Consider the following 57,671-nt stretch of genomic DNA (forward strand, 5'->3'; position numbering starts at 1 on the left):
ACAACTAATTGACGCAGTTTTTTTGTCAGCGTTGAAGGTTATATTTACGCATTTTTTCAACCAAAGTTGTGCGTCTCATTCCTAGCATATCGGCTGCGCGTGCCACAACACCATCTTGAGCTTCCAAAGCTTGGCTGATCATATTGACTTCTAAATCGGCCAGCAATTCTTTCAAATTCACCCCTTCAGGTGGTAGAGACTGAGGGGCTTCCATGCTGTCGTTGAAGACTTCTGTTTCTTCAAAATTGAAATTTTCTGAGAAGATGTCCGCTAAGACGTCACGCTCTTGCTCCTCTACAGAGCTAAAGCTGCTAGGTTCAGGTTGGAACTCTGGAATATCACTGTAGCGATACTTCGTTGGAAGATGGTTTACATCAACCAAGCTATTTGGATACAGGATGATCATACGTTCAACTAGGTTGGCTAACTCTCGCACGTTCCCTGGCCAATCGTGCTCCATCAAAGAATTGATAGAACGTGGCGTGAAACAGATTGGTTGCCCGCCTTCAGCTTCCATGCGCGTCATAAGCTCTTGAAGCAATAAAGGAATGTCTTCTTTACGCTCTTTAAGCGCTGGCATCTCGATCGGGAAAACATTTAGTCGGTAGAACAGGTCCTCACGGAAAGAGCCTGCATCTATCATATCTTCCAAATTACGATGAGTTGCAGCAATCACACGAACATTGACACGAATAGTGGTATTACCGCCAACACGCTCGAAACTGCGCTCTTGTAGTACGCGTAACAGCTTAACTTGCATCGGCATTGGCATATCACCAATCTCATCTAGGAAAAGCGTGCCGCCTTCTGCGAGTTCAAAACGCCCCTTACGAGAGGTAATTGCACCAGTAAACGCGCCCTTCTCATGGCCGAACAACTCACTTTCAAGCAAGTCTGGCGGTATTGCACCACAGTTTATCGGTACAAATGGGCCGCTACGACGTGCTGAATGATAATGTATATTGCGTGCTACAACTTCCTTGCCTGTTCCCGACTCACCGAGAATAAGTACATTCGCCTCTGTACCCGACACTTGTTCAATCAGGTGGCGAACTTCTTGAATGCCTAAGCTCTGGCCTACAAGGCTACGGAACAATGTATTTTTACGTGAACTTGGAACAACCTGAACGCCTTTGCGACCTAAAAAGTCTTTACAGTGTCGTAATGCTTCACTTAACTGGGGATAGTTAAGCGGGAATTCTAGTTCCCCAACGTACTGAGGGTAGTCTTCAACATGGTAAGAATGCTTACCCGCAATAAGAAGTGGGATATGATTTGAGTTGGCAAGCTTTTGACTCAGCTCTGGAGTCAGGGATTTGCTTTGCAAGGAGCCGATAATACACCCTGCCCAAAGCGTAGACCAATCTAGGTCTTCTATTTGCTCGGAAGTGACTACTTCACATTGTTCCCCAACGAATTCTAAAATATTACTCAGATTGACACGTACTTGAGCGTCGTCCTCAATCACAAGTATTTTTGCTAAACCTTGCATAGGTGAAAATGTTTGCCTTCAATTGAAAAAGTTTGCAGCAGAGTGAAATATAAATTCAGAAGCCCGAAATTTTGAGATTGGCTACTTTAACGATAGACAATTTATATAAATCAGCAACAAAAAAGCCACTTTACTAGCGTAAGTGGCTTCTATTTTATTTGATAAAAAAAATAAGGCAACCAAGCAATTGCCAGATGTGATGTTCGTGGAAAGTTTCCTAACCGTTACAAACCGACATCGCTTGCAGTTAAATTGTGATATTCAGCCGGAATTTGGTCCCACGCTGACTTAATTTCGCGAATAATGTCGATAACATCATCAATTGGCTGAGGATCGTTCAGGTGATTCGCATTTGAAATTTGCGTAATCATGAACTCATATAACTGGTCCAAGTTCTTAGCAACATCACCACCGTCTTCCATAGACAAGCAGCTTCTTAAGCTAATGATGATATCTAACGCCTTTCCGAGACGCTCACCTTTAACGGGAATGTTACCTTGCTGCATCGCAGCCTTACCTTGGATCAGGCGTTCTATCGCACCAGCCATCAGCATTTGCACAATCTTGTGTGGAGACGCCGCACTCAATTGACTGTCTACTGAAACCTTCTTGTATGCCTGCAAAGAACCACGCATAACTTTCCTCTTCTATAAAAACTTTTTGTACTGCTGCACAGACTTATTTCCGCGACGGAACTTAATCAACTCCGTACCAATCTGATTCGTTTCAGATTGCAGCTGCCCAACAAGCTGTTTTGTTTCTTCCATTAATGAAAGCCAATCTTCCGACTTAGCAAATTCTGGATTTACTTTTATATAGTCTAAGACATTCTGCAATATCTGTTCCCTGTTATCGACCAACTTAGTTATTTCTTCAGGATTAATGTCACCCAAAGTAAGAATTTGACGTATTTGGTGATCCAGATCACGTATGGTTTGAAGTTCTATCACAGCATTAGCCTAACGCATTCATCATTCCGGCCAATTGACCCTGCATTTTGCTTGTCGCGTCTTGCATTGCAGTAAATTTGGCATGGGTTCGCTTCTCTAATCCTTCCATGCGGCGATCCAATGCCGCTTGGTCATCTTCAAGACGATAGTTTCTTTCTACTAAACTTTGCTCTCGGGTTCGGATAGACCCTGTTACGCCTGTCATGCTTTGGATGGCATCTTCCACCTTTTTAGCAAAACCCTGATTACCACCAAAAAAGTCTTCTAACTTATTAAAGTTATTGTTCAACTGGCGATCCAGCAAGTTATAGTTAATTTCTAACGTACCTTGCCGTGTAGTGGTAATACCAAACTCCGTCAGAGACTTTAGATCTTCCGGCGCTGCTTCGATGCGAGAGGAAAATACCGCTTTTAAGCGTGAGTCGGCACTGCGGACAATACTGTCCCCTGCCAATGGGCCCGCTTGGCCTGTTTGTGGATTGACACCCGCAAGTTCTTTAGAGGTTTGGTAGAACTGATTGTATGCTGCGACAAACTGTTCAATGTCTTCGCGCACCCCTTGCCTATCGTATTCAATATCGATTTCAGCAGGCGGCCTGTTGTTTTCTGTTTTGCCTTTAAGCGTCAAATCGACGCCTTCAATCGCGTCTTCAATAATGTTGTTATGACTCGATAAATGAGCAACGCCATCGAGCAAAACCTTCGAGTCCTGCGCAGCTTGAACTTGTGTCATGCCGTAATAAGTATCGAATGCTTGTTGCGCAGCCAATAGATCCGCATTCGCCTTATCAACGCGTTCCAAATAAGCGCGCTCTTCTGGAGTCAGCTTTGCACGCTCCATCTGTTTCGCTTGTTCTGGCGTGATTTCACCGCTAGCTACTGCTTTGTCGATCGCTGCTTGCTCAGCAGCAAGCTTACTCTCAAGCGCTGCTTGCGCTTCTTTTGGCGTGACATAGGAATCGGTTAATGTACCAGAGGCGGTGTTACTCCATCCCGGAACATCTGGCGCTTTCTCTTTGGACTTCGCGTCCAGCTCTTCAGGAGGTTCGTAGTATGAGTCTATCAGCGTTCCCGATGCCGTTTCGGTCCAACCAGGAATGCGATCTTGAGGTCTTTGATACTTGTTGGCTTCTGCAGCCGCCGCGACTGCTGCCGGCGACATATCTCCACCGGCACTTTGGGCATTTGGATCGACAGAAGTAGCTGCACTCTCAGCTTCTTCAACAAGTTCTTGGTCGACTTGCTTCGCTGCATTACTGATTTTATCCGCGACTTTCTGAGCCAATTGTTTTTCGACATCAGTTAATGGATTGATCAATTGTTGGGCAGCAGCGCGCGCCTTTTCTAAATCTTTAACCCTTTCTTCTAGGGTTTTGTATTCCAGCTTCTTAAGCGGATTACCAATTTCTGATTCCACAGAAATTTTAATGTTGTTTTTCTCGCCCGACATGTTCGATGCGAGAATCAAACGTGGACCGGCCACATCATTAATAACCGACGCTCGCACTCCCGGATTGCTTTTGTCCCCGTTAATAGCACGAACAATATCGACTAACTTTGAATCTGGCTGGACGTCAATGGTGAAGTTATCTTTATCTAAACCGATTTGCAGCTTGCCCGGGCCAAATTTGTCGTCTTCAGACAGAACATCCGAAGCAACTTTATGACTCTGAGCAAGCTGCATCACATCGATAGAATATCTACCAGCGATTGCAGCAGTGGTTGCAGTTGCTGACACGACGTCTTCATTGGTAGTGTCGACTTTTCTCGCAGCAAATGCCTTCTCCTGACGAAAACTCGCCATTAGATCTTTCATCGTATCCAGCGACTCTTTGAGCCGACCATATGCGCTAATACTGGCTTGGTTGTCCGTCCGCTCATTGTCAATACGTTGCTGCTTTGGAAGCCGCTCCGCATTCACAATTTTGCTGACCATGGAATTAATATCCATGCCGCCAGTATTCATCCCCATAGGGCCTAAACTCATTAAACCACCTCAAACAACACGATTAAACCTTATCTATCAACAACCCCGTTGAATAACGGGCTGCTTGATCTCTAAGGCGCCTGAACACCTCCAGCATCTCCTCGTCTGGTATCTGACGAATAATATCGCCAGTACTAGCCTCATAGATTGTCACCACATCTCTTCCGGACTGTTCATCAACCCGAAAAGATAAACCAGTGTTTAAGGAAGAAACAAATTCATTCATTTGTTCAACAACCTTTTCCCGTTCAGCTCGATTAAGCTTCTCTCGCTGTGCCAGCATTTCAGCGGCTAATTCTGCGGATTGAACGGACTTCTGATTTACTTCGGCCGCTTTGCTACTCCCTTTCTGGGAGGCAACGCTAGGTGCACCGTTGTATTCTGAAGCAAGTTTAATGCCACCTTGTGAGCCATAAAGCTGGATGTTCGATGTATTGGACGGTATATCCATAACAATCTCCCTTCCACCTTATAGGTCGGTAATCTATTGATTACACTGCCCAATAAGCTCCTGACGAAACTTATCGATTAACCTAATAGGCTAAGAGCCGCTGACGGTGATTGCTTCGCTTGCGCCAAGATAGAAGTACTCGCTTGTTGCAAGATCTGAGACTTCGTCATCTGCGTCGTTTCTTTCGCGTAGTCAGTATCTTCGATACGGCTACGTGATGCATTTACGTTCTCGTTGATGTTCTCTAGGTTATTGATCGCATGACCAAAACGGTTTTGGAAAGCACCTAGAGATGCACGTTGGCTATCAACCGACTTCAAAGCACCATCAATGACAGAAACCGCCATTTGCGAACCTGCAACCGTTGAAACATCAACATCTGCAACAGTGATATCCTGAGCCGCACCGAAACCAATTTCGCCACCAAGCCCGCCACCAATAGTCACTTCGCCATCAACTTTTTGAGTTGAAGCGAATAACTGAAGCTTACCTTCTTCACCAACAGATGCTTTCACATCTTCACTTTGACCATTGATGTAAGTCGCAAGCTGTTCGATATCATCGCCAGCCTTAGCATTAATGGTTAACGCTTTTGCTTCTCCATGCTTATCAGTATAGTTCAGAGTCAAATCGGTTGCTGTAGTAACAGCCCAGTCAGCGCTTTTGCCTTGTTGAGCAACATACGCTTTACCACCCATAGCTTCCGTGTCCGAGCGCATATTTCCCATAGTCAGCATTACTGCCTCACCAGAGCCCGCACCAATTTGGAATGACTGGTCACCAAACTGACCATTAAGGAGTTTATTACCACCGAACGAGGTAGTTTCTGCAATACGGTTTAGCTCATCGTTTAGAGCCGATACTTCTTCTTGAATCGCAACACGTTCAGAACGCGAGTTTGAACCATTTGAGGATTGTAGCGATAGATCTCGCATACGTTGGAGGATATTGGTTGTCTCGTCCATCGCACCTTCAGCAGTTTGCGCGATCGAGATACCATCGTTTGCGTTTCTCACTGCCACGTCTAAACCACGGCTTTGAGATGTCAAACGGTTAGAAATTTGTAGACCTGCCGCATCATCACGGGCACTGTTAATTTTGTAACCCGATGATAGGCGTTCCATCGACTTTTGAGCACCATCAGCGGCACTGTTTAGGTAACGCTGTGCGGTCATCGCCGACACGTTCGTGTTTACGTTAATTGCCATATTTGATCTCCTTAGGCATTGGGTTGATGTGCCGCCGTGTCTCTCACCTCACATAAGCACATCTCATTTCTCTCAGTCCTTTAACGGCGAGTAGAAAATAAGCTTTAGGAAAAAAATGATTTTTTTTTAATTAATTTTCCGAAGCCTGTAGTCCAGCCGGTTCGGCAATTAACAAAAATCCTTTTAAATCAAACAAATATTTAACGCATCGGCGATTTATCCTGCGCAATAAAAAATCCAGCCAAAGCCGGATTTTTTATTTAGCTTGTAGAAATTAGCCTAGTAGGCTAAGCGCTGAGTTTGGTGCTTGCTTAGCTTGAGCAAGAATAGAACTCGATGCTTGAGATAGAATTTGAGACTTGGTCAATGCAGTTGTTTCTTTCGCAAAGTCGGTATCTTTAATTCGGCTCTTAGACGCATTCACGTTTTCATTGATGTTGTCTAAGTTGCTAATTGCGTGCTCGAATCGGTTCTGGAACGCACCTAGTTCAGCACGGTGACTATCAACAGATTTTAGAGCGTTGTCGATGATTGCCACAGACTCTTGAGCACCGCCCACACTGGTTACATCAATCGTGTCAACAGTCACATTCTTTGCAGGTCCCATACCTAACTCGCCTGCTAGACCACCACCGAATGATACTGCGCCATCAACTTTATTCGAACCGGCAAAAACTTGCAGTTGGCCATCTTCATTGACAGAAGTCTTAACCAAATCGGTTTGACCGTTGATGTAGGTTGCAAGTTGCTCAATATCGTCGCCTTCTTTCGCGTTAATATTGATTGTTTTCGCTTCACCATCTGTTGTCGTTAGGGAGATAGTTAAATCTTTAGCCGTTGCAGACACACCCCAATCTTTATCTTTCGCGTTTGCCGCCTGGTAACTCTGACCACCCATTTGTGCATCGTCGCTACGCATACTGCTCAGCGTGAGCATGACAGCTTCACCGTTATCTGCACCAATCTGCATTGATTTAGTACCGAAAGTACCGTTAAGCAGTTTATTACCACCAAAAGACGTTGTTTCAGCGATACGGTTTAGCTCGTTGTTTAACGCTGTTACTTCTTCTTGTATAGCAACACGCTCTGATTTGGAGTTCGAACCATTAGCAGATTGTAGAGACAAGTCACGCATACGTTGAAGGATGTTAGTGGTTTCATTCATCGCACCTTCAGCCGTTTGCGCAATTGAAATACCATCGTTAGCGTTACGTACAGCTACATCTAGACCACGGCTTTGAGCCTGTAATCGGTTCGAGATTTGAAGACCAGCAGCATCATCTTTCGCACTGTTGATTTTAAAACCTGAAGATAGACGTTCCATTGATGTTTGCTGTGCATTGTTTGCGCTGTTTAGGTAACGCTGTGCTGTCATCGCTGATACGTTAGTATTTACATTAATTGCCATAATTGTTACTCCAATTGATTTTCCGATGTATCCGGTTTCCGACGTCTCGGAAAACCAAGTTGTTCTCTTTAAGTACTTTTATTAACGGCTCGATTTTCAAAACCTTGAGCTTTTTTTTAAGTTTTTTATTAAAAAAATGCATTTCGATTAAAAAACATTCTAAAGCACGCAAAAGCCGCAATAAATGTATTTTTTTGCTAAAGATTTTAAAATCGCGGTCGAATGGGTAACCCGCTAAAAGCCAGGTTGCATATGGTTCTAGATAAATTAGGCGAGAAGTGTCAGTGCCAGATTTGGCTGCTGCTTCGCTTGAGCAAGAATAGAAGTGCTAACTTGTTGCAAGATCTGCTGTTTTACCATCTGAGTGGTTTCTTTCGCATAGTCGGTATCTTTAATGCGACTGTTGGAAGCAGCTAAATTTTCATGCACGTTATCAAGGTTGTTGATGGCATGATCAAATCGATTTTGCAGCGCCCCCAGATCAGCGCGATGACTATCAACATATTGCATAGCGGCATCTAAAACTGCTACAGATCGCTGCGCACCGCCCACGCTGGTAATATCTAAATCATCCACAGCTTCGTAGCCCGCAGTCACCATTTGTAGTTCATTAGCGAGACTACCGGAGAATGAGATCGTACCCGATGTTTCTTTGCCTGCCATGAATATCTGCAGCTGACCGTCTTCATTAACCGACGCTGACACTTTATCCGTTTGGCCATTAATATAAGTGGCAAGTTGCTCGATATCATCACCAACTTTCGCTTCTATATTAATCGTTTGTTGTTGGCCATTGGAATCGACATATTGCATATTCAATTGCTGATTGCCTTGGCCCACTTGCCAACTTGAATCCGCTTTAGCGGCTGCGATATAGGAAAAACCGCCCATATCTATACCATCAGAACGCATGCTTTTCAGCGTCACCGAGACAGCTTCACCAGAGCTCGCACCGATTTGAAACGACGACTGACCAAACGTCCCGTTGAGTAGCTTGCGACCACCAAAAGATGTAGTTTCAGCAATCCTATTCAATTCATCGTTCAAAGCCGCCATTTCTTCCTGTAATGCGATTCTTTCCGCTTTACTATTGGAGCCATTCGCCGATTGTAACGACAGGTCGCGCATGCGTTGCAACAAGTTGGTACTTTCTTGCATTGCACCTTCAGCGGTCTGCATGATTGATATGCCATCGTTCGCATTTCGAACCGCGACATCTAAACCACGCATTTGCGACTCTAGTCGATTAGATATTTGCAATCCCGCAGCGTCATCTTTAGCGCTATTAATACGGCTCCCTGAAGCAAGGCGCTCCAAAGATTGGTTCAGCATTTCAGTCGCATTGCCCAAGTGGCGCTGCGCTGTCAGTGCGGAAACATTAGTATTAACCGTAATAGCCATAGTGACTTACTTACTCCGAAAGTTAGCTGTTCAAGTTTATATCGGTCGCCTGTTCAGTTTCTTTAACAAAAAAACCGAGCTCATTGAGCTCGGTTTTTATTTAATAGAGATAAAGGGTTACTTCAGTTTAAGCTGCGCAAGCATGTCAGCAGACGGAGCAAAGAAATAGGCCCCTGTTACCGCTTTAGTGAAACGTAAAAGCTGATCAGTTTTACCATCGGTTACGCCGTACATGCTTTCGAGCATCACTTTGAAATTGTGCAAAGTATTGCAGTAAGCAATGAACAATAAGCCATGTTCACCACTTACACTGCCGTATGGCAAGCTATGGCGGACAATTTTAAGTCCTTTCCCTTCTTCTTTTATATCAACTCTCCCAACATGCGAAGCTGCTGGTACATTTTCCAATTCAATAGAATCTGGCTTGGTACGGCCAATCACTTTCTCTTGAGCGGAAACATTCAAACGATTCCAAGAAGGTAAGTTATGGATAAAGCGCTGAACCATGACATAACTGCCACCAGCAAACTCTCCGTCTGCGACAAGAGCCACTTCACGACGCTGAGCATCTTTCGGGTTTTCTGTACCATCGACAAAATCAGTCATGTCACGAGAATCTAAATAACGGTAGCCGTATGTCTCATCCACGACGGCTACGTCTTCCGCGACTTGTGCGAAGAACTTACGCAGTACGTAGAAGTGCAAGTCATGTCGGTTAGAGTGACAGTGAATCAGTACATCGACATCGCTACTTGGCGCTACAACCTCACCTTCTCCCAATACAGGGAAATCAATCAGCTCACTAGGCATAGCCGCATCAAGCTGCTGCCAGAATGCTTTAGTAAATGCGACCGATAACGTAAGCTCAGCACCCGGCTGGGTTTGGTTTAGCTCTTCGACCAAAGCAGGCAATAATTGAAGCTGTTCAAGTACCTGTGGCGCATTTTGGCTCACTTTAAGCAATGTATATTGGGCAAACGGACCTGCTTCAGGCAGGACAGCGCTCTGAGGTTGAGACATAGGATGATTCCTCACTTTTATTTTTGCTCAGTGTAATACTTTTTTATTGGTGGATATTGATTGCGATCATTAGGGCATGCCCGGCGACAACTTTTCTTTAAACGTCTGGAGGCGTTTGTAAGCAGTCACTTACACTACGACTTTTCGTCAAGTAGAGCACAAACCACATTAGCAATAACATGGTAGCACCATTAGCCCAGCTGAAAGCACCGTTATCTAAATAGATATGATACAAAGTTTGTATCAACTGTGCGATTGAGGTGGCTAAAGTTATCCCCCCGCCCCAACTCACAACTCTATTGAGCCACGCTCGATCCGGATTTCTCAAACTGAAAAGCCACATTAGCACCATACTTGGTAAGCCCATCGCAAGGCCCAAATACAGCATAGTATGATCAGGATAAACAATAGAAAGGATTTTAGAGCCACTGTCTCGGCTGGCCCCTGCAACAACGAACACAACCCAAGCTTTGGCTAAAAAAATCCAACCTAACCACAACCATTTAGGCGCTTTCAGAAAACCGTGTTTATCGTATTGTTCGATGGCGTACCGCACAGTTGCTCACTATTTTGATTCAATATCTTGTCGACACTGTAACGCAATCAAATTAGCGATGTATACCCAAATAACCTCAGAAGCTTATTCAGCGAGAATTGCATGGTTCGCAAACGAGGTAATACATGTGCCTAGGCATGTCGCGAGTTGATCTTACGCCAAGAAAGGAAAAAGAAAGCCAACAAAGCAAGCATAGGTAGCCCCCATAACAGAGCATTTTGCGCAGAGAAAGTCGGTTTATACAGGACAAACTCGCCGTACCTCGCTGTCATATAGTCAATGACTTGTTGATCCGTTTCACCCTCATTCACTTTGTTAAATACAATCAAACGCAGATCTTTCGCAATCGGTGAATTTGATTCAACTAAATTCTGGTTTTGACACTGCGGGCAACGTAGAGTTTTAGCTAGCTCAATCGCTCGTTTTTGTAATTGCGGCGTATCAAACTCGAATAGCTCCACTTGTTGAGTCACTTCTTTGCTCGCTGGCGCGAACAAGTCCGGCTCACTGGCAACCACCGTACATGACACCATCATCGCCACTATAACGCACAGTAATTTAACCGATTGGATCATAACAGTTCCTAGCCATTTTATAGCGTGACAAAGTAAGAGGAAAAATATCGCTGCCAAACTTTGTCAGTCAGCCGTCCGCTATGCTTTAACACGATATTTCCTTCATTATCGACCAGATAGGTCTCTGGTGTACCAACCACTCCCAAGTCTATTGCTAATAGCCCTTTGGGATCGAAAATAACTTCTCGGAATGGGTTCTCCGCCTGAGTTAAGTAACGATTTGCCGCATGCTCTGAGTCGCGGTAGTTCAAACCGACAATAGGAACCCCTTGAGCTTGTAAGTCGAGTAAGTACTGGTGCTCACTCTTACATATGCCGCACCACGATGCCCACACATTAACCAATTGATAGCCATGACCAACGACCGCGCTTTCATCTAAAGTACGGTTGCTGTTTAACAAACTCGTTGACGTAAAACTTGGAAAACTCGCGACCGTACTCGCATGGACTTTAGTTTGCTGCTGAGAAACAAGTCCAACCATGACTATCGCAGCGAAGCTAAGTGTCACTGCGACCAATACCCAAAAGCTACGTGCTTTCGACTTGCTCATATACACCACTCTCTTGTTTTAGCCGCAGTATAACAACCGACACTCCCCCGAGCATACCTAATAAAGCGCCAAACCAAACCCAGCGAATTGCAGCTTTGTACTGAACCTTCACTGCATAGGATTGGCTGTCCACTTTTTCACCTAGGGTAACGTAGTAATCTCCATGCCAGAAAATCTTAATCGCGGGTTCACTCATGTTCATCACCCTAACTGGATAATGACGCCTCTCAGGAAAAAGCGAAAAGCTCTCACTGCCCTGCTGCTCAAAATGAATCGACGCCCTTTCAGCGGTATAGTTAGGGCCAATCCGCCATTGGGTTTCTTGATAGTGCACCTGCCAGTCGACGAACTCAAAGGTCTTATTAGGAGCAAGCTTTCGGTTTACTTCGTAAGAATGTTCCGCGTTCATCGCAGCACCAACACAGGCAACTGCTACTCCCACATGTGCTAAAGTCACTCCAATCAGTTTTTTTCCGTCGTTGGCCTTAAACCCAGCCCAAAGATGAGTGACCACCACCCCGCATGCCAATATCCACACCGCACAAACCAGTGCATCAAACTGTTCAACTCGCTCGACGGAAGCTGGAGTCATCTCTAAGTTGAACACCTTGAGCTGAAATAAGTACCCCAATAACCCAGAGACAATTGCGACTAACCCTAACCAAACGACTTGCTGCCAGCGACAATAGCCTCCTTTGCGCCACTTAACTAAGCTTCCAGCTCCCATTCCAACTAAAGCCAATAATGACAACGGAGTGATAAGTGTATTGAAATAAGGTGCCCCAACCGAGATACTTCCCAAGCCAAGAAGCTCATAAACCATGGGATAAAATGTGCCGAGAAACACCGTAAACGTTGCAATCAAAAGCAGTCCGATTGCGACTAACACGAGATAACTGCGACTGAATACTGACACCAGCGGCTCGGAGGTGAGTTTATCTCCCCTAAAAATCAATAAGCCAAATGAGCTAATCAACATCACCACTAGAATCAACAGTAGTGAAATACCTTTGCCCGGATCGACGGCAAACGCGTGGACAGACGTCAGCACCCCAGAACGCACGATAAAGGTGCCCAAAATGCTTAGACTGAATGTGATAAAAGCAAGGATCATTACCCAATTCAGCAACATTTTTTGCCGCTGCGCAGCGAGCAATGCATGAAGTAACGCTGTACCAGTTAACCATGGCAATAACGAGGCATTTTCTACCGGGTCCCAGAACCACCAGCCCCCCCAGCCTAGTTCATAGTATGCCCACCAAGAGCCTAGTACGATTCCGCCAGTAAGAAAGACCCACGCCACCAATGCCCACTGACGGCAAAGTGGTAACCAATCGAGAGTGACTTTTTCCTGCATCAGTGCCGCACAAGCGAACGCAAACACCATGGAGTAACCGATATAGCCTAAATAAAGCAAAGGGGGATGGAAGATAAGGCCAACGTCCTGCAACATTGGATTCAAATCACGCCCTTCTGCCATAAACTGAGGGCTAAACTCAAATGGATTAGACGCCAGCAATGTAAACCAAGCAAAAGCAGCGACCAGTAAGTTCATCACCCACAAAACATCTGCTTTATATTGTGATGGGCAACGTCGACTCAATGAATACAGTGCCGCCCATCCAGATAGAGTCATAACCCAAAACAGCATGGAGCCTTGATGCCCCCCCCATACCGCGGCAAATTTAAAAAATACCGGTAGCTTCGAATTAGAGTGCTCAGCCACATACTGCAATTGGAATTGGTCGGTCAGGAAGGCGGTCGCGAGTAAACCTAAACTCAGCAATGAGAGTAAACCATTCACTCGAGTAACAGGCAGCAAGTAGTGTTTGCTATTCGCACTAGATTGACCATCTTTGCCTGTTTGAACAAAGCGTTCAGATGCCCAACGTGGTAAAACGTATTGAGCACTTGCCATGGTGCTCAATACGACAACCGCAATCAGGGCTACTAAGCCTAACTCTCCTGCTAACATAGGCTAAACAACTGTCATTTGTCCGGCGTAAAGAATGAAGGTTCTAAGCATTAGCACCCCAACCAGACTCAAGGTCGTCACGACCAAAATGAAGCCATTGTTATGCTGGACTTCTTTTGGTGAAACTGCATTCAGTGTGAGTGGTAACAACATACCTATGCCTACCACGCCAATCCAGAACCAATTCGACCAAAAACCTCCACCGATCGCATTCCAAGCAGCCACTTCACTTTGTCCGCCCGAGAAGATCAGCCCCGTAAAAAATGTCACCAATACAAATAACTCAAATAGCACCACTGGGCGTTCAAAGCCATGCACCCATTTAACACTTGCACTTGATACCGGCTCTTTGAAAACTAGAATGCCAAACATGAGACATGCTGCTGCTCCAGACGATAAGCTCGAGAACAAGAACAAGATCGGTAATACTGGATTATTCAGCATTGGGTAGGTTTGTAGAGCAGACAATAAGAACCCAGTGTACGCAGCAAGTAAGATTGCCAGTACGCCAAGAAACACTTCTATCGCATTTTCGAACTGTCCGAACTTTTCAAGCAAGGTGTCCACAAATGCAAACTTGCCCTGAAGGAATGCAACGATCTGTTTTCTAAAGATGATGCCAATCCAAACGAACAACACTGCCATGTAGACTTGGAACAGCACGACCCCCATCGACATCACGGACGTGACGTTGAAATAGATCATAATCTTCCAAAACGACAGCGGCTTAGTCAGGTGAAAGATCAAGATGGTCAAACCGGAAATAATCCCGAATGGTGCTAACCAAGCCGTCGCTTTCAAGATGCCATTTTGTGCAGGGTCTCCTTCTATTACCTTTCTCTTTAGGTAAATAGATATCATCACCGCACCCGCAGACATACCTGCTAGAAACAGATAAATCGCAATAATCCAATCCCAAACTAAAGAGTCAAACTGGAATGCACTTTCTACTCCGTTCATGGCTAAACCTCCCCTTTCTGTTTAGGAATCTTGTACAGCTTCGGCTTAGTTCCTAGGTGAACCTTATCTCTGTAAACCACCTGGTTATTAAGCACTGCGTTGATCTCGCTGCTTGGATCGTTAAGATCGCCAAATACTAGGGCTTTAGTTGGACATGATTCAACACACGCAGGAAGTTTGCCCTGAGCTAAATTGGTATCTCGGCAGAAGTTACATTTATCTGCTGAACCATCAGCTGGATTAAAGAAACGAACTTGATAAGGACACGCTGCTAGGCAGTAACCACAGCCAACACATTTATCCTTATGAACATCAACGATGCCTGTTTTTTCGTCTTTATAGGCCGCACCGGTAGGGCATACCATCACACAAGGTGCATTCTCACAGTGTTGACAAGATTTTCGTGTAAAACGGTATTCAACATCTGGATGCTCACCCATAGGTTCGCTGCGAATGATCTCTAAACGCGATACGCCTTCTGGTACCTTATTGACGTCGCGACACGCATCGGTACAAGCAGTACAACCAATACACGCGGTTTCATCATGGATCATTCCGTATAGCTTATTGCCATCTTGCTCAACATTTGCCAGTGTTTTCCGGCTGTTCAGCACCGCTGTACCAGCGACTCCAGTAGTAAAGATGACTGCGCCTGCGCCCGTTAAAAAGTTACGTCTTGAACAACTCATATCACCTCTCCTCTTCTTTTTGGTTAAAATCAGAGTGGCAGTCCACACACAACTTAATGGTTTCTTTGCGCTCAAAGCCCAACACTTTGGCTTTTTTCGCATGAACATCGTGGCAGTTTGAACAAGTTAAGTTCTTGGCATGCACATCGTGGGTCCAGCTGTCTTCTTGCAAGTATTTTGGCTGATGACAATCGGTACACTGACTGTTAGCTTTCAATATCGCCTCTGGGTCCATGAACACTTTTTCGGTGCCGGGTTTCGACTGCGCTGAAGAATACTTGGTCACAACCGGTGCACCTTCACGGTGGTCAGGTCCTATAGAGTTATGACATTCAGTACAATTGACTTCCCGCCCCAAAATCTTATGTGCTTCCTTACCATGAGAACCTTGGAGGGTTTCTTTAGAATCCTTATGACACTGAATACATTTGTAATCCTTGTCACGGATAAGCGTGACTTCATGACGATCTGATTGGCCTTCAGACTGCAAGGTTGAAGTATCGGCAACGGCATGAAGAGAATAACCATAAAGGCAGAATGCTAGAATAGACTTTAGCATTATGACCATGGCCAACTTTATATTGCCCATTTTATCCTTTCCTTATACCAGCGCTAAAACATCTCATAGAAATGATTAGTTACTGATCAAAATTAACTTCCTCTGGAGTCGAGTAAATAAACCCCAAATGAGATCAATTCTTATTTTTGGATAAGCCACAACGCTATATTTATATATTACTCATCTGCCTATTTAGGGGTAGATTTTATCGAGCAATTAGTGAGCTAAATCACCTTATATTTTATAGGTGAATGATTGCTAAGTTATTGATGAGAATGGTTTTCATTAAAAATAAACCTACACACAAATAACCCTTAAGGGGTAGATAAACTTAAATTTGAGATAGATCACTAGGCCAAATTGATCTAAGACAATGAATAACTATTACAAGGTTATTTAAAAAATGTCTTTTTATTACAATTTGTTTCAGTTCTCTAATTCTTATTATTGGTATAGCCAGTTCACAACGCTGTTTATAACAACAGAATTATGGAGACAACACTGTGAAGAAATTGCACTGGATACCAAATTCCGCTGCAGCATTATTGTTAGCGACCAGCTCAATATTCAGCGTCGCCAGCTTTGCTGCATCTGAACCTACCGAACGCATCGATTCTAGAAACGACGCGTATGAACAGAACCACCCAGACCAATATGAATCGTGGAAAGCCACGTCGGAAAGCGAACACATAGAAGATGCGTTAGCAGAAGACCCAAATATGGTGATTCTCTGGGCTGGCTATGGATTCGCTAAAGACTATAACAAGGCACGTGGCCACTTCTATGCCGTTGATGACGTACGCCAGACTCTCCGTACAGGCGCACCCAAAGATGCTAACTCAGGTCCAATGCCTATGGCATGCTGGAGCTGTAAGAGCCCAGACGTTGGTCGTGTGATCGATGAACGTGGCGAGGATGGCTATTTTGAAGGTAAATGGGCACGCTTAGGCGAAGAAATTGCTAACCCTATCGGCTGTGCTGATTGTCATGACACCAGAAGTGAAGGCTTCAAAAAAGGTGAACCCGCTCTTGCGCTTGCCAAACCTTACGTTGAGCGTGCCTTTGAAGCGATCGATAAACCATTTGAAAAGCAGTCTCGTCTAGATCAGCAAGCTTCTGTATGCGGTCAGTGCCACGTTGAGTACTACTTCACAGGCCCTAACAAGTCCGTGAAATTCCCTTGGGATCGCGGCACCACAGTTGGCGAGATGGAAGAGTACTACGATGCCATCAACTTCAAAGACTGGACACACAAAGTATCCAAAGCACCAATGTTGAAAGCACAGCACCCGGGTTACGAAACATGGCGTGATGGTATCCACGGTAAAAACAAAGTGGCTTGTGTTGACTGTCATATGCCAAAAGTCACCAAAGAAGACGGTACCGTTTATACAGACCACAAAGTGGGCAACCCATTCGACCGCTTCGAAGACACTTGTGCAAACTGCCATACTCAGTCAAAAGACCAACTTCGTGAAATCGTTTCTAGCCGTAAAGCTCAAGTACTTAACATGAAGCTCACTGCAGAGAAGCAAATCGTAGCTGCTCACTTTGAGGCTGGAGCGGCTTGGGATGCTGGCGCAACCGAAGCAGAAATGAAGCCAATCTTACAAGACATTCGTCATGCGCAGTGGCGTTGGGACTATGCAATCGCATCTCACGGCGTACATATGCATGCACCAGAAGTCGCGTTAGAAGTACTTGGTACTGCGGTTGACCGCGCGGCAGATGCTCGAACTAAACTGGTTCGCTTATTAGCCAAAAAAGGCATTACAGAACCTGTTGAGATCCCGGATATTTCAACCAAGCTAAAAGCACAACAAGCTCTTGGTATGGACATGGATACAATGAATAGCGAGAAACAAGATTTCTTGAAAACGGTTGTTCCAGAGTGGGAAAAAGCCGCAGAGAAGCGCGAAGCAACTTACGACTAATCGCACCCGACAAACACTTAAAGGCCAAGCAACTGCTTGGCCTTTTCTTTGTTGCGAATAGAATATTGCTAGGCCGATATCACGCCACTTTCCAGCAGATGGGATTCTGGCGAATGAAACGCTTCAATCAATACCTCTTCATCGAGTTTATTATGGCTCTGACATGTCGACACCGCTGCAAACAAAGTCTCACCTGCATAGGCCGTCATCGTATCAGCCGCCCCTCCGGATTGAGACAGTACGCTTAACCGCGTTGCGCTAGTGCGCTCAACTAACGTCTGCAAGGAAAGGCTCAGTTCTGACTGAGTAAGCATCGATTCAATACGATACAAGTACCCACCTTCCACTTTCTGCCTAACCCAATATTCATACGCAGAACACTCCAGTACTTGTTTGGAAACCACTAAACCAGAGCTGTTAAATCGTATCGGACGTATATTAACTGGGGTGTGCTTGAACTCAGGCTGCCCAGACGCAATATCTGTATTGGGTATAATCAACGAGCAAGGTTTGCTGTTTTTTGCTGTCACGCTATTCCAGTGAATTGGCATAAACACCTGCTGCGGTGACACTTCGTCGCTTATTCGACATCGGGCGAGGACTTCTCCCTGTGAGTTACAAATGGCTACCACATCATCTGGCTGTATCTGATATCGCTCAGCTGTGGCAGGATGGACAGTAACATAAGGTTCAGGTGCATGGCTGCCTAACTGAGCCGATAGGCCAGTGCGGGTCATCGTATGCCAATGATCTCGAGTGCGCCCGCTGTTAAGCAATAATGGCACTACGTTCTTGCACTGGCTGCGGGGATCGTTATGCTTCACTGCCACAAAACGCGCTTTGCCATCTGGAGTGAAAAACCGACCATCCGAGAAAAACCTTTGTTCTACAGGCTGGCTCTGCACATTCTGTACCGGCCACTGTTGAGGTGTGAGCTCGCTGTATCCCCTATCGTCCAATTGCGTCAGACCAATCAAGTTCAAATCACGTTCACCGTGAGCGTTACCTATCGTGGTCAACCGAGCGTATTCAGAAAATATCTCTCCTTCATGTATATAATCAAACGCTTGGCCAAATCCCATTTTCTGCGCTACTTGGCTGATAACCCACCAGTCTGCTTTTGCTTGTCCGGGGCTGGGTAACACACGTCGCTGTCGCGAGATGCGTCTTTCAGAGTTGGTCACCGTTCCTGATTTTTCACTCCAGCCTTGTGCAGGCAAAACCAGATCTGCCATTCGGCTAGTTTCTGTATCTGCGATGCAATCAGACACCACAACAAATGGGCAAGCATCTAGTGCGGCCTTGATTTTCTTGCTGTCCGGTAAGCTGACCATAGGGTTGGTTGCCATGATCCAAACGGCCTTAATCTTCCCTTCTGCCATCGCATCAAACATATCAATCGCTTTCAGCCCTGGCTGCCGCGCTAGGCAATCTGTCTGCCAAAAGTCACTCACCAATTGATGATGCTCGACATTGTCAAACTCCATATGGGCCGTCAGCGTGTTTGCCAGTGCGCCGGTTTCCCTGCCGCCCATCGCATTAGGTTGGCCAGTCACTGAAAATGGCCCACTCCCAACCTTACCAATTTTCCCCGTGGCTAAATGACAATTAAGAATGCTGTTGACCTTGTCCGACCCTTGGCTTGATTGGTTGACGCCCTGAGAATACACGGTGACCACTTTTTCGGTTTGGCTAAATAGCTGATAGAAATCGTCGAGCTGACAGCGCGATAAGCCAGTTTTTTGCTCTATGCTTGCTTCAGACTTGGCGACTTTGAGCGCTTCATTAAACCCATTAGTGTGCGCAGCAATGAAATCTGTATCGAGTGCTTGGTTCTCTTCAAGGTAGCTAAGTAAACCATTGAACAATGCCACGTCTCCACCAGATGCAATAGAAAGGTGCATGTCAGCAATGCTACATGTTTCCGTTTCTCGAGGGTCCACTACCACAACTTTCAAGTTTGGATTATCTTGCTTGGCCGCCCGCAACCGCTGAAAAAGCACAGGATGACACCAAGCTAAGTTTGAACCCACAAGGACAACGAGCTCCGCCTGTTCCAAATCGGAATAACACACTGGCACGGTATCACTGCCAAATGCTCGCTTATGTCCAACCACTGATGATGCCATACACAAACGCGAGTTGCTGTCGATATTCGCGCTCCCCATAAAGCCTTTCATTAGCTTATTCGCCACGTAATAGTCTTCAGTAAGCAGTTGACCAGATACGTAAAATGCCACCGAATCTCTACCGTACTGTTCGATAGCTTGGGTAAACTTATGGGCAACCAATTGGGTGGCACTATCCCAAGATAGCGCTTCAGTCCGAGCGCCCATTTTGAGTGTTGGATGGAGCAGTCGACCATCATGAATCACGGTATCTCCCAACGCTATGCCTTTGGTACACAGCTTTCCGTAATTCGAGGGATGTGACTTGTCACCTCTTACTTCCAACTTGCCGCTGGACAACGGACGCGCTTCCACACCGCACCCTACTCCACAATACGCACAGGTTGTTTTAATCCATCCATCATTTACTTGTGCCATCCTTTCCCACCTGCTGCTGTTTATTTTCAACTCCCTTTAAGTAGCAACTTATACGCCAATTCCAAAATTATGCAGATTTCATTAACAATCGAATTTTTAATTCTTATTTATCATAAACTTAATCTCACATACCACTTTAGTGGTATATATAATCTTGCTATATATAGAGGGAATAAAATTCTATTTGCACCATGTTATCGCTCAAATGCACCAATAAGGCTCATTTTTCTCACATTTTGCTTTATCAAACATCCTAAACCCACGTTAATCAAAGCAAAAACAAAATCATAAGCCATTGTTTATTAACGACAATACAAATTAGACATCTCCATAGAACTGCAAATGGCACTCTCCTTGCTGATTGGTAAAACAACACGTTTACGACGTATTGCTGTTAAAGGAGTAACGCAATGAAAAGTCTGAATAAAGAAATCGGCACAGTCACGCTAGTTGGCGCAGGTCCCGGCGACCCAGAACTGCTAACCATCAAAGCATTGCGAGCAATAGAGTCTGCTGAGGTCATTGTCTACGACAACCTCGTTAGCCAACCGATACGCGATCTTTTCCCATCCACTGCAGAAACGTTATATGTAGGGAAAACAAAAGGATGTCACAGCAAAACCCAAGACGAGATTAACCAACTTATGGTTGAGTTGACCCTTTCCGGTAAAAACGTATGTCGTGTCAAAGGTGGGGATGCATTTGTATTTGGTCGTGGTGGTGAGGAAATGTTACTACTCAGCCAGAAAGGCATTCAAGTTTCCACCATACCCGGCATTACCGCCGCATCAGGCTGTACCACCTATGCCGAAATTCCTTTAACGCATCGAGGGCTTACTCAAGGTTGTACTTTCATCACTGCGCATGCGGATAAGAAGCTCGATATCCAGTGGCAAGCACTCGCGCAATTAAATCAAACCATTGTGGTTTATATGGGGCTAAGCAAAACCGAGCTTATCCGTCAAAAATTGATTGAGCACGGTATGTCAGCCGACACGCCCGTAGCGCTAATCGAGAATGGTTGCTCGTCGGGTCAACGCAACATCCTCGGCACTCTAGACCAATTGAGTGAGCTCAAACATCAGCACGATGTGCAATCTCCCGCTCTGATCGTGATCGGCCAAGTCGTCAGCGTGGCTGAACAGATGCAATGGCTCCACCAGCTCAACTCCAAAATTCAACCAGATACACCATCAAGCACAGTGTTGGCAAAAACCGCATAGAGCAATACGCAAATAGGCGTGCGCAGAAGATTATTCGAATAATAAGTAATTTTAAGGAAGCAGACATGAAAACAGCACAAAGGATTGTAGTCGTTGGTAACGGCATGGTCGGACACAAGTTTATTGAGTCTATTATTCAAGCTAACCGCGATGATATTGAAGTCATTACCTTTTCAGAAGAACCAAGGCTTGCCTACGATCGCGTTCAACTCACCTCTTACTTTGAAGGCAAAACCGTTGAAGACTTATCGCTGACCGATGAGCTCTACTACGAAGAGAATGGCATTAAATTCGTCGTCAATGAAAAAGTAACTCAGATTGATACCAGCAAACAGCAAGTTGTCACAGAAAGTGGACGTACAGAACAGTACGACAAATTAGTCCTCGCAACAGGCTCTTTCCCTTTTGTGCCTCCAATCCCAGGCAATGACCAAGAGCACTGCCACGTCTACCGCACTATTGAAGATCTCGATGCGATTGAGCAGTCGAGTAAGCAAAGCCAAAGTGGCGTGGTTATCGGCGGCGGCTTGCTAGGGCTTGAAGCAGCCAATGCGGTAAAAAACCTCGGCATGGACACTCACGTTGTGGAGTTTGCTCCCCGATTAATGGCAGTGCAGCTTGATCAAGGTGGCGGCGCTCTACTCAAACGCAAAATAGAGGCCTTGGGTGTTTCGGTTCACACCGAAAAAGCCACCACAGAGATCATTGCTGGGGAAAGCTCGCGCTACCGAATGAACTTCGCTGATGGCAGTCACCTAGAAACAGACATGATTGTTTTTTCTGCTGGTATCCGCCCGCAAGATGAACTGGCGCGCAGCAGCGATATTGAGATTGGAGAACGCGGCGGCATTGTGATTAATAACCGCTGCCAGACAAACCACCAAGATGTGTACGCTATCGGTGAATGTGCTTTATGGGACAATAAGATTTTTGGCCTCGTCGCACCAGGCTACCAAATGGCCAAAGTAGCGGCTGAGCATATTCTTGCTAGCGATGAGATCAGCACTGAGTTTACCGGTGCTGACATGAGCACTAAATTGAAGCTGTTAGGTGTTGATGTAGCCAGTATTGGTGAAGTGCATGATCAAACAGAAGGCGCACTGTCTTACACCTATAACGACGAAATAGAACAAGTTTATAAACGTTTGATTGTCTCAGCAGACAAACAAAAAATCGTTGGGGCCGTTCTGGTCGGTGATGCCGATGCATACGGGACGCTGCTGCAGATGAAACAAAATGATATGCCACTACCGGAAAACCCTTCGGTACTAATTCTACCCAATGTCGCCGACGACGATTCTTCAGCGATGGGAATCGATGCATTACCAGATAGCGCAGTCATCTGTTCGTGCTTTGATGTGACCAAAGGTGACATCAAGGAGGCCGTTTCCGCAGGCTGCACCACCATGTCAGCTTTAAAGGAAAGCACCAATGCATCGACAGGCTGTGGTGGCTGTAGTGCTCTTGCTAAGCAAGTCTTAGACAGTGAATTAAGCAGCTTAGGTGTTGAAGTTAACAACGATATTTGCGAACACTTCGCATACTCGCGTCAAGAATTGAGCGACATTATCCGCGTAAATAAAATCCGTACTTTCGACCAGTTGCTAGAAAGCCACGGGCAAGGTTTAGGCTGTAGTGTGTGCAAACCTGCAGTGGGTTCCATTCTCGCCTCATACTGGAACGATTACATCCTCGAAGATCAACATTTAGAACTTCAAGACACCAATGATATCTACCTTGGTAACATGCAAAAAGATGGGACTTATTCTGTGGTTCCCCGTGTCGCTGGAGGAGAAATCACCCCAGATAAATTAATCGTTTTAGGCGAAGTTGCTAAAGAATTTAACCTTTACACCAAAATTACTGGCGGGCAACGAGTTGATCTTTTCGGAGCGCAGCTCAACGAACTACCACTGATCTGGAAAAAGCTGGTTGATGCGGGTTTTGAGACCGGCCATGCTTACGGAAAGTCTGTCCGTACTGTGAAATCTTGTGTCGGCAGTACTTGGTGTCGATACGGTGTGGGAGACAGTGTCGGTTTCGCTATCGACATCGAAAATCGCTACAAGGGGCTCCGTTCCCCTCATAAACTCAAATTTGCTGTTTCAGGCTGTACTCGCGAATGTGCTGAAGCGCAATCTAAAGACATCGGCATTATTGCAACCGACAAAGGTTGGAACCTGTACGTGTGTGGTAACGGTGGCATGCGCCCACGTCACTCCGACTTGTTTGCCACTGACCTTGATATTCCCACTCTGATTCAATACGTCGACCGAATTCTGATGTTCTACATCCGCACCGCCGACCGTCTGCAACGCACATCCGTTTGGCTCGAAAATCTAGAGGGTGGTATCGAATACCTCAAACAAGTCGTTATCGAGGACAAGCTTGGTTTAGCGCAAGAACTTGAAGGTGAAATGGCTCAAAACATTGCCAAGTATCAATGTGAGTGGAAGACCACCATCGAGAGCCCAGAAAAACTCAAGCGCTTCAAACACTTTGTTAACTCGGATAACGGTGACAGCAGCCTTAAATTTGTCACGCTACGTGAACAACGCTTCCCAGAGCCTGCTCAACAAGGGCTCAGAGATTCAGAAACCGCTATTGAAGTAGTGGAAGTCAACTAATCCCTTACCACAGTGAGATTTGCGTTATTCGCTCACCTCGCTGTGGAACTCAATCAAATTCTGGTTAGGAGATCATTATGGAAAATTGGTTAACTATTTGTCATACCCAAGACCTTGTCCCCAATACGGGCGTGTGTGCTGAAATTGCCCAGCAACAGGTCGCTATTTTTTATTGCGAGCGCAACGCTAAGCTTTACGCGCTGTCGAACTACGACCCAATTGGCAAAGCCAATGTGATGTCGAGAGGAATAATTGGCTCTATTGAGGGCCAACCTTGTGTCGCGTCCCCTTTGTATAAGCAGCACTTTAACTTAGAAACCGGAGTTTGCTTAGAAGAGCCCGAGTTCCAACTGACCCCGTACTCAGTACGTGAACAAGGCGGCGTAATCCAAGTTCAAGTTCCAACAGAACTTGCGGCATAACGCCTGACTCTATAGCCTACAAACGGTACAAGGAATTATCACTATGGAAAGTACAAAATTTTCGCTGCTGTCTTTTACAGGTAAAATGAAAGTCCTGCATCTTAGTTGGATGGCATTCTTTATCACCTTTGTGGTGTGGTTTAACTTTGCTCCACTACTGCAAATGGTCAAAACATCACTCGGATTATCAACCGAAGAGATCAAAACACTGCTGATCTTAAATGTCGCACTCACTATTCCTGCTCGTGTTGTGATCGGCATGTTCACCGATAAATATGGCCCAAGGCTAGTCTATTCAGCGCTACTCGCGATTTGTTCCATCCCATGTTTTATGTTTGCGCTGGCCGACTCTTTCATGCAAGCCGCTATTGCTCGCTTTCTACTCGGCTTCATTGGTGCTGGTTTCGTAATCGGTATTAGATTGGTTTCTGAGTGGTTCCCACACAATGAACTCGGCACAGCAGAAGGTATTTATGGTGGCTGGGGTAACTTTGGTTCTGCGGCAGCCGCATTCACTCTCCCCACTGTTGCAGTGCTATTTGGCGGGGAAGACGGTTGGCGTTACGCCGTCGGCATCACTGGCTTAATGAGTCTTGCATTCTCAGTGATTTTCTACCGCAGCGTTACTGATACTCCGAAAGGGTCAACCTATTTCAAACCTAAGCATTTGTCTGCGATGGAAGTGACGTCAAAAGGCGACTTCTTCTTCCTATTGATCATGAAGATTCCAATGTACGCCGCACTTGCTTTGCTTGCATGGAAGTTATCTCCATCGGGCATCAATATGCTTAGCGATACAATGGTCAACGCGATTTATGCTGGGTTAGCTGCACTGTACCTATACGAAGTTAGCCAAGTATGGAAAGTCAATAAAACCGTGTTTGAAAGACCAGTCGAAGAAATTCATCGTTATAAGTTCAAGCAAGTTGCAGTACTGAATGTCCTCTACTTTGCTACATTCGGCTCAGAACTTGCGGTTGTGTCTATGCTTCCTTTGTTCTTCTCTGAAACCTTTGAGCTATCCCCTGTTGTTGCAGGCATGGTGGCTTCTGCCTATGCGTTCATGAACTTGATGTCTCGCCCTGGTGGTGGTTGGATTTCCGATAAGTTCGGTCGTAAACCAACTCTACTCATCTTAACAGCCGGTCTTGCGGTCGGTTACTTCCTAATGGGGCAAGTTGGTAGTGAGTGGCCTATCTGGTTAGCCGTCGCTGCGGCCATGGCTTGTTCGTTCTTCGTCCAAGCAGGTGAAGGGGCCGTATTTGCAACCGTACCGCTAATCAAACGTCGTATGACCGGGCAAATTGCTGGTATGACAGGGGCTTACGGTAATGTGGGTGCTGTGGTTTACCTTACAGTTCTGTCATTCGTTGATTATCAAACATTCTTCTATGTGATTGCCGCAACGGCCGTACTTGGCTTTGCAACGCTACTGATTATGGAAGAACCGAATGGGCAAATTGCTGAAGTAAACGAAGATGGTAGCGTCACTATGATCGACGTGTCTCACTAACATCAATAATCGGGGGGATATTGCCTCTGCCTATGGGCCGCACTCTCATGGATGAGAGCGCAATATCGTTCAAAAGCTCTGTTCAAGCCTGATACGTTCAGAGCTTTTGTTCTCACCCACTTTGCCCACTTACTTATTAAACGGTGGCTGTCTACGATGAATGTAATGCGCACGACCAAACAAAACGAAGTTGATAGCAACCCCGTCGCAAGCAAATTAACTATGCGCTTCGGGGGCTGTTCACTACAGGGGCTACGTGACGAAAACCAAGATGCCTTTCTAGTTAAAGCGCCAAGCGACAATGCTGAGCTGGAACATAAAGGGATTGTGGCATGTATCGCCGACGGGGTTAGCTGCAGTGACCACGGCCAAAAAGCCAGCCATACCACTACAATACAGTTCATCACCGATTACTACGCCACACCAGAAAGTTGGAGTACTAAGCACTGTGCAGGAAAAATCTTAAGTGCATTAAACTCCTGGCTGTTTCATCAGGGCGCTAAGCAAGATCTTAAGCATAATGGCCTAGTGACTACATTCAGCTCGGTCATATTTAAATCTAACTCGGCTCACTTGTTTCATGTTGGGGACAGCCGAATTTATCGAATCCGTGATAAAAAAGTCCATCAACTCACCAGAGACCACCAGCGCACAAACTTTGGCAAAGGCCAGTATTTAACTCGCGCCATGGGGATGGACAACACCCTTGAAGTCGACCACCAAACCGTATCACTAAAATGTGGTGACCGCTTTATGCTCACCACTGATGGCGTGCATGACTTTATTGATTACGATACGTTATCAGAACTCGCATCACGAGACGCTGACGACCTTGAACTACTCGCGCAAGATATCTGTAATGAAGCACTTTCCAATGGCAGCAGCGACAACCTAAGCTGCTTGTTACTCGATACCCTTACTCTGCCCAGCAACTCTCTATTGGAGCATCAACAACAATTAGCCAAACGTGCAATCCCACCGGCTTTGATAGAAAACAATCGCATTGACGACTTCTTAGTCACCAAGGTGCTCCATGCTGGCTCAAGAAGCCACGTCTACGAGGTATTCGATGCCACCACAGACCGCACATTCGTGATGAAATGCCCTTCATTGCACTATACCGAAGACCAAAGTTACTTAACGGCATTCGCCAACGAATACTGGGTTGGGACTCAGCTCAATAACGAACGAGTCATGAAAGTCTTTCCTTCTCCCCCACACTCCAAATTCAACTACCAACTGTGTGAACCCATAAACGGCATAACCTTACGGCAGTGGATGCTAGACAACCCACAACCAAGCTTAGACAAGGTTCGAAAGCTCCTCGAAGAAATCATCAAGGCCGTTCGTGTATTCCAACGGGCTGACATGGTTCACCGAGACCTGAAACCCGAAAACATCATGGTGACAGCAAGCGGCAAGATAAAACTGATTGATTTTGGGGCCACACTGGTAAGTGGATTGGAAGAAGCGCAAAGAACTGACATAGCACAAAGAACCGACATAGAAGAAGCGCCACTCGGCGCAGCAAACTACATTGCACCAGAGTATTTACAACATGGAAGAGCCACGATTCTATCCGATCTCTTTTCTGTCGCGGTGATCGGCTATGAAATGTTAACTGGGCAATTGCCCTATAAAGAAACGACTGGACTTACCGTTCAATCTGCTCGCCATCAAACATGGGACTACCGTCCACTCAGCACATTCCGTCCAGATCTTCCTGACTGGCTAGACTTAACCTTTAAAAAAGCTTGCCACCCTAAAAGTGCGCTTCGTTATCCTGTGCTTAGCGAGTTCATCACCGATTTGTTTAGCCCAAACCCGAGGTTACAAAAAGAGCTAAGTGAACAGCCGCTCATGCAACGAAACCCAGTTCTATTCTGGAAAGGCTTAACAATTGCTCTGGCATTGCTGGCGACAGTCGAACTGTTTTTACTGTTGAGTCACTAACAACTGTTTGGCTCGGTTGATGTTATTAATAATGGTCACTCGATCTAGGTCGCGTTGCTGTGAGTCCAACAGCTTGACCCAAGTATCGATAGCTTGCTGATAACGAAAGCTGACAAAATGGTCATTGGCTATTAGCATCAATGCTGTTGGATTATAAGGCTCTTGCGACAGGGCCCCATCTAACAGCTGTGTGACCTCTTCATTCATGGATTGAGAACTCAGGTAATAAAGCGCTGATGCCAGGGCAGCAAGTTGGCTAGCAGAAGGTTCAGGCGAGAGGCGAATCGAATAACCAAAGCTGGTTCTTGCTGCTCGAAAATCGTTTTCAAGCAAATACACGTGACCAAGCTGGAACCACAGCTCTGAGTCATTAGGGTTTTCAGTCAGCTTATCTTGGATATCGAGCATGAACGCTTGGCGTGTCATCGAAGCGGTATCAGCTTGATCATTTTTTGGTGGCGTTCCTCTCACTAAGAAGAGTAATCCAATAGCAAACACAGCCGCCAAAGAGACAAACTTTAGCGCCGACCACTTATCTTTTTGGCTTGCGACAATGAGAGAGGCGATAAACACACCCATTAATATCATTGCCACCACTGTCCATACCGCCATGACACACCCTTCATACATATATCTTTGTAATACTTCACAAAGTATATCGTGGTAGTCTATAAATAACTTTGATCACGCAATAGTTAATCTGATGAAAAAGAAAGTCGTTCCATCGGAACAATCACAACAAGAAGCGGCAAAAATTGCCAAAGCCACTCAAAAACCTGGGCAAACCAAAGAACAAACGCGCTTGATTGCTCAAGGGATAGAAAAAGGCATCGCGCTGTACAAGAAGCAGCAAAAAGAGAAAAACCGTCAGGCTGACAAAGCGAAGAAGAAAGCTCAGAAAGCCAAAGCGAATGAACAAGACAGCCCGGTGATTGACCAAGAGATAAACTCCACCCATTCAGCACAAAAGCCAAGTATGTTGCCTTGGGCACTGCTTGCAGTAAGCTGGATAGGGTTTATCGCCTACATCACTCTGCAATAAGGACACGACAGAATGCAGAAAACACTCTTTGCTCTCGCTCTCGCAGCAACCACACTAACAGGCTGCTCCACCCCTGTAGCGAAACTCTCAGACGGCGCAGATAGCATTCAAGTACGTATTGATGGGCAGTTTGATGGTGGAAAATGTGAGTGGTTAGGAGACTTAACAGGCAGCGAAGGTCATTGGTACAGCTACCTGTTCTTCCCGAATGATGTGATGATCCGAGGGGCGATAAACGACCTTAAGAGTCAAGCTTACACCATGGGCGCAGACACCCTTTACATGATCAACCCACAAGATTTTGCTACGTCGTTTACTGTGTTTGCTAACGCATACAAGTGTAACTAAGGCGAATAAAGAAAAAGCCAGCGAACGCTGGCTTATGCACGAAACCCGAGACTCTCGGCAATGTCACTTTGGCGCTCTAACACCCACTGGCTGTCAAAGGGGCCCCAATCCGACAGCTGATAATAGCCGTCATTATGACGTCGTCCATCTTGGACAAACATAAGTTCAATTCCGATCCCAGGCAGCGCTTTTAGTACATCTTGAATAGTACGACGAGGCCACCCCGTTTTCTCGATAAGTTTAGGCACATTTGGCCTTTCAAGGCTTTCTACTAACAGAGCTAAGTATAAACGCCTTGCAAAAACAGGACTCAATTCCATTGACACCTCCTATTACTGTGCCTACCCATTATTTCTGTTTTGGCTTTCAAGGTGTTGAGTTCGATCAATAACTGGCCGATCGTAACAGTTTGAAACGTATTTTTTTTAGCCTGCAAAATATTTACTTGTCTGTTTTGCTTCTTATTCGCTTCCTGATAGGATTTGCTGATAACAAATAAACACAGCATTCAAAGGAACGTTATGAGTATTACCATGTATGGCATCCCTAACTGCGATACCATCAAAAAAGCCAAGAAGTGGCTCGAAGCAGAAAGCGTAAGCTATGAATTTCACGATTACCGTAAACAAGGAATCGACACAGACATGGTGACCCAGTTTTGTCAGCAACTAGGTTGGGAAAATGTCCTGAACAAGCGCGGCACCACTTACCGCCAATTGACTCAAGAACAGAAAGATTCTCTCAATGAGCAAAATGCAATCGCACTACTTGTTGAACAACCAGCGATGATTAAACGTCCTATCTTGTTGGTAAACAACCAATACCACCTTGGATTCAAAGCGGATCAGTACAGCACGATTTTCTCCTAATTCGAGTATCGAGCAGTTCAACATGACTGATTCCAAACCCTATAACCTCTATTCAACTAATGACTATTTAAAGGAATTCAAGGATGACAGATAGCCCGACTTTGGCTCTCGCAAAAGACCTCATCAGCCGCCAATCCGTAACTCCAGAAGATGCTGGCTGCCAAGAGGTGATGATTGATCGCCTAAAAGCGCTGGGGTTTGAAATTGAAGTGATGGTGTTTGAAGACACCACAAATTTCTGGGCTCGTCGTGGCAACGAAGCACCACTATTTGCTTTTGCAGGCCACACTGATGTGGTGCCAGCTGGACCACGTGAACAGTGGCACACACCTCCTTTCGAACCAACCATTATCGATGACCATCTGCATGGCCGTGGCGCAGCAGATATGAAAGGCTCGCTTGCATGTATGGTTGTTGCAGTGGAACAATTCATTGCCGAAAACCCTGACCACAAAGGTTCAATTGCCTTCTTAATCACCTCCGATGAAGAAGGCCCGTTCATTAACGGCACAACCCGCGTGGTTGATACACTCATGGCTCGTGATGAGAAAATCGATATGTGTATTGTGGGTGAACCGTCCAGTACCCACGCAGTCGGCGATGTAGTGAAAAACGGCCGTCGCGGCTCTATTACCGGCGACTTGCGCGTAAAAGGCACGCAAGGCCATGTTGCCTACCCACACCTTGCCAATAACCCTGTACACCAAGCTCTACCTGCTTTAGCAGAGCTTGCTGCGACAAAATGGGATGATGGTAATGAGTTTTTCCCACCGACAAGCTTCCAGATCCCAAACCTACAGTCAGGCACTGGCGCATCTAACGTCATTCCTGGTGAGTTTGATGTTCAGTTCAACTTCCGTTTCAGTACAGAGCTGACAGATGAAGAGATCAAACGCCGAGTTCACTCTACACTCGATGCTCACGGTTTAGATTACGATTTAAAATGGACGCTAAGCGGTCACCCATTCCTAACTGGAACGGGAGACTTACTAGAAGCGGTGGTCAAAGCTGTCGATGAAGTCAATCACAAGAAGCCGGAATTACTGACAACTGGCGGTACATCGGATGGCCGATTCATCGCTAGAATGGGTGCTCAAGTGGTCGAGCTAGGCCCAGTCAACGCAACCATCCATAAAGTAAACGAGTGTGTCAGTGTGCCAGACCTAGAAAAGCTCACTGACATGTACCAAAAAACACTAGAGAACCTTCTAAGGTAACAAGGGCGATTTTGCTCACTGAGGGACCTATGACTCCTGAACAACTGACTGGACAAGTTCAGACCCACCTAACGCCGACTCTAGTTGGTCAAAAGGAGTTTCTGGTCCATGAGCAAGTCAGCCAAGATCTACTGGCATTGAAGTCAGCCGCTGATGCAGCTGGCTTTAATTTCAACATCGCCAGTGGATTTCGAAGTTATCAGAGACAATCTGAAATCTGGAATAATAAAATGTCTGGCGTCAGCCCGATTCTAGATTCCAACAGCAAACCCATTCCTATCGAACAACTTTCCGAACATGAGCGCGTAATGGCAATACTGCGCTGGTCTGCCCTTCCGGGAGCGAGTCGTCATCATTGGGGTTGTGAGTTTGATGTTTTTGATAGAAGCGCTCTTCCCGAAGGAGTTCGGCTACAGCTTGAGCCATGGGAATACCAAACCGGCCACCAAAAAGAGTTTTATCTGTGGCTCAGTGATAACCTGTCGAAATTTGGCTTTTATTTTCCCTACGATCTAGACCGTGGAGGAGTAGCCATCGAGCCATGGCATATTAGTCATGTGGAAACCAGCCATACTTGTTTATCTCTGTTGACCCTCGATATTCTTGAGCAGCAACTACATGCGGCTCCCATTTTGGGGCTCGAAAGTGTTCTCTCTCAGCTACAACAGATCTACAATCAATACATTAGCAACGTAAATCAGGTGAAGTTGTAATGGAACTACTTACTAACCCTTGGGTCATCTCGATCATCGTGGTGGGAATCATTGTCGGTAACATCGCGGCTTTGAAATACACGGCAAAAATGAAATTTGGTCAGATGGAAAAAAAGGATCAGCTCGATCGACTCAACGAACTCGATAAAGCTAGGCGCGCAGAAGAAGAAAACGAAAAAAGGGACTAGATAGTCCCTTTTTTATTCGTATGTGAATCGCTTTTACTTCGACTCTTTGTCTGCCATTGCTGCCAGGACTGGTACCATATCTTTCAGTATCTGCTCTTCAACTGGCTTACCGTTAACATCAGTAATGTTGATTGAAGTACGGTTACCTAGGTCACCAAATAGGAAAGTATAGTTAAGACCTTGTAAATCATAAGGCTTCACACCCACGCCTTCCCAGAATTCACTATCTGGTTCCGCGTACTTAGCTGTAATTGTACCTTGAGATTGGTTACGACCTTCAATGGTGAATCCCATTCGATTCAGGATTTCAGGCAAGCGTGGCCAAAGTACGTTATATGGAGTACGAGCGATAATAACTGGGAAGCCACTGCGGTCGGTACCCATTGTAATTGGGATAGTTTTCACTAGCTCTTGCGCTTTACGCTGCGCTTCTTCTCTCAAGTCGAGATCGTATCGAGCTGTTACTAAGTTGGTCATTAACGCATTGTAACGCTCTTTGTTGGTGGTAGAGACAGGCATCTCTTTACCGCCTTCGCGCCAATCGATAAGTGAAATCTTAAACCCGTAACGGTTATTTGCTTCTACTCGAGTCATCTCGTAGCGGCTACCGATCTTCACATCCTCATCTTCTGATACCCAGCTAACCCAATCGGTTTCAATTCGGTTTTCTGAGTTTTCCAACAGGTTGATCTTGCGTTCACTTAACATGGTTAGTGTGGTTTGCCACACTTTATCCATCTCTTCTTTGCGTAGCAGCCATAAGGTCGTTTCACTATTTTGGCGTTCCGCACGAGCGCCCGGAATCAACTCCAGCACTTGTTGAGGTGGACGAATATCCACTTCCTTACCAATACCACCAGTGAACTCCCCTTCAGGGATCTGGTAGTTAGGATAGGTTTGTACATCAACGCCTTCAGGTAGCGTCCACTCTTGCATATCGGCTGTGTTCAGATATTCGAAATCGTCTTTCGCCTGACGACGTTGAGACGGATCACTAGAACATGCGCTCAAAACAAAAACAGCTAGTGAACTGATAACTAGCTGATTAGAAAACTTCATTGAAACTCCTAAAAGAGCCAGAGCATATACGCTCTGGCTACACAAACATTAGTAAATGCACGCTTCTGTCATCGCTTGTGCAACGATAGGCTTCGCTTGCTCTGAAAGCTCAGTCAAAGGAAGACGCAAGCTACCGTCAGCAATGAGACCCATTTTGTGTGCAGCCCATTTCACTGGGATTGGGCTTGATTCGACAAACAAGTTTTTGTGCAGTGGCATAATGCGTTGATTGATGATCTCTGCTTCTTCCCACTTGCCTTCTTTTGCTAAGCGGAACATTGTCGCCATATCTTCAGCAGCAATATTGTTTGTCACAGAGATAACACCGTGACCACCTTGTCTAACGAATTCAAGACCAGTACTGTCATCACCACTTAGTAAGATAAAATCTTCGCCACAAAGTTCACGGTGAGTTGCAATTCTGCTTAAATCACCTGTCGCATCTTTCAGTGCAACGATGTTTTCGATCTCAGCAAGGCGTGCAACCGTATCTGGGTGTAGGTCTACCGCTGTACGGCCAGGTACATTATACAAAATCTGAGGTACATCGCTTTCTTCTGCGATGGCTTTGTAGTGCTGGTACAAACCTTCTTGAGTTGGTTTGTTGTAGTACGGTGTTACGCTTAGGCAACCAGCGATACCAGAGTTGTTCAGCAAACGGCTAAATGTCACAGACTCGTGAGTTGCATTAGCGCCTGTTCCCGCAATAATTGGAATTCGACCATCCGCAAACTCGACCGCTTTAGTGACTACCTTGACATGCTCTTCAATGGTTAGCGTTGCGGACTCGCCTGTTGTTCCGACCGCAACAATACCGTCTGAACCAGCTGCCACGTGAAAATCCACCAGCTTTTTCAGGCTGATGAAATCTACTTCACCGTCTGAGTTAAACGGTGTGATTAACGCCACTATACTTCCTGAAAACATGTCTTTCTCCCTATATTGATTCTTTTTGCATGGTACTGTAAGGCGATTGATAAACACAAGGAAATAAACTCGCTTAAATCACCTAAATGAGTGAATAATTATCAGATGTTAGAGGTTTGGCATGAATCGCCAAGATCGCCATCAGTTATACCGCCATATTTGGTTGTCTTGTCAGCGTGACGTCATTAGCTCATGTGATACACAATAAAAAGGCTTGGCCTCGCGTTTTTCTCCGCTACAACTGTGCTAACATGCTTATTAATGACCACATCAAATAAGCAAACATATGACCCAACATCTCGTCATCACCGCGGTCGGTACGGATCGCCCAGGCATCTGCAATCAGGTTGTCCATTTAGTGACCCAGTCGGGGTGTAACATTGTTGATAGCCGTATTGCCCTGTTTGGCAATGAGTTTACGCTTATCATGTTGCTTTCAGGGAATGCTAATGGCATTTCTCGCGTCGAAACCACTCTCCCTTTACTTGGTCAAGAACACGACCTCATCACGATGATGAAGCGTACCTCAACGCACGATCTTATCGACAATGCCTACACCATAGAAGTGTTTGTAGAGTCAGATGACCAAGTAGGACTCACTGAAAAATTCACTCAGTTTTTCGCCGATAAAGATATCGGCCTCGGCTCTTTAAGTGCTCAAACCATCAGCAAATCAAAAGTTCAATCAGAGAAAGACCAATTCCATATTGCTCTTACCGCCTCCGTGGACTCTGGCTGTAACTTGATGCAACTCCAAGAAGAATTTGATGCACTTTGCCAATCCCTTGATGTTCAAGGCTCGCTCAACTTTATAAAAAACAGTCTATAAAAAGGAATCGCAATGAATACGTTGACAGCAGGTACGCCAGCTCCAGCATTTTCTCTATTAGATCAAGACGGCAACACCGTTTCCCTTAGCGACTTCGCGGGTAAAAAAGTGTTGTTCTACTTCTACCCTAAAGCCATGACTCCAGGCTGTACCGTGCAAGCTCAAGGGCTTCGCGATACGAAAGCAGAGCTAGATGCTCATAATGTTGTGGTTCTAGGTGTGAGTATCGACCCGGTAAAACGCTTAGGTAAGTTTATCGAGCGTGATAACCTAAACTTCACTTTGCTGTCTGACGAAGACCACGCTATTGCGGACCAGTTCGGTGTTTGGGGCGAGAAGAAATTTATGGGCAAGGTATACGATGGCCTGCACCGCATCAGCTTCCTAATCAATGAAGAAGGCGTGATTGAACATGTTTTCAACAAGTTTAAAACTAAAACTCACCACGAAGTGGTTTTAAATTACTTAAACGAAAACGCATAAGCACTTCTTCGGTTAAAATAAAAGCGCCAGTCATTAGACTGGCGCTTTTTTGTTTAGTGGCAACCCGGTTCAATAATGCTATTGAAGCTCTAAACGATAAACGTATTCAGAATAGCATCTTGCTCACGGACGTTTTCAGTTTGAACTTGCATCGCGATGTTTGCATTCTCCGCGGCGTTAAATCTCGAATATTTGTAGAGAAGCTTTGGTAATTAGAGTCGTACCACCATATCTAAAGCCGTTACAGTTTTGGGAACTGCACGGACAAAAGCTAGAAATAGAGGGTTATGCATAAATCGAACAGCTTAATAACTAAAGAACATCATAGAGAAACGGTCAAGTACTTTAGCTGCAAGTAGCTAGTGCTCACGGACATTTGAATTGTGTTGGTTTCCCAAACAATAACTCAATGTATATAAGCCCGCAAACACTAGTGATTTACCTCGATACTTTCATATTTTCTAGAGTCAATTTATATCTAACCTTCATCGTCAAGCAAGACTACTTCTTGAATCGCGTTGGATACTGAACTATTACATTGTTAACCAATGGATCAGAGGTGATCGGGATAGAATCAAACTTAATCTGGAAGTCTTTATCTGATGTATTTAAAGATAACCAAGTATTGAGTTCTATATCCAACTCCTTTACTGCATCTATAGTAAGGCTGTTCACTATATAATCATAAACTCTATAATTAAAACTTAAGGAGGATAGGTGTTGCGATTTTATCTGCGCTATTAACTGTCTATTAAAGTCGGCAATACCGTCAATTGATTGATAATCGACAAGCTTTTTAGTAGGTAAATAATAACTCGTATTCCAACCACTTAAAGACAATTCTTTTAGCTTATCTCCCCGAAATGACGTTTCAAAAAGAGCCCTTCTCTTTATGTCAAATTTCTCATCCAGCTCATTAAGCTCATTGAAAACGGAAGCAAAGTTGTTGTCGTTCAAGTTTTTAAAGTCTATCCAGATCTGTTCAAAACTTTGATTTTCGTACTCTAGATAGTCCTTAAGAGTGATTCCAACCAAAGTGTTATTATCGTGACCTAAAACAATATTTTTACCATCATATAGGGCGTCAAATTCTATACGGTTAAACTCTTGTTTCTTAGCATCGATAAGAGCACCAACTGTGTTAACTCTATGTGCCATAACCTTTTCATTATTAGCCACATTTGCCTTTGTCAACTGAGATGGCAATTCTGAAATATTAATCTTCCCATGTAACGTCTTAGGTTTATCAATACCAAATAAAGAACTAGCAATGCTATTACTTTCTTTGTACAAATCTGTATCAATATTCATAACACCAATTAAATAATCAAAAATAAGATCATTTGTAAACACTTCATCTTTATTACTATCAAGTACCTTTTTTATATCAGAATCTAAACCATCTGATCCCCAAATTATTAGTGGTATTTCTGACATGTACTCTGTGAATTTTGCAGAATTATGTCCTAACTTATTAAAAACATCTTCACCATGGTCAGAGAAAAACGTTAGAGTTTTAAAGTTACTCTTATCTCTGACCATATCATATAGTTCAGATAAAAATTCATCAGTATACTTTACACTTCTATCATAGCAGTAGTCTTGTTTATTAACATAAACAAATGGCTCTTGCTTCTCTAGTTTTACCTGCTGACCTTTTGTTCTATCACAATAAGACCCATGACTACCCATCATATGAACAAAAATAACTGTACTTTCACTCTCATTAACCATTGATAAGTATTTTCTAATCTCTGGAAGCATGTCCTTATCTAGGTGCTTCCTTTTACTTGTCCTACCAATTGTCCCATGGGTAATGAATTTTTGGTAATCGGCACTGTCAGAGATAATACTAACAACGTTATCGTGCTTACCCATTTTCAATTGATTGCTAAACCAAGCTGTATTAAACCCTGCTTCATTAGCAATCTGAATAATTGAAGGGGATTCGTAGTATTTCTTACTGTTGTACTGATTAGAACTCGTCAAAGCTAAGGACAAAGAAGGCATTGTATGTGTATGATTTGAATAAGCTTGTGTGTAAACAATACCATCAGAGGAACTTATCCACGGCGTTGTTTCTGAAGCATAGCCATAGGATGACATATTATACCTGGCCAATGCTTCACCAATAACGACCACATGTAATTCAGGCTCACTTGATGATGTAGCATCGAAAGAGGCGACTGAAAATTTTTCCCTAGCAGATTCGAATAAAGAAAGTTCCTTATGATACATATCATAGTACGACTTAATAACTCTAATATCTTTTAATGTCTCTTTATTATAAGACATACTCATAAACAGGGAGAAAACAATTATCAACAGTATTTTAACTTTACTGTCAACCGTATGAGACCTAACTTTAAATATTATCGTAACAAAAAATACAAAAGTAATAAACGATAATATTAAGAAAATAAGATAGCCAACATTAATATTATCAACAACAAAGCTTATAGACTCACCTATGTTTGATTGAAGTATCGCATAAACCCCATCTGTATTTATCACACCTGAAGTTTTATAGTATCCAACAAGAAATATTGAAATAATTGAGATAAATATATATATCAACAGCATAGGAAACTTAACTATTGAGTATGGCTTTTCAAGCGACATAAGCAAACAACTTATTACGCATAGAAATGCTAATGAAGATGTTACAAAAATAACAAAATCAATATTTACATTCGAACTTATACTTTTCGAATAAGCATAAATAAAAAAGAAAGATATAACAGATGACATTAAAACTAGTTGCTTTGACTTATTGCTTTTAAATAAAACAATTAAGGATGACCACAAAAAGAATAAATTTAAGCTGTATAAGTATATTGATACCCCGCTAAAAATTTCTTTTAATGGATTAATAGAAATTAAAGCAATAAAAATAATTAATATATATATATAATTCTTCATAGGTTTCATTCAAAAGGGGAGCATATCATTGTAGAGGTAAGTATTGTATCATAGAGTTTCATAAACAGCTTACTATGTTATCACAAACACCGTGGCAAATGAGCATGACGTCTGTTTTTGCCAAACGGTTTGTGACAATAAAGACCAGAACCCACGCGTTTTATACGAGTTCTCTCACAAAGAATTCGAGGAAACTCATGTGACTAAAAGTAATGCAAATTCCTATCGTTAAGGTCGTTCCAAAAATATCTACTAGGTTGATAACATAAACGTGGTTTATAGATAGTGCCCAAAGCTTGTGTATTTTAATTTATCCAAATGACTTGGGCGAATATTTTTCGGTTGACACCGCATCAGTTTCCTAATCAGTGAAGAAGGTGTGATTGAGCACGTTTTCAATGATTTTAAGTAAATTACCAACTTCAAAAAAGGTGGCTGTGTGTGCTTCCCCTAAAAGGGAGCCTTTGTTTAGTCTAGTGCTAATTGTTGTTGCTTCACGCGCTCTTTCTTCTCCTGATGCCTCACGTAACGTCGAATGATTTCTTCATTAATTCCTACGCCATCGACAAAATAGCCCTGTTGCCAAAAGTGATTATCCCAAAGCTTCTTTTTCCTCAAATATGGAAACTTACTGAAGAGTTTTAAGGCTATTTTACCTTTCAATACGCCCATCAACTTGGTTATGGATAACTTGGTGAAACTTTTACTACTAAGCGCACTTAATCAACCTCTACCTTCAACTCAACAACTTCACATCCAAGTTGATTAGTAAATCATTAATACACCGGTATACTTCTTTTCCTACATTGTTCTAAAGATCCTAGAACGGTATTTCTGGCGTCCACACTATGTGATATTGACATCTTCAAAATACGTGGAAGCTTAATGTTTCTACCCATGTTATTTGTGCTCTTTGACTTCGCTAAAAATCAAGAGATCATTTAATATGGGCATAGTTACAGGCAAGCCTAACCGAATGATGACCAACTACTAAAGTAGGTCGTTTAGAGCTGAAATAAAAGCGCCAGTCATTAGACTGGCGCTTTTTAGTTTAGTGGCAATCCGGTTCAATAATACTATTCAAGCTCTAAACGATAAACTTGTTCAGAATCGCGTCTTGCTCACGGACGTTTTCAGTTTGAACTTGCATCGCTATGTTTGCGTTCTCTGCAGAATCCGCCACTTGAGTCGATAGGTCTTTGATCTTCACCGTATTGTTGTTGATCTCTTCCGCTACCAAGCTCTGCTCTTCAGCTGCAGAAGCAATCTGTAGGTTCATGTCTGAAATCTGTTGGATTGAATCTCGGATACGCTGTAAAGAAGCGTTTGCCGCTTGAGCTTTATCTACCGCATCAACCGCTGTTGTTTTGCTCTCGTTCATCGCCGCCGAGACCGAGCTTGCGCCCGCTTGTAACTGCTCAATCATGCTTCGAATTTCAGTCGTTGACTCTTGAGTACGTTGCGCCAAAGTACGAACTTCGTCTGCAACTACCGCAAAGCCTCGGCCTGACTCACCAGCACGCGCTGCCTCAATCGCAGCATTCAACGCAAGCAAGTTGGTTTGATCGGCGATGTCGTTGATGACTTTCAAGATCGTTTCAATGTTCGCTGTCGCTGACTCTAGCCCATGAACTTCTTCAACAGCTTGGTCGATACGTGCAGAAAGGTTATCAATCGAAATCGTGGTTTCATTAACGACTTGAGAACCCATTTCAGTCGCGTCATCGGCATCTTTCGCAGCAGAAGCTGCACCTTGAGCATTGTTTGCAACTTCAGTTGCCGTCACCGACATCTCATGCATTGCCGTCGCTAATTGTTCCAACTCATGTAGCTGACTGCGCATCGCTTCCGCTGATTGCTCCGCCCCCTGAACGGTTGCCTCAGTACCGCGCATAATCTCAGCACCAATCGCTTTGGATTGAGTAATTTGCTGCTGAAGTGTTTCTGTAAAGGTATTAAAGCCTTTGGCTAACTCGGCAAACTCTGCGTCTGTATTAGTGTCTAAACGTTTAGTTAGATCGCCCTGACCTGATGCTACGTCCTGAATGGCGTCATTAAGTGTCCCAAGAGGGCGCATAAGAGAACGAATCAATACAAGCAATATGACGACACTGATAACCACTGCAATAATGGTGTAAACAATCGAGCTACTTCGTAAATCGTTCACTGACTGGTAAGCAATACTTTCGTCGAGAATGACGCCCACATACCAGTCTTCACCTGGAACTACAGCAAAGTTCAACGTATAGGAATCACCATCCAGCTCCATATGCTGTGTACTATCTTTAATTTCCGCATTGGGCATGTAGCTGCTTAGCGGCTTACCATTCTTTTCTTTGTCAGGGTGAGCTATCGTTGTTCCGTCCCCAGAAACAATAAACACGTACCCTGCATCAAACAAACTCACCTTATTTACGATATCTGCAAGTCCAGCGAGGCTAACGTCATAGAAAATTGCTCCGACAAACTTACCTGCATCTCGCACCGGAGTCGCTATAGAAACCAATATTTCATTGGTGGCAGAGTCTGCATAAGGAGCGGTGATGATCAATTTGCCTGCATTTTTTGCATCGATATACCACGGGCGGGCACGTGGATCCCAGCTTGCACCTGGGTCCCAGCTAGGGTCATTACTAACATGTGAACCATCGTTCTCAAACCCTATTCCTGCAAGTAAAAATGTATCTTTAACAACAGGTCTTGAAATTACATCTCGAATTTTGTTTGGTGAAAGGTCAAGCTCTAACATACTCGTTGAGTAAGCAGCAATTGACTTTCGACCTTCAATCTCTGAAGAGACGGTATCGCGCACTCCATTCACAATTTCTGTCACACTGGATTCAACTTGTTTCTTCACTTCAGCTTGCATAGTGAAGTACTGCTTAGCAGTAAGTAACGACACCGTCACAAGTAGCAAGACAGAAGATGCAGCAACTATTTTCTGACTAAATTTCATAGATTCCCTCGATTAATATATATGCCATTTATTATTGTTATTCTTCGCACTTTGTATCGACCTGATAACAAATCTCTAAAGTCATTTTTCTTCAATTTGTTGGCGCACTTAGTGGTTTATCAATAAAAGTATAGTTGCTTCTAAAAATAAAAGGCAGTATCAGCAAAACCTGATACTGCCTTTCTTCAATTGAGTCTCAAACCAACACTGATTGCGAAGTCGTTCTGTATTAATTGAGCGATAACACATCTGTGCCTTCATCTAAAAACAAAAGCGCCAGTCATTAGACTGGCGTTTTATATTTAACAACGTCCTTATTCGAGAATACCGTCCAAGGATTTAAACAATGAACTTGTTAAGAATTGCATCTTGCTCACGCACATTCTCAGTTTGAACTTGCATTGCAATGTTTGCATTCTCAGCAGACTCTGCCACTTGCGTCGACAGGTCTTTAATTTTCACAGTATTGTTGTTGATTTCTTCTGCGACCAAGCTTTGTTCTTCTGCTGCAGAAGCGATTTGTAGGTTCATGTCGGAAATCTGTTGAATTGCATCACGAATACGCTGCAGGGAAGCATTTGCCGCTTGAGCTTTATCTACCGCGTCCACAGCTGTTGTCTTACTTTCGTTCATCGCTGCTGATACCGAGCTCGCACCCGCTTGCAGTTGCTCAATCATGCTACGAATTTCAGTCGTTGACTCTTGAGTACGTTGAGCCAAAGTACGAACTTCATCCGCTACCACCGCAAAACCGCGACCTGACTCACCAGCACGAGCCGCCTCAATTGCAGCGTTCAACGCAAGCAAGTTAGTTTGGTCAGCGATGTCGTTGATCACTTTCAAGATCGTTTCAATATTCGCAGTCGCAGATTCAAGGCCATGAACTTCTTCAACAGCTTGGTCAATACGAGCCGACAAGTTATCGATCGAAATAGTAGTTTCATTTACGACTTGAGAGCCAACCTCGGTAGCGTCATCGGCATCTTTCGCTGCAGAAGCCGCACCTTGCGCATTGTTTGCTACTTCGGTCGCTGTTACTGCCATTTCATGCATAGCCGTTGCAAGCTGCTCCAATTCTTGTAGCTGGCTGCGCATTGCTTCCGCCGACTGCTCGGCACCTTGTACGGTCGTTTCAGTCCCACGCATAATTTCAGCACCAATCGCTTTCGATTGCGTGATCTGTTGTTGTAGCTGTTCGGTAAAGGTATTAAAGCCTTTCGCTAGCTCTGCAAACTCTGGATCAGTATTGGTATCTAAGCGCTTAGTCAAATCACCTTGGCCAGACGCTACATCTTTAATTGCCGCATCTAACACGCCCAGAGGTTTCATTAGGTAGTTTAGTAGGAAGACCATGACAGCAATACTTGCTACAACGGCAAGGACAGCATAAATCATCGAATCACGTTTCAAGGCCGATACTGCTTGGTAAGCTTTTTCTTTATCCAGCACCGCACCCACATACCAGTTTTCACCTGGAACTTGTTCCATGTGAACAATGCTTGGTTTGTCATCAATGACATGCTCGCTTTGACCAGCTTGCACTTGAACGCTAGGCATCACAGTCGCCAACTTAGTACCGTTTAGACTTTCGGTTGGGTGGGCAATGATGGTTCCGTCTGCCGCTGTAATGAACATTTCACCCGCACCAAACAAATCAATAGCGTTAACCAGTTTCGCAAGTCCAGTTAGCTCTACATCGAAGAACATCGCACCAACAAACTGACCTTGATCGCGAATTGGCACACCAATTGAAATAATCACCGCTTTAGTTGATGCGTCGACATATGGTTCAGTAATCACCATAGAGCCGCTTGCTTTAGCACGCTGGTACCATGGACGTGTACGAGGATCGTAGCTCGCATCTGGGATCCAATCATCGTTGGTAATAAACTTATCTTTCGAGGTTTCGTAACCCACACCAACAGAAATAAAGTTATTGATTAGAGTTGGTGAATGAATAACTTTCTCGATGTAATCCATGTCTTGTGGAGCGATCTCAACAACACTTTGCGTCGCTTCAGCTAATGAGCGACTTTTAGACATTGACGCTACAACGGTACTTTGTACACCAGCAACTAATTCTTTAAATGCCCCCTGAACCAGTTTACCTACTTCTTTTTCGACAGTGTTAATCTGGTGGATAGACAGCAAAGCAACGGTCGTTAACAAGAGCGCAGAAGCAGCCCCTACAACCTTATGCATAAATTTCATAGTATTCCTCGTTCGTCACGTAAGATGGGTTCTCGCGACTTCTATCGTTGTTAAATTTTTTTTGAGACGTTATACGCTAAATCGGCTGACTTGCAAAAAACATGAGCTTTTTTTACACATTTTTTACTCAATAGTAGTGTAGTACAGTTGGTCAGATATAAAAAAAAGCTCCTTTGATTAACAACCAAAAGAGCTTTTTAACAATAGCTTATAAGATGCAATTAGGTGGGGTTGTGTTCCTCGTAGTCTGGCAATGCATTCCATACTGCTTTAACTAGAGTTGCGAGTGGAATCGCAAAGAACACACCCCAGAATCCCCAAAGTCCCCCGAACACCAACACGGCAACAATAATCGCTACTGGGTGTAGGTTAACCGCTTCAGAGAACAAAATTGGCACCAACACGTTACCGTCCAACGCTTGAATAATGCCGTAAGCAATCAGTAGCCAATAGAAAGGTGGTGTTAACCCCCATTGGAACAAACCAACTATCGCCACAGGCACAGTAACCGCTGCTGCCCCGATATAAGGGATTAACACAGAGAAGCCAACGGCGACCGCAAGTAACACTGAGTAACGTAGGTCAAGAATGGCGAAAGTAACGTAACTTACCCCACCAACAATTAAGATCTCGAGCACCTTACCACGGATGTAATTTGAGATTTGTTGGTTCATCTCATGCCATACCTGCGTCGCCAACTTACGATTGCGTGGCAAGATACCGCTCGCCATGGAGATCATCTCTTGCTTGTCTTTTAGCAGGAAGAACACCAACAACGGCACAAGAATCAGGTAAACAGCCAATGTGGCGATGCTGACCAATGAAGCTAAAGAGCCCTTAACAACACTTTCTCCCATACCAATAACTTGGTCTTTTGCATTGGTTGCCAATGACTCGACAATTTGCAAATTAGCGAGTTCAGGGTATCGCTCTGGAATGGTAGCAATAAAGTTCTGCAAGCCAGAATACATATTTGGGATATCGTTGATGAGGTTGCCGACCTGCTGCCAAATCGTCGGAACCAGCCCAAATACCGCAAGAATCATGACGCTAGTGAAGGTCAGTATCACCAAAATAACCGATAAGGTTCGCGGCACACCAAAGCGCGATAGCTGAGTCACTGGCCACTCAAGTAAGTAAGCCAACACAATCGCGACTAACAATGGAGCGATCAAGTTGCCAAAAAAGTAGATGGTAATAAACCCAAACAGCAGAATCGCCACTAGGCTGACCGCGTGTGGGTCTGAAAAACGGCGCTTATACCAGCGATTCACCATTTCAAACATTAAACTAAGCTTCCTTTTTCACTTGCATGGAACAAAATTCAGAGTTGTCTTCACATTCAATTTTATAAGATTTTGATTGAAGAAAGCGTTCTATATCGCGTTTTGAGCTTGGGTCTGCGATGTAGAGAGTCGCAACCTCATTGTTCGAAAGCTTTGCAATGTGACGCTTCGCAAGTAATAACGCCATTGGGCAACGCTCTTCGCGCAAATCCAGAATATTGGGTTTCATTCTTTAGCTCGATGCTTATTATAGGAGGGTCATTGTATAGAGTTTTACGTACCAAACAAACTCAAGTTATGTTTCTGTTGATGTGATAACCCTTCTAGTGCCAAATATACGTGATCACAAATATTTGACACGGTAGTTATCGAAATGGAAGACGTACACCGCTACAATTCACTCAAAATCATAAACTTGCCTGATTACGGAAACCAAACCACTTCTAAAGTGTCTATACAGAATATGAATACGGAGTATCACTAGCCAATATGTTTAAACGCGCTCGTTCCCTTGTCTGCCTTTGTGTTGCCGCTGCGATTGCCAGTCCGACGCTGTCTGTCGCCAACGATATTGAATTACCTGATATTGGCACCACAGCGGGAGGAACTCTAACCATAGACCAAGAATTAATCTATGGTGATGCGTACATGCGTATGCTCCGTAACAGCCAACCCATCGTCAATGACCCAGTTCTGAACGAATATATCGATAACTTAGGTCATAGACTGGTCGCTAACGCAAACGACGTAAAAACGCCTTTTACCTTCTTCATGATTCGCGATCGCAACATCAACGCATTCGCGTTTTTTGGCGGATATGTCGCCCTACACTCTGGTCTGTTTTTACATGCGCAAAGTGAGAGTGAACTAGCCTCTGTTGTTGCCCACGAAATTGCGCACGTAACGCAAAGGCACTTGGCTCGAAGCATGGAAGATCAAGCGCGTCGCTCTCCTGCTACCATCGCTGCGTTGGCAGGTTCTCTGCTGCTTGCTATTGCTTCTCCAGAAGCCGGTATGGCGGCAATAACCGCGGCCACCGCCGGCAGCATGCAAAGCCAAATTAACTATACCCGCAGTAATGAGAAAGAAGCAGACCGCTTCGGTATCGCAACATTAGCCAAAGCAGGGTTCGATGTTAAAGCTATGCCACGTTTCTTTGGCCGTTTAGCCGATGAATACCGTTACGCAAGCAAACCACCACCAATGTTGCTGACTCACCCATTACCAGAAGATCGTATTACCGACAGCCGTGAGCGCGCAAGGCACTACCCTCCGATGCGAATCCAACCAGCCTTGGATTACCACTTAGCACGCGCCAGAATCGTTGCTCGATATGCCGGCATCGAGAGTGAAGCAGCATTGGATTGGTTAGATCGTACAGAAAAGAAAGCCAAACCCGAACTTGTTCCAGCATTCCAATACGGCAAAGCGTTGGTGTATTTGGACACTAAAAAGCTCGACCAAGCAGAGCCAATCTTACTTGAATTAAGCAAGCAGGACCCAGCCAATAACTTCTATCTAGATGCGCTATCTGATTTATACATTGCAAAAAAAGAAGCAAGTACCGCGCAAACCATGCTAGAAAAAGCGCTGTCCTCTAAGCCGAGTAACCCAGTATTAACCATTAACTATGCCAACGTGTTGCTGAAACAAGATAAATACGAAGATGCAATTCGAGTGTTACAACGCTATACACACGACAACCCGAACGATATCAATGGGTGGCATTTACTGTCGGAAGCCAATATTGCACTTGCTCGAGGAGATGAAGATTTAGCAGCTCGAGCAGAGATACTGGCTCTGAAGGCAAACTGGAACAAAGCGATTCAATATTACTCTCAAGCAAGCCAAATCGCTGAACTTGGGAGTTTGAAACAAGCTCGATACGATGCACGTATCGACCAACTTATGGTCCAAAGAGATCGATTCTTATCACTCCAATAAAAAATACAGCAGTGGAGAACACTATGTCAGTCGTGATTTATCACAACCCAAAATGCTCAAAAAGCCGTCAAACTCTTGCGTTACTTGAAGAAAAAGGCATTACACCAGAAATCATTAAGTACCTAGATACACCACTTAATGTCGAGCAACTTAAAACCATTTTCGGCCAGTTAGAGCTAGACGCTGTTCGCGGCATGATGCGCACTAAAGAAGCTATTTACAAAGAACTGAACCTCGCAGAAGCTTCTGACGAAGAGTTATTCCAAGCAATGGCAGAAAATCCAAAGCTTGTAGAGCGCCCAATTGTTATCGCTAACGGCAAAGCAAAGCATGGTCGTCCACCAGAGCAAGTTCTAGACATTCTCTAATGTGTAAGCTACTCGTACTGTATTACAGCCGACATGGCTCGACTCAAGCGATCGCGCGACAAATTGCGCGCGGTATTGAATCACAGCCAGGCTGCGAAGCCGTACTCAGAACCGTCGAAGATCTGACTTCTCACTCTAGTGATGCCAGTGAACCAGTCGTCACGTTTGAAGAACTGGCCAATTGTGATGGGCTGGCGATGGGCAGCCCTGTGTGGTTTGGCAATATGGCTGCACCGCTGAAGCACTTCTGGGATCAAACCACCACGCTGTGGGTTAAAGGTGATCTGATCGATAAACCTGCGTGCGTCTTTACTTCATCATCCAGTATGCATGGCGGCCAAGAAACCACCCTACAAACGATGATGTTACCGTTACTCCACCATGGAATGATGGTATTGGGTATCCCCTATTCTGAACCGGCTTTACATACAACCCGAGCGGGAGGGACTCCATACGGAGCCACCAGCGTTGCCTCCGAACACAATTCAGCACTCGAGCGCGACGAAGCCGAATTAGCACGGGCACTTGGTGCCAGATTAGCGGCGACCGCCCTAAAACTTAAACAGTGAGATTCACTATGGAAACGACATCTCGAACTAAGCAATTTCGCTTACTGGCATTGTTTGGTAACTTAGCTTTATTAGTATGGGTCGCACTGTGGCAATGGACGCTGTCTCCGCATCCACATGTCAGTAACATCACCCTTGCGATTGCATGGTGCATCCCGTTGCTTCTTCCACTACCGGGAATCCTAGCAGGGAAACCTTATACTCACGCTTGGGCGAATTTTGTCCTGATGCTTTACTTTCTACACGCGTTGACCATTTTGTATGTCGATGGTGGGGAAAGAATGTTGGCATTGGTGGAACTAGTGCTCACGTCCGTCGCGTTCGCCGGCAACATTCTGTATGCACGCTCTCGCGGTAAAGAACTCGGCTTAAAGCTGAAAAGACTTTCAGAAGTGGAAAAGCAGGAAAAAGCTCGCTTCGACCAGTAGCAGTAGCTTAGCTCGAAGCTAGGCACAAAATCACATTAAAAAAGCCCTTCAGTTGAAGGGCTTTTTATTTGTACCGTTTTACTGCCACTCAAAATTAAGTGTTGTATCAACAGGCTCTAGTGGTTCAGTCTCTGCAACCTCTAACGGTTCAGTAGCATTCACCACGCTGCCATCTGCTGTGCTCACCGTTACGTTTTGAGCATCTGTGGTTTGAGACTCAACTGTATCCACTTCTGGTAGTGTGGTCGGCTCTGCATTTTCTGGTAGGTTAACAGGAACTGGTGGCTGCTCAGTTTCTGGCAGTTGTACAGGTACGGCTACGTCTTGTGGCTCAACTTTGATAACTTTGCCCATACGAAGTACTTCGTGCTCAAAATCTTCCTCTGACGCCAGTAAGTGAACATTGAACAACACAGATGAACCTTGAATCTTAAGAATATCAAGCGAAGCAACCGAGCTTAGTGCCTTCAACTTGTTTTCAAGTTCGAAGAAATCCGCCGCATCGTTAATCATAGTAAACTCTGCTTTTACAGTTTCAGACGATTCACTCGCTACAACTACCGCATTCTTTTTCGCATAGTAGTCTGCTAAATCAGCAACCATGTCTGCCGCCGCCGATTGGCCAGAGCTACTTCCCGTCACAGGAACTTTAGTACTGGTTTGCATCGTCGACGGATTCTGGTCGTACAAAGTCCAACGTAAATTGTTCCCTTGAGCACGAACGACTAACACAGCATCGGCAGGATAACGCTGGCTCGCCGCACTGAGTGGCTGAACGAAACCACCCCACAGATCCGATACGGCAATTCCGCTGATGTCATCGAAGTCACCAACTGGCAATGTCAGCGGCAAACCACGTTGCTCGGCACTTGTTTTGATCGCGTTAAGCAATGGAGTGCCAGAATGCTCCCACGAAATATTTCTATCAAAATTAGAATCTTCCACCAGCCAAACTAGCAAATTTGCTCGGTTCTCAGGCCAAAATGGTAACTGAGCCTGACTCAGCAACGAGCGAATATGAGGAGCACTGAATCCCATTTGCAGAGTCTGAGACTCACCCGAGCGCCCATAGCTAAGCTGAGTGACGTACTGTGAAGACTGATTCAATGCTTTGACGATCACTTCATTATTGATGGCATCGGTGTCACCAGAAGCACGAACAATCACTTGCTTCATGCCTTCAATACGCGCCTTAGCGTCTGCGTCTTTCTGCTCTTGTTCGAGCACTACTTCAGAGCGATATAAATCTACTTTAGTTAAGGCGTGAGCAGGGATAGTAATTAACCCCAGTAATAACAGAGCGATATTGCGCATACGTTTCCTAGATAGTATTGGGCGAAGACAGGGCTTTGCAAAATATAGTGTTTTCGAGTGTTGATGATAAGCAACTATCCAATCCTGAGCAAGGAATGCACTTCAAGTTACGGTCAGAATTCATGTCTAGCGTCTCGAACATCCATATCTTAGATTGAAAACCGATAATTTATTTGACCTAGGTTACATTGCAAACGTTTGCCAAAGTGATAAAATCCCGCGAATTTTATTTATTGAACAGGGAAATGATATGAAAAATGCTATTCAGGGAGCGCAAATGCTATTTGTTGCTTTCGGCGCATTGGTGCTGGTACCACTTCTAACCGGCCTCGACCCGAGTGTGGCACTCTTTGGTGCTGGTGTCGGTACGCTTCTTTTCCAATTAGTTACTCGTCGTAGTGTGCCTATTTTCCTCGCCTCTTCTTTCGCTTTCATTGCCCCTATACTTTACGGTGTTCAAACTTGGGGCGTACCTGCCACTATGGGTGGCTTAATGGCAGCTGGTTGTGTTTATGTCGCAATGGGCGCATTAATCAAAGTCCGCGGCGTAGAAATCATTCATAAATTACTTCCGCCAGTTGTCGTTGGCCCTGTCATTATGGTGATTGGCTTAGGCTTAGCGCCAGTCGCGGTAAACATGGCGTTGGGCATGGTAGATGGTTCACAAGTCATCGACGCAAATGCATCGCTTGTGATCTCGATTGCTTCGTTGCTTACCACCATCATATTGAGCGTGTTCGCCAAAGGCTTTTTAAAACTGACTCCTATTTTAGGCGGTATTGTTGTGGGCTACTGTTTAAGCCTTGGCTACGGCATTGTTGACTTCACACCTGTGAAAGAAGCTGCTTGGTTTGCGCTACCGAACTTTACGACACCGGAATTCAATATCAATGCAATCTTGTTCATGATCCCGGTTGCCATCGCGCCTGCTGTAGAACACGTTGGCGACATGCTAGCCATCTCCAATGTGACCGGCAAAAACTACATCAAAAAGCCAGGTCTGCACCGTACCATTACTGGTGATGGTGTGGCGACTATCGCTGCTTCAATGGTTGGCGCCCCGCCAAACACCACTTATTCAGAAGTGACCGGTGCTGTAATGCTAACCAAGGCATTTAACCCTGTTATCATGACATGGGCAGCGGTAAGTGCGATTGTACTTGCTTTGGTAGGTAAGCTAGGCGCTGTACTGCAAACGATCCCAATGCCAGTTATGGGCGGCATTATGATTTTACTATTCGGTTCAATTGCGACCGTTGGCCTTAACACTCTAATTAAAAACAACGTTGACCTGCACAAGTCACGCAACCTAGTTATCGTCGCCATTACATTGGTGTTTGGTATCGGAGGTATGGCATTTGGTATTGGCGAATTCAGCCTTCAAGGCGTTAGCCTATGTGGTATCGTTGCTATTCTGCTTAACCTAATCTTGCCGAAAGATTTAGGTGAAAACCACGTAGTAGACAACGCGCAAATGGAAGACGAAGCGAAATAGTGTCTTAGCCAAGATGTGAACATACCCTAGATGTAAAAGGCTGATCTTTGCGGATCAGCCTTTTTGTTTGCGGGTAATTAGGGTCTGTTGACCTTTCGCACCTCTAGCCACATAACGGAACAAACTGACCTCTCGTCAACGCTGCAAGGTCATTCGCTGCCAACTCAATCTCCAATCCACGCTTACCTGCACTCACACATATCATGTCCTGTGTTAACGCGCTTTCGTGGATAAATGTCGGCAATGCCTTTTTTTGTCCTAACGGGCTAATACCTCCAACAACATAACCGGTTGTCTTTTGGGCGATATCTGGATCAGCCATATCCGCTTTTTTCGCTTTTGCCGCTTTCGCCGCTTGTTTCAAGTTCAGCTTCTGATCCACCGGAATGACTGCAACGGCCAAATTCTTTGGTTCACCATTAACGCAAAACAATAACGTTTTGAACACGCGTGCTGGATCTTGTCCCAATGCCTCAACCGCTTCAAGCCCAAAACTTGCCGCTCTAGGATCGTGCTCATACTGATGAATGTGGTGAGTGACTTTTTTCTTCTTCGCGAGATTAATAGCCGGTGTCATTTTGCTCTCCTTAAGCTCCAACAAGGACACAAACAAAAAAGCGCCGTCATCTTTTGAATGACAGCGCTTTAGATTAAGGAGTTTTATGAGTTGTCGTCAACTTACTTGTAAACCATCTCGCCTGATGGAGCATATTGGTTTACATCAACTGGGCTATTCGCTTCTAGGTACTCTTTCAACACTTCTGCATCAACGAAACCTGTGTTTACGTGACCAGGGTGACCCGTTAGTTTAGGGTAACCGTCGCCACCTGCTGCGTTGTAGCTCGGTACAGTGAAACGGTAAGTTTCGTCTAAACGAAGCTGTTTACCACCGATGAATACGTTAGATACTTCACCATTAGCCACCGTCATAGAGATACCAGCGAACTGAGCGTATGCACCTGAATCAACCGGCTTGGTTGCAACAACGTTTAGGTAGTCTAGTACTTCAGCACCAGTCATATCTGTGTAAGTCAGGATGTTAGCAAAAGGCTGTACTGTCAGTACATCTTTGTAAGTAACGTCACCGCCTTCAATCGAGTCACGCACACCACCAGAGTTCATAACTGCAAAGTCGGCTTTTGCACGCTCCATGTGAGCCGTTGCGATCAAGCGACCAAGGTTGGTCTGTTGGAAACGAACAACATTACGGTCGCCTTCTAGCTTACCGTTAGTCTCTGCAATCTTAACGTTAAGCTGAGCTTGACCTTGCTCTTGATAAGGACGTAGGAACTCAAGTAGTGCTTCGTCTTGCTTGATCTCATCTTCAATAAGAACGCGCTGTTTCTTACCATCGATTTTAACTTTCTTCTTCAAGTTTACTGGGATCAGATCGTAGCTCACCATTTCTAGTTCACCGTTACGGAATTCGTAATCAGCACGACCTACGTATTTACCCCATTCGTGCGCCTGAACGATGTAAGTACCGTTTTGTACATCTGGCTTACACTCATCAGAAGGCTTGAAGTTCTTCTTCACAACGTTCGGTGCTTCCATACAAACTGGCTCTTGAGAGTGACCACCAACGATCATATCTAGAGAACCTTCGTCTAGGTAACGAGCAAGCGCTACATCACCCGGAGCATTCACGCCGCGCTTACCATCTTCGTAGTGGCCCATGTGAGTAACCGCGAAAATCAGGTCAGGTTTTTCAGTCTTTTCTAGCTCGGCAATCAGCTTTTTCGCTTCTTCTTTTGGATCACGGAAATCAATGCCACCGATAAACTCTGGATTACCGATTTTCTGCGTGTCTTCAGTCGTTAGACCAATAACAGCAATCTTGATGCCTTGCTTGTTAAACATCTCGTAAGGCTGGAACATACGCTCGCCAGTCTCTTTATCATAGATGTTTGCCGACAACATCGGGAAGTTAGCCCACTCTTTCTGCTTAAATAGCACTTCTAGCGGATTGTCGAATTCGTGGTTACCCAGTGCCATCGCATCGTAACCAATCTTGCTCATACCTTTGAAATCTGGTTCTGCATCTTGAAGATCTGATTCAGGTACACCGGTGTTGATATCACCACCAGAAAGAAGCAGTGAGCTGCCACCCTCGGCTTCGATCTCTGCACGTAGCTCGTCGATTAACGTCTTACGAGCAGCCATGCCGTACTCGCCGTATTTGTTTTGCCAAAAACGACCGTGGTGGTCATTGGTGTGAAGAACTGTCAGCTTATAAGTTTTGTCCGCTTCCCACTCATGCTGAGGTGCTGTTGCACAACCCGCTAGAGTCGCAAGAATCGCTGCGCTGAGCGTTGTTTTAAGAATAAGGCCTTGCTTCATTGTCATACCTTTGAACTGTTGGGGATCCACTGCTTTTCATTATCGGTAATAGTTATCAAGATCAGCGCACTTTAAGGCGCTGTTTAACCGATAAAACTTGAACTAGTTTAAATTAACCTAGTTTAGGTGACAGGATGATTTCATATTTATGTCGCCTAGATCACCTTAAATTAGTAAAGAATGTGTAACGAAATGAGGATCTTTCATATCAAATTCCAATAGATCACAAGCAATCGTTTTACTGTGAAGTGAGTGTATTTGAGTAAAGTGTGAGGGATTGCACTAACTCAACATATCTGGGAATAAAAGGCAGACGAGATCAAAAAAGGCTAACATATTCATGTCAGCCTTTTGTGTATATTTTCGAAGAAAATCTACTTAATATCGATACTATCAAAGCCTTTGATAAGATCATCAAGCGCTTTCATTTGAGCTAGGAAAGGCTCGAGCTTGTCTAGTGGTAAAGCCGATGGACCATCACAACGAGCTTGATCCGGGTTTGGATGCGCTTCGATGAATAGACCTGCAATACCCGTTGCTAGACCAGCTTTCGCTAGCTCAACCGTTTGCTCACGACGACCACCAGATGCCGCACCAGAAGGGTCGCGCATTTGCAGCGAGTGCGTTACGTCAAAGATAATTGGGCTGCCTTTAGACGCATTTTTCATTACGCCAAAACCAAGCATATCAACAACAAGGTTGTCGTAACCGTGGCACGAGCCACGCTCACATAGAATGATGTTTTCGTTACCACATTCAGCAAACTTCTCAACAATGTTACCCACTTGACCAGGGCTCATGAACTGAGGTTTTTTAACGTTGATAACCGCACCCGTTTTTGCCATCGCTTCAACTAAATCAGTTTGACGAGCCAAAAATGCAGGCAACTGAATCACATCTACAACATCCGCTACTGGCTGAGCTTGCGCTTCAGTGTGGACATCTGTGATGATTTTCACGCCAAATGTATCTTTCAATTCTTGAAAGATCTTCATACCCTCTTCAAGACCAGGGCCACGGTAAGAGTGTACAGAGCTACGATTCGCTTTATCGAAAGAAGCCTTAAATACGTATGGGATGCCTAGCTTTTCAGTCACTTTCACATAGTGCTCACAGATCTGCATAGCTAGGTCGCGAGATTCTAGAACGTTCATGCCAGCAAACAATGTGAAAGGCTTATCGTTGGCAACTGGAATGTCACCAATCTGAACTATTTTCTGTTCCATTATTTTCTCTCTTATTTGTTTTCAATGCGATGAATGACACTCAGACACTTAGTGGACAGTGACTGAACTTTCACTCATGGCTTTAACTTGATTTTGCAACAGCTCCGACGCTGGGTCATCAGGGCATTGATCGATGAAATACTGGTAATCATTCAGTGCGACTTGATGGCAGTCTAACTGTTGGTAGATGAACCCACGATCGCGAATTTCGTATGGATCATCTGGCACAAAGGTTAACGCGAGATCCGTGCATCGCAGCGCTAAAGTATAGCGCTCCTCGCGAAGTAAGGCACTTTTCAGCAACGCCAACCAACGGCCAATCACGGTTGGGTTATCCGTCGCTTCTAAATGCTCAGGTTTTAGCGTTGCTAATGGGCCTTTACTCCCAATCAACCAGGCTTTCAGAATATGCTCCGATACGTATTCACCGTTAAATGGGTTGATATACAACGGCTTCTCGCCATACCAGTTCACTTGGACAATGAATTGGGTTGGAAACGTAATACCGGCAACAGGGAACCCTAGCTTACGGCCAAAGTACAGCAGCAGCGCCCCTAAGCTTACTGGGATCCCTTTACGGCGCTCTAGAACTTTATCTAGAAAGCCGTTGCTTGAATCGAAGTAGGCTTCTTGGTCACCGACAAATGCCCAATCGTGGTAGAACAAGCGTAAGAATGATTCAAACTTTTGCTTCTCGTCCAACTCGTGGACCAGCGCCAATTCAGCTTCTTTAAACAATCGCTCGAGTTCTTGCTCTGCCCAGCTTACATTTGTTTCTGGATTCACGGCCCGATTTAGGACCAATGCTCCTTCAGCAAGCTCCATTGCATCAAAGTCTTCATCACATAACTCAAGCATTTATGCTTTTCCTACCTTAACTTCTATCAAATTTTTTAAATGTAATTAGCCCAAAAACATTGGGATTTTCGTCACGGCTACTTTGCCGGCAATACCTAGCCAGCCTAGAGCGCCAAGAAACGCAAACGTTCTAGACAGTTTATTTTTACCCAACTTAAGAGCAAAGAAGCCTAACGCAATGTATGCCAGCACCGAGGTGAGTTTTTCCGTCAGCCACATACCTTGAGGAGTAAACGGATAAAACTGCGTGATCATCACTAAAGTGATACCAGAAAGCAGAAGCACCGTATCGTTAATATGCGGGAACACTTTGAAAAACTTTTTATCGAGCAGTTTGGAATCCATCATCATTAATGCATAACGAACAGACAACAAAGTGGCACTGATTGCGATAGTCAGTAGGTGTAAATGTTTAATACCTTCGTACATGAAGTTCTCTCTATTGTTGATGGTAAAACTGGCCAAGTGTCACTCGGTCGTTTCCACCATAGTCCTTTTCTGTAGCCACTTGTTGATACCCAAATGACGCTAAAATTTCTCTTACTAATTCACCTTGGTCATACCCATGCTCAAACATAAGCCAGCCTTCATTCTCCAGAAAGCCAATCGCATTTTCAGCGATATGCTTGATATCCGCTAGGCCATTATCGTCGGCAACCAACGCACTTTTCGGTTCAAAGCGAACATCACCTTCGACAAGGTGCGGGTCATTAGCGTCAATATAAGGAGGGTTCGACACGATTAAGGCAAACTTTGTGCCAGTAACTAAAGGTTCAAACCAGCTGCCGGAATAAAATATCGCATTGGAAATACCTAACTGACGAGCATTTTCGGTCGCAAGTGATTGAGCCTCTTGCTTGAGGTCAATGCCGATCACTTCTCTTTTGGGCATCTCTGAAGCCAAAGCCAATGCAATCGCACCTGTCCCTGTACCTAAATCGAGTATTTTGCCGTCTTGCTGATAGGTTTTATCTAACGCAACTTCAACTAAACGCTCGGTATCAGGGCGAGGGATAAGCGTGGTTGGGGATACTTTAAGTGGTAAAGACCAAAACTCGCGCTCACCGATAATGTAAGCAACTGGCTCACCTGAAATTCGTCTAACCAGCAACTGGCTGAAACGATCATATTGCTCGTTATCTAGCTTTTTTTCTGGCCATGTAAATAGATAGGAACGTGGCTTTTGCAGCGCGTGGCAAAGCAATACCGCAGCATCAAGAGAGGGCGAATCACTGCCACTCTCTTCAAGTTGTTTGATTGCGGTATCCAGTGCAGATTCTACACTCGGAAGCTCACTCATTTAGTTGTTGTCTGCTAGCGCAGCGAGTTGGTCAGCTTGATGTTCTTGAACAACAGGATCGACCAAACTCTGTAGATCACCTTCTAGCACTTCTGTTAGACGGTAAAGAGTAAGGTTAATACGGTGGTCTGACACACGGCCCTGCGGGTAATTGTATGTGCGAATACGGTCACTACGGTCACCTGAACCTAGTAAGTTACGACGTGTATCAGACACTTCTGCAGCACGACGCTCTTCTTCGGCTTGTACAATACGCGCAGCAAGTACAGACATCGCTTTCGCTTTGTTTTTATGTTGAGAACGTTCGTCCTGACACTCTACAACGGTACCCGTTGGCAAGTGAGTAATACGAATAGCAGAGTCTGTCGTGTTAACGTGCTGGCCACCCGCACCTGATGCACGGAAGGTATCGATCTTAAGGTCAGCAGCTTTAATTTCTGGCAAATCAGCTTCTGGGATTTCTGGCATAATCGCAACAGTACATGCAGATGTGTGTACACGACCTTGAGATTCAGTTTCAGGTACGCGCTGAACACGGTGACCACCAGATTCAAACTTCATGGTACCGTAAACACTGTCGCCACTGATTTTCGCGATCATTTCTTTATAGCCGCCTTGCTCAGACTCGTTGCAGCTCATTACTTCAACGCGCCAACCTTTCTTCTCAGCAAACTTAGAGTACATACGGAATAAGTTACCCGCGAAAATACCGGCTTCATCACCGCCCGCACCCGCACGAATTTCAAGGAAACAGTTGCGCTCGTCATTTGGATCCTTAG

The 57,671-nt window shown here is 44.8% G+C and carries 53 protein-coding genes and 1 pseudogene (1 of these 54 only partly in view); 19 read left to right on the forward strand and 35 right to left on the reverse strand.

What is annotated here, in order from left to right; translation table 11 throughout:
- Positions 1 to 25 precede the first annotated feature (25 nt).
- The 16 genes from J4N42_RS09940 to nrfB form a co-directional block, all read right to left on the reverse strand.
- Positions 26 to 1,492, reverse strand: coding sequence for a sigma-54 dependent transcriptional regulator (locus tag J4N42_RS09940; protein ID WP_252027720.1), 1,467 nt, complete (start codon positions 1,490 to 1,492; stop codon positions 26 to 28).
- Between the two features lie 224 nt (positions 1,493 to 1,716).
- Positions 1,717 to 2,127: a flagellar export chaperone FliS gene (fliS, locus tag J4N42_RS09945; RefSeq protein ID WP_252027721.1), complete on the reverse strand. Its 411-nt coding sequence runs from the start codon at positions 2,125 to 2,127 to the stop codon at positions 1,717 to 1,719.
- Between the two features lie 12 nt (positions 2,128 to 2,139).
- Positions 2,140 to 2,442, reverse strand: coding sequence for a flagellar protein FliT (gene fliT / locus J4N42_RS09950; RefSeq protein ID WP_252027722.1), 303 nt, complete (start codon positions 2,440 to 2,442; stop codon positions 2,140 to 2,142).
- Positions 2,443 to 2,446: 4 nt separating this feature from the next.
- On the reverse strand, positions 2,447 to 4,429 hold the full coding sequence (gene fliD, locus J4N42_RS09955; RefSeq protein ID WP_252027723.1) for a flagellar filament capping protein FliD: 1,983 nt from the start codon (positions 4,427 to 4,429) through the stop codon (positions 2,447 to 2,449).
- 22 nt (positions 4,430 to 4,451) lie between these two features.
- Entirely contained in the window at positions 4,452 to 4,880 is a 429-nt protein-coding gene (flaG, locus tag J4N42_RS09960) for a flagellar protein FlaG (protein ID WP_252027724.1), read from the reverse strand.
- Between the two features lie 77 nt (positions 4,881 to 4,957).
- A complete protein-coding gene (locus J4N42_RS09965; protein WP_252027725.1) occupies positions 4,958 to 6,088 on the reverse strand; it encodes a flagellin in 1,131 nt (376 codons plus the stop codon).
- Positions 6,089 to 6,362: 274 nt separating this feature from the next.
- Entirely contained in the window at positions 6,363 to 7,496 is a 1,134-nt protein-coding gene (locus J4N42_RS09970; protein ID WP_252027726.1) for a flagellin, read from the reverse strand.
- A gap of 267 nt (positions 7,497 to 7,763) precedes the next feature.
- Positions 7,764 to 8,897, reverse strand: coding sequence for a flagellin (locus J4N42_RS09975; protein ID WP_252027727.1), 1,134 nt, complete (start codon positions 8,895 to 8,897; stop codon positions 7,764 to 7,766).
- A gap of 117 nt (positions 8,898 to 9,014) precedes the next feature.
- Positions 9,015 to 9,917, reverse strand: coding sequence for a Dyp-type peroxidase (locus tag J4N42_RS09980; RefSeq protein WP_252027728.1), 903 nt, complete (start codon positions 9,915 to 9,917; stop codon positions 9,015 to 9,017).
- A 97-nt stretch (positions 9,918 to 10,014) separates the two neighbouring features.
- The gene (locus tag J4N42_RS09985) at positions 10,015 to 10,473 is read right to left on the reverse strand and encodes a DUF2919 domain-containing protein (protein ID WP_252027729.1); all 459 of its coding nucleotides are present in this window, start codon (positions 10,471 to 10,473) and stop codon (positions 10,015 to 10,017) included.
- 131 nt (positions 10,474 to 10,604) lie between these two features.
- Positions 10,605 to 11,048 (reverse strand): heme lyase NrfEFG subunit NrfF, encoded by a 444-nt coding sequence (gene nrfF / locus J4N42_RS09990; protein ID WP_252027730.1) that lies wholly within the window; start codon positions 11,046 to 11,048, stop codon positions 10,605 to 10,607.
- Between the two features lie 17 nt (positions 11,049 to 11,065).
- The gene (locus J4N42_RS09995) at positions 11,066 to 11,599 is read right to left on the reverse strand and encodes a DsbE family thiol:disulfide interchange protein (protein WP_252027731.1); all 534 of its coding nucleotides are present in this window, start codon (positions 11,597 to 11,599) and stop codon (positions 11,066 to 11,068) included.
- Entirely contained in the window at positions 11,577 to 13,574 is a 1,998-nt protein-coding gene (locus J4N42_RS10000; RefSeq protein ID WP_252027732.1) for a heme lyase CcmF/NrfE family subunit, read from the reverse strand. Before J4N42_RS10000 ends, J4N42_RS09995 begins: the two co-directional genes overlap by 23 nt.
- A 3-nt stretch (positions 13,575 to 13,577) precedes the next feature.
- Complete coding sequence (gene nrfD / locus J4N42_RS10005; RefSeq protein WP_252027733.1) at positions 13,578 to 14,534, reverse strand: cytochrome c nitrite reductase subunit NrfD; 957 nt, start codon at positions 14,532 to 14,534, stop codon at positions 13,578 to 13,580.
- 2 nt (positions 14,535 to 14,536) lie between these two features.
- Positions 14,537 to 15,223: a cytochrome c nitrite reductase Fe-S protein gene (gene nrfC / locus J4N42_RS10010; protein ID WP_252027734.1), complete on the reverse strand. Its 687-nt coding sequence runs from the start codon at positions 15,221 to 15,223 to the stop codon at positions 14,537 to 14,539.
- A 1-nt stretch (position 15,224) separates the two neighbouring features.
- Positions 15,225 to 15,812, reverse strand: coding sequence for a cytochrome c nitrite reductase pentaheme subunit (gene nrfB, locus J4N42_RS10015; RefSeq protein ID WP_252027735.1), 588 nt, complete (start codon positions 15,810 to 15,812; stop codon positions 15,225 to 15,227).
- A gap of 473 nt (positions 15,813 to 16,285) precedes the next feature.
- On the opposite strand from nrfB, the gene nrfA reads away from it, so the two are divergent.
- Positions 16,286 to 17,716: an ammonia-forming nitrite reductase cytochrome c552 subunit gene (gene nrfA, locus J4N42_RS10020; protein ID WP_252027736.1), complete on the forward strand. Its 1,431-nt coding sequence runs from the start codon at positions 16,286 to 16,288 to the stop codon at positions 17,714 to 17,716.
- A gap of 68 nt (positions 17,717 to 17,784) precedes the next feature.
- On the opposite strand, the gene J4N42_RS10025 is transcribed toward nrfA, so the two are convergent.
- Positions 17,785 to 20,262: a molybdopterin oxidoreductase family protein gene (locus tag J4N42_RS10025; protein WP_252027737.1), complete on the reverse strand. Its 2,478-nt coding sequence runs from the start codon at positions 20,260 to 20,262 to the stop codon at positions 17,785 to 17,787.
- Between the two features lie 410 nt (positions 20,263 to 20,672).
- Between J4N42_RS10025 and cobA the strand changes: the two genes are divergently transcribed.
- The 5 genes from cobA to J4N42_RS10050 all read left to right on the forward strand — a co-directional run bounded on the left by cobA (position 20,673) and on the right by J4N42_RS10050 (position 28,000).
- Positions 20,673 to 21,485, forward strand: a complete 813-nt coding sequence (gene cobA, locus J4N42_RS10030; RefSeq protein WP_252027738.1) for a uroporphyrinogen-III C-methyltransferase — start codon at positions 20,673 to 20,675, stop codon at positions 21,483 to 21,485.
- Positions 21,486 to 21,550: 65 nt separating this feature from the next.
- A complete protein-coding gene (gene nirB, locus J4N42_RS10035) occupies positions 21,551 to 24,112 on the forward strand; it encodes a nitrite reductase large subunit NirB (RefSeq protein ID WP_252027739.1) in 2,562 nt (853 codons plus the stop codon).
- A gap of 77 nt (positions 24,113 to 24,189) precedes the next feature.
- Positions 24,190 to 24,534: a nitrite reductase small subunit NirD gene (gene nirD, locus J4N42_RS10040; RefSeq protein WP_252027740.1), complete on the forward strand. Its 345-nt coding sequence runs from the start codon at positions 24,190 to 24,192 to the stop codon at positions 24,532 to 24,534.
- A gap of 43 nt (positions 24,535 to 24,577) precedes the next feature.
- Positions 24,578 to 26,047 (forward strand): NarK family nitrate/nitrite MFS transporter, encoded by a 1,470-nt coding sequence (locus J4N42_RS10045; RefSeq protein ID WP_252027741.1) that lies wholly within the window; start codon positions 24,578 to 24,580, stop codon positions 26,045 to 26,047.
- Positions 26,048 to 26,212: 165 nt separating this feature from the next.
- Positions 26,213 to 28,000, forward strand: coding sequence for a bifunctional protein-serine/threonine kinase/phosphatase (locus J4N42_RS10050; protein WP_252027742.1), 1,788 nt, complete (start codon positions 26,213 to 26,215; stop codon positions 27,998 to 28,000).
- On the opposite strand, the gene J4N42_RS10055 is transcribed toward J4N42_RS10050, so the two are convergent.
- Positions 27,983 to 28,612 carry a tetratricopeptide repeat protein gene (locus J4N42_RS10055; protein ID WP_252027743.1) on the reverse strand — a complete coding sequence of 210 codons (630 nt, stop codon included), beginning with the start codon at positions 28,610 to 28,612 and terminating at the stop codon, positions 27,983 to 27,985. The genes J4N42_RS10050 and J4N42_RS10055 overlap by 18 nt on opposite strands.
- A gap of 91 nt (positions 28,613 to 28,703) precedes the next feature.
- Between J4N42_RS10055 and J4N42_RS10060 the strand changes: the two genes are divergently transcribed.
- Positions 28,704 to 29,042: a DUF2956 domain-containing protein gene (locus J4N42_RS10060; protein ID WP_252027744.1), complete on the forward strand. Its 339-nt coding sequence runs from the start codon at positions 28,704 to 28,706 to the stop codon at positions 29,040 to 29,042.
- Between the two features lie 12 nt (positions 29,043 to 29,054).
- Positions 29,055 to 29,390 (forward strand): DUF4156 domain-containing protein, encoded by a 336-nt coding sequence (locus tag J4N42_RS10065; protein WP_252027745.1) that lies wholly within the window; start codon positions 29,055 to 29,057, stop codon positions 29,388 to 29,390.
- A gap of 32 nt (positions 29,391 to 29,422) precedes the next feature.
- On the opposite strand, the gene J4N42_RS10070 is transcribed toward J4N42_RS10065, so the two are convergent.
- Positions 29,423 to 29,710: a winged helix-turn-helix domain-containing protein gene (locus J4N42_RS10070; protein WP_252027746.1), complete on the reverse strand. Its 288-nt coding sequence runs from the start codon at positions 29,708 to 29,710 to the stop codon at positions 29,423 to 29,425.
- Between the two features lie 201 nt (positions 29,711 to 29,911).
- On the opposite strand from J4N42_RS10070, the gene J4N42_RS10075 reads away from it, so the two are divergent.
- The 4 genes from J4N42_RS10075 (at position 29,912) to J4N42_RS10090 (ending at position 32,377) form a co-directional block, all read left to right on the forward strand.
- Positions 29,912 to 30,259: an ArsC family reductase gene (locus J4N42_RS10075; RefSeq protein WP_252027747.1), complete on the forward strand. Its 348-nt coding sequence runs from the start codon at positions 29,912 to 29,914 to the stop codon at positions 30,257 to 30,259.
- Between the two features lie 83 nt (positions 30,260 to 30,342).
- Entirely contained in the window at positions 30,343 to 31,476 is a 1,134-nt protein-coding gene (gene dapE, locus J4N42_RS10080) for a succinyl-diaminopimelate desuccinylase (protein ID WP_252027748.1), read from the forward strand.
- 29 nt (positions 31,477 to 31,505) lie between these two features.
- Positions 31,506 to 32,189, forward strand: a complete 684-nt coding sequence (locus tag J4N42_RS10085; protein ID WP_252027749.1) for a M15 family metallopeptidase — start codon at positions 31,506 to 31,508, stop codon at positions 32,187 to 32,189.
- Positions 32,189 to 32,377 carry a DUF2897 family protein gene (locus J4N42_RS10090; protein WP_252027750.1) on the forward strand — a complete coding sequence of 63 codons (189 nt, stop codon included), beginning with the start codon at positions 32,189 to 32,191 and terminating at the stop codon, positions 32,375 to 32,377. Before J4N42_RS10085 ends, J4N42_RS10090 begins: the two co-directional genes overlap by 1 nt.
- A gap of 33 nt (positions 32,378 to 32,410) precedes the next feature.
- On the opposite strand, the gene bamC is transcribed toward J4N42_RS10090, so the two are convergent.
- A complete protein-coding gene (bamC, locus tag J4N42_RS10095; RefSeq protein ID WP_252027751.1) occupies positions 32,411 to 33,436 on the reverse strand; it encodes an outer membrane protein assembly factor BamC in 1,026 nt (341 codons plus the stop codon).
- Positions 33,437 to 33,484: 48 nt separating this feature from the next.
- Positions 33,485 to 34,363 (reverse strand): 4-hydroxy-tetrahydrodipicolinate synthase, encoded by an 879-nt coding sequence (gene dapA / locus J4N42_RS10100; protein ID WP_252027752.1) that lies wholly within the window; start codon positions 34,361 to 34,363, stop codon positions 33,485 to 33,487.
- A 286-nt stretch (positions 34,364 to 34,649) separates the two neighbouring features.
- Between dapA and J4N42_RS10105 the strand changes: the two genes are divergently transcribed.
- Together J4N42_RS10105 and bcp are read left to right on the forward strand one after the other, a co-directional pair.
- Positions 34,650 to 35,192 (forward strand): glycine cleavage system transcriptional repressor, encoded by a 543-nt coding sequence (locus J4N42_RS10105; RefSeq protein ID WP_252027753.1) that lies wholly within the window; start codon positions 34,650 to 34,652, stop codon positions 35,190 to 35,192.
- 12 nt (positions 35,193 to 35,204) lie between these two features.
- Positions 35,205 to 35,675: a thioredoxin-dependent thiol peroxidase gene (gene bcp, locus J4N42_RS10110; RefSeq protein WP_252027754.1), complete on the forward strand. Its 471-nt coding sequence runs from the start codon at positions 35,205 to 35,207 to the stop codon at positions 35,673 to 35,675.
- Positions 35,676 to 36,176: 501 nt separating this feature from the next.
- Here bcp and J4N42_RS10115 read toward each other — a convergent pair.
- The 6 genes and pseudogenes from J4N42_RS10115 to J4N42_RS10145 form a co-directional block, all read right to left on the reverse strand.
- Positions 36,177 to 38,597 (reverse strand): phosphoethanolamine transferase, encoded by a 2,421-nt coding sequence (locus J4N42_RS10115; protein ID WP_252027755.1) that lies wholly within the window; start codon positions 38,595 to 38,597, stop codon positions 36,177 to 36,179.
- A 468-nt stretch (positions 38,598 to 39,065) separates the two neighbouring features.
- Positions 39,066 to 39,447 (reverse strand): annotated as a pseudogene (gene tnpA / locus J4N42_RS10125) (IS200/IS605 family transposase).
- Positions 39,448 to 39,684: 237 nt separating this feature from the next.
- Positions 39,685 to 41,553: a methyl-accepting chemotaxis protein gene (locus J4N42_RS10130; protein ID WP_252027756.1), complete on the reverse strand. Its 1,869-nt coding sequence runs from the start codon at positions 41,551 to 41,553 to the stop codon at positions 39,685 to 39,687.
- A 339-nt stretch (positions 41,554 to 41,892) separates the two neighbouring features.
- A complete protein-coding gene (locus J4N42_RS10135; RefSeq protein ID WP_252027757.1) occupies positions 41,893 to 43,764 on the reverse strand; it encodes a methyl-accepting chemotaxis protein in 1,872 nt (623 codons plus the stop codon).
- 221 nt (positions 43,765 to 43,985) lie between these two features.
- The gene (locus J4N42_RS10140; RefSeq protein ID WP_252027758.1) at positions 43,986 to 45,050 is read right to left on the reverse strand and encodes an AI-2E family transporter; all 1,065 of its coding nucleotides are present in this window, start codon (positions 45,048 to 45,050) and stop codon (positions 43,986 to 43,988) included.
- A gap of 4 nt (positions 45,051 to 45,054) precedes the next feature.
- Entirely contained in the window at positions 45,055 to 45,279 is a 225-nt protein-coding gene (locus tag J4N42_RS10145) for a sulfurtransferase TusA family protein (RefSeq protein ID WP_252027759.1), read from the reverse strand.
- A 260-nt stretch (positions 45,280 to 45,539) separates the two neighbouring features.
- Here J4N42_RS10145 and bepA point away from each other — a divergent pair, with 260 nt between their 5' ends.
- The 4 genes from bepA to J4N42_RS10165 are packed head-to-tail and all read left to right on the forward strand — an operon-like array spanning position 45,540 to position 48,359.
- Positions 45,540 to 46,994 (forward strand): beta-barrel assembly-enhancing protease, encoded by a 1,455-nt coding sequence (bepA, locus tag J4N42_RS10150; RefSeq protein WP_252027760.1) that lies wholly within the window; start codon positions 45,540 to 45,542, stop codon positions 46,992 to 46,994.
- Between the two features lie 23 nt (positions 46,995 to 47,017).
- Entirely contained in the window at positions 47,018 to 47,362 is a 345-nt protein-coding gene (gene arsC / locus J4N42_RS10155; protein WP_252027761.1) for an arsenate reductase (glutaredoxin), read from the forward strand.
- Positions 47,362 to 47,931 (forward strand): NAD(P)H:quinone oxidoreductase, encoded by a 570-nt coding sequence (gene wrbA, locus J4N42_RS10160; protein WP_252027762.1) that lies wholly within the window; start codon positions 47,362 to 47,364, stop codon positions 47,929 to 47,931. Before arsC ends, wrbA begins: the two co-directional genes overlap by 1 nt.
- Before the next feature lie 8 nt (positions 47,932 to 47,939).
- Positions 47,940 to 48,359: a DUF2069 domain-containing protein gene (locus tag J4N42_RS10165; RefSeq protein ID WP_252027763.1), complete on the forward strand. Its 420-nt coding sequence runs from the start codon at positions 47,940 to 47,942 to the stop codon at positions 48,357 to 48,359.
- Positions 48,360 to 48,437: 78 nt separating this feature from the next.
- On the opposite strand, the gene J4N42_RS10170 is transcribed toward J4N42_RS10165, so the two are convergent.
- Positions 48,438 to 49,673: a DUF2066 domain-containing protein gene (locus J4N42_RS10170; protein WP_252027764.1), complete on the reverse strand. Its 1,236-nt coding sequence runs from the start codon at positions 49,671 to 49,673 to the stop codon at positions 48,438 to 48,440.
- Positions 49,674 to 49,923: 250 nt separating this feature from the next.
- Between J4N42_RS10170 and J4N42_RS10175 the strand changes: the two genes are divergently transcribed.
- Positions 49,924 to 51,168: a uracil-xanthine permease family protein gene (locus tag J4N42_RS10175; RefSeq protein WP_252027765.1), complete on the forward strand. Its 1,245-nt coding sequence runs from the start codon at positions 49,924 to 49,926 to the stop codon at positions 51,166 to 51,168.
- A 103-nt stretch (positions 51,169 to 51,271) separates the two neighbouring features.
- Here J4N42_RS10175 and ybaK read toward each other — a convergent pair whose 3' ends face one another.
- The 7 genes from ybaK to prfA form a co-directional block, all read right to left on the reverse strand.
- Positions 51,272 to 51,745 (reverse strand): Cys-tRNA(Pro) deacylase, encoded by a 474-nt coding sequence (ybaK, locus tag J4N42_RS10180; protein ID WP_252027766.1) that lies wholly within the window; start codon positions 51,743 to 51,745, stop codon positions 51,272 to 51,274.
- A gap of 101 nt (positions 51,746 to 51,846) precedes the next feature.
- On the reverse strand, positions 51,847 to 53,508 hold the full coding sequence (ushA, locus tag J4N42_RS10185; RefSeq protein ID WP_252027767.1) for a bifunctional UDP-sugar hydrolase/5'-nucleotidase UshA: 1,662 nt from the start codon (positions 53,506 to 53,508) through the stop codon (positions 51,847 to 51,849).
- A 374-nt stretch (positions 53,509 to 53,882) separates the two neighbouring features.
- On the reverse strand, positions 53,883 to 54,734 hold the full coding sequence (gene kdsA, locus J4N42_RS10190; RefSeq protein WP_252027768.1) for a 3-deoxy-8-phosphooctulonate synthase: 852 nt from the start codon (positions 54,732 to 54,734) through the stop codon (positions 53,883 to 53,885).
- Positions 54,735 to 54,782: 48 nt separating this feature from the next.
- Positions 54,783 to 55,592 carry a SirB1 family protein gene (locus J4N42_RS10195; protein WP_252027769.1) on the reverse strand — a complete coding sequence of 270 codons (810 nt, stop codon included), beginning with the start codon at positions 55,590 to 55,592 and terminating at the stop codon, positions 54,783 to 54,785.
- A gap of 45 nt (positions 55,593 to 55,637) precedes the next feature.
- On the reverse strand, positions 55,638 to 56,021 hold the full coding sequence (locus tag J4N42_RS10200) for a SirB2 family protein (RefSeq protein ID WP_252027770.1): 384 nt from the start codon (positions 56,019 to 56,021) through the stop codon (positions 55,638 to 55,640).
- A gap of 10 nt (positions 56,022 to 56,031) precedes the next feature.
- Positions 56,032 to 56,892 (reverse strand): peptide chain release factor N(5)-glutamine methyltransferase, encoded by an 861-nt coding sequence (gene prmC / locus J4N42_RS10205; RefSeq protein WP_252027771.1) that lies wholly within the window; start codon positions 56,890 to 56,892, stop codon positions 56,032 to 56,034.
- A protein-coding gene (gene prfA, locus J4N42_RS10210) for a peptide chain release factor 1 (protein WP_252027772.1) crosses the window boundary here: on the reverse strand, positions 56,893 to 57,671 show its 3' portion. Its footprint extends 310 nt past the window's final position; only the last 779 of its 1,089 coding nucleotides appear in the window; its start codon lies beyond the right edge, outside the window; its stop codon occupies positions 56,893 to 56,895.

Source organism: Vibrio sp. SCSIO 43135 (genome assembly GCF_023716665.1).
GTDB lineage: Bacteria > Pseudomonadota > Gammaproteobacteria > Enterobacterales > Vibrionaceae > Vibrio > Vibrio paucivorans.

Excerpts from the sequence above, each read along its gene's own strand:
- J4N42_RS09940 (WP_252027720.1), bottom strand. The coding sequence starts at position 1,492 with ATGCAAGGTTTAGCAAAAATACTTGTGATTGAGGACGACGCTCAAGTA.
- fliS (WP_252027721.1), bottom strand. The coding sequence starts at position 2,127 with ATGCGTGGTTCTTTGCAGGCATACAAGAAGGTTTCAGTAGACAGTCAA.
- fliD (WP_252027723.1), bottom strand. The coding sequence starts at position 4,429 with ATGAGTTTAGGCCCTATGGGGATGAATACTGGCGGCATGGATATTAAT.
- flaG (WP_252027724.1), bottom strand. The coding sequence starts at position 4,880 with ATGGATATACCGTCCAATACATCGAACATCCAGCTTTATGGCTCACAA.
- J4N42_RS09965 (WP_252027725.1), bottom strand. The coding sequence starts at position 6,088 with ATGGCAATTAACGTAAACACGAACGTGTCGGCGATGACCGCACAGCGT.
- J4N42_RS09970 (WP_252027726.1), bottom strand. The coding sequence starts at position 7,496 with ATGGCAATTAATGTAAATACTAACGTATCAGCGATGACAGCACAGCGT.
- J4N42_RS09975 (WP_252027727.1), bottom strand. The coding sequence starts at position 8,897 with ATGGCTATTACGGTTAATACTAATGTTTCCGCACTGACAGCGCAGCGC.
- J4N42_RS09980 (WP_252027728.1), bottom strand. The coding sequence starts at position 9,917 with ATGTCTCAACCTCAGAGCGCTGTCCTGCCTGAAGCAGGTCCGTTTGCC.
- nrfF (WP_252027730.1), bottom strand. The coding sequence starts at position 11,048 with ATGATCCAATCGGTTAAATTACTGTGCGTTATAGTGGCGATGATGGTG.
- J4N42_RS09995 (WP_252027731.1), bottom strand. The coding sequence starts at position 11,599 with ATGAGCAAGTCGAAAGCACGTAGCTTTTGGGTATTGGTCGCAGTGACA.
- J4N42_RS10000 (WP_252027732.1), bottom strand. The coding sequence starts at position 13,574 with ATGTTAGCAGGAGAGTTAGGCTTAGTAGCCCTGATTGCGGTTGTCGTA.
- nrfD (WP_252027733.1), bottom strand. The coding sequence starts at position 14,534 with ATGAACGGAGTAGAAAGTGCATTCCAGTTTGACTCTTTAGTTTGGGAT.
- nrfC (WP_252027734.1), bottom strand. The coding sequence starts at position 15,223 with ATGAGTTGTTCAAGACGTAACTTTTTAACGGGCGCAGGCGCAGTCATC.
- nrfB (WP_252027735.1), bottom strand. The coding sequence starts at position 15,812 with ATGGGCAATATAAAGTTGGCCATGGTCATAATGCTAAAGTCTATTCTA.
- J4N42_RS10025 (WP_252027737.1), bottom strand. The coding sequence starts at position 20,262 with ATGGCACAAGTAAATGATGGATGGATTAAAACAACCTGTGCGTATTGT.
- cobA (WP_252027738.1), top strand. The coding sequence starts at position 20,673 with ATGAAAAGTCTGAATAAAGAAATCGGCACAGTCACGCTAGTTGGCGCA.
- nirB (WP_252027739.1), top strand. The coding sequence starts at position 21,551 with ATGAAAACAGCACAAAGGATTGTAGTCGTTGGTAACGGCATGGTCGGA.
- nirD (WP_252027740.1), top strand. The coding sequence starts at position 24,190 with ATGGAAAATTGGTTAACTATTTGTCATACCCAAGACCTTGTCCCCAAT.
- J4N42_RS10045 (WP_252027741.1), top strand. The coding sequence starts at position 24,578 with ATGGAAAGTACAAAATTTTCGCTGCTGTCTTTTACAGGTAAAATGAAA.
- J4N42_RS10050 (WP_252027742.1), top strand. The coding sequence starts at position 26,213 with ATGCGCACGACCAAACAAAACGAAGTTGATAGCAACCCCGTCGCAAGC.
- J4N42_RS10055 (WP_252027743.1), bottom strand. The coding sequence starts at position 28,612 with ATGGCGGTATGGACAGTGGTGGCAATGATATTAATGGGTGTGTTTATC.
- J4N42_RS10060 (WP_252027744.1), top strand. The coding sequence starts at position 28,704 with ATGAAAAAGAAAGTCGTTCCATCGGAACAATCACAACAAGAAGCGGCA.
- J4N42_RS10065 (WP_252027745.1), top strand. The coding sequence starts at position 29,055 with ATGCAGAAAACACTCTTTGCTCTCGCTCTCGCAGCAACCACACTAACA.
- J4N42_RS10070 (WP_252027746.1), bottom strand. The coding sequence starts at position 29,710 with ATGGAATTGAGTCCTGTTTTTGCAAGGCGTTTATACTTAGCTCTGTTA.
- J4N42_RS10075 (WP_252027747.1), top strand. The coding sequence starts at position 29,912 with ATGAGTATTACCATGTATGGCATCCCTAACTGCGATACCATCAAAAAA.
- dapE (WP_252027748.1), top strand. The coding sequence starts at position 30,343 with ATGACAGATAGCCCGACTTTGGCTCTCGCAAAAGACCTCATCAGCCGC.
- J4N42_RS10085 (WP_252027749.1), top strand. The coding sequence starts at position 31,506 with ATGACTCCTGAACAACTGACTGGACAAGTTCAGACCCACCTAACGCCG.
- J4N42_RS10090 (WP_252027750.1), top strand. The coding sequence starts at position 32,189 with ATGGAACTACTTACTAACCCTTGGGTCATCTCGATCATCGTGGTGGGA.
- bamC (WP_252027751.1), bottom strand. The coding sequence starts at position 33,436 with ATGAAGTTTTCTAATCAGCTAGTTATCAGTTCACTAGCTGTTTTTGTT.
- dapA (WP_252027752.1), bottom strand. The coding sequence starts at position 34,363 with ATGTTTTCAGGAAGTATAGTGGCGTTAATCACACCGTTTAACTCAGAC.
- J4N42_RS10105 (WP_252027753.1), top strand. The coding sequence starts at position 34,650 with ATGACCCAACATCTCGTCATCACCGCGGTCGGTACGGATCGCCCAGGC.
- bcp (WP_252027754.1), top strand. The coding sequence starts at position 35,205 with ATGAATACGTTGACAGCAGGTACGCCAGCTCCAGCATTTTCTCTATTA.
- J4N42_RS10115 (WP_252027755.1), bottom strand. The coding sequence starts at position 38,597 with ATGAAGAATTATATATATATATTAATTATTTTTATTGCTTTAATTTCT.
- J4N42_RS10130 (WP_252027756.1), bottom strand. The coding sequence starts at position 41,553 with ATGAAATTTAGTCAGAAAATAGTTGCTGCATCTTCTGTCTTGCTACTT.
- J4N42_RS10135 (WP_252027757.1), bottom strand. The coding sequence starts at position 43,764 with ATGAAATTTATGCATAAGGTTGTAGGGGCTGCTTCTGCGCTCTTGTTA.
- J4N42_RS10140 (WP_252027758.1), bottom strand. The coding sequence starts at position 45,050 with ATGTTTGAAATGGTGAATCGCTGGTATAAGCGCCGTTTTTCAGACCCA.
- J4N42_RS10145 (WP_252027759.1), bottom strand. The coding sequence starts at position 45,279 with ATGAAACCCAATATTCTGGATTTGCGCGAAGAGCGTTGCCCAATGGCG.
- bepA (WP_252027760.1), top strand. The coding sequence starts at position 45,540 with ATGTTTAAACGCGCTCGTTCCCTTGTCTGCCTTTGTGTTGCCGCTGCG.
- arsC (WP_252027761.1), top strand. The coding sequence starts at position 47,018 with ATGTCAGTCGTGATTTATCACAACCCAAAATGCTCAAAAAGCCGTCAA.
- wrbA (WP_252027762.1), top strand. The coding sequence starts at position 47,362 with ATGTGTAAGCTACTCGTACTGTATTACAGCCGACATGGCTCGACTCAA.
- J4N42_RS10165 (WP_252027763.1), top strand. The coding sequence starts at position 47,940 with ATGGAAACGACATCTCGAACTAAGCAATTTCGCTTACTGGCATTGTTT.
- J4N42_RS10170 (WP_252027764.1), bottom strand. The coding sequence starts at position 49,673 with ATGCGCAATATCGCTCTGTTATTACTGGGGTTAATTACTATCCCTGCT.
- J4N42_RS10175 (WP_252027765.1), top strand. The coding sequence starts at position 49,924 with ATGAAAAATGCTATTCAGGGAGCGCAAATGCTATTTGTTGCTTTCGGC.
- ybaK (WP_252027766.1), bottom strand. The coding sequence starts at position 51,745 with ATGACACCGGCTATTAATCTCGCGAAGAAGAAAAAAGTCACTCACCAC.
- ushA (WP_252027767.1), bottom strand. The coding sequence starts at position 53,508 with ATGAAGCAAGGCCTTATTCTTAAAACAACGCTCAGCGCAGCGATTCTT.
- kdsA (WP_252027768.1), bottom strand. The coding sequence starts at position 54,734 with ATGGAACAGAAAATAGTTCAGATTGGTGACATTCCAGTTGCCAACGAT.
- J4N42_RS10195 (WP_252027769.1), bottom strand. The coding sequence starts at position 55,592 with ATGCTTGAGTTATGTGATGAAGACTTTGATGCAATGGAGCTTGCTGAA.
- J4N42_RS10200 (WP_252027770.1), bottom strand. The coding sequence starts at position 56,021 with ATGTACGAAGGTATTAAACATTTACACCTACTGACTATCGCAATCAGT.
- prmC (WP_252027771.1), bottom strand. The coding sequence starts at position 56,892 with ATGAGTGAGCTTCCGAGTGTAGAATCTGCACTGGATACCGCAATCAAA.